Genomic DNA, 54,780 nt, shown 5'->3' on the forward strand with positions numbered 1-54,780 from the left:
TTCATTCTGCTGCATGGCATAGGTGACGGTTTTGCCCTCTTGGTTGTAGGCGGTATCCCGTTGATCCTTGGCCCGATTGTACTGCTTCCGGCACAAGTCCAACGTTCGAATCATGAGCTGTTCCTGTTCGGGAGCCGGATAGAGTCGAAACTGAAACGTGATCTACACGAAGGACCACCACCTTAATAGGAACGTACATTCCCATTGTACCACAAAAACCTCCGTTAGTCGTCTCTTCTCTTAGAAAATGAGACAGCATTTTTTTGACGATGGACGCCTCAGGCAATAGACAAGTGCATTTTGGCTTCGCCTAACCAAGATTCATCCCCTACCTGCAGAGGATGGGGACTTCTCTCGGAAACATGTTAAACGTATCCCAGCCCGAAACCGTGTAAGATTCGATTTTCTAAATTGACTCCAAGATGTGCGCAAGATACAACTTATCTTCTTTCATAGAGGGACTGACTCCTGAAGTATTTGTTCACGGATTACAGGGTGCAGGGCTTTTTCTGTTACAACATCCACTTTCATCTCCAGCAAATCCTCAAGGTCTTGCATTAAGGCAATACGATCAAGCAAGCTGCGTCCTTGCTCAAACTCGACCAGCACATCGATATCACTGGTTTCCTTTGCAGTTCCTTTCACTTGTGAACCAAATAATCGAACATTGCGTGCACCATGCTTTGATGCGATTTGAAGAATTTCTTGTCGAGCAAATTGTAATTTTTCAAGACCAGACATTCAAATCACCTCATTTTCTTCCTGTTTCATGATCATTCCTGTACGTAAATATCTTACTTCTATTGTACATGTTGTTGGGAAAAAGTCACTTCCCGGTATGCCTAATCTTCCGAGATCTGGGGAAATTACAAAAAAATCAGCCGGCCATTTTGACCGGCTGACATCAATCACTCTATCCCAAGTGAAAATCATCAATTCGTATTTTTCTTTTGCCAACGAAGCAATCGTGATTCCAATTTGAGGAGAAGTGCATTTAAACTTACAGATATAGCCATAAGGACAAATACAGCTGCAAACGTTCCTGCTGTATCAAACTGTCCGGCCGAATATTGAATTAAAAATCCAATCCCTTTATTGGAAGCCGTGATTTCGCCGATTACTGCACCAATTAAGGCATAGGGAACAGACAATTTCAACCCGACGAAAACCCAATTCAGCGCAGAAGGAATAATGACCTTCGCTACAATCTGCTTTTCTGTCGCTCCCATTAATCGAATGCTGTCCAACAGATCTTCATCAACGTTCTTGACCCCAGCGTATGTATTGAAGAAGACGAGGAAAAAAACAATCATGGCGGCAAAGATGATTTTCATTTCAATCCCAATGCCAAACCAAAGGATAAATAAAGGGGCTAAGGCAATCTTGGGTAAACTGTATATCGAAATAATAAACGGATCTAAAAGTTTTGCCCCAAAAGACCACCGCCCCAAGATAAAGCCAACGACTGCCCCCAATACAGCCCCAATAAAAAATCCGATAATCATCTCTTGCGATGTGATTCCCAGATGGAAAAACAAATCCCCTGACGCGATCCATTCCCACAATCGCTTTAGGATATCGCTAGGTGCACTCGTCCAAAATTTATCAAAAAATCGGCCTGCTGAGAACTCCCATAATAGTAACACAATAGCAACCAAAAGGAGTCGCGCCAAGGGCAGTTTCAGCTTCTCTGACAAGGGTTTCGTCATCGGCGTTTCAATCCATTCAAATTCCGCCGGCGAATTCGCTCCCTTCGATACTGGCGCCTGTGCACTCATACGACACGCTCCTCTTCTTCCATGAATTCTTCCTTTAAAGCCTCCCATAAGCTGGCATGTACCCTTCTAAATTCATCGGTAAAACGAATATTGAATACATCCCGTTTTCCGGAAAGATTCACTTCTTTGACCGATTTAATCGTACCGGGACGTTTGCTGAATACGGCAACACGCTGTCCGAGGGAGACTGCCTCATCCAGGTCATGTGTGACGAAAATAATGGTCTTTCCCGTATCTCGCCAGATTTGCAGCAGCTTATCTTGCAGAATTAAGCGAAGTTGCGCATCCAACGCGCCAAAAGGTTCGTCTAATAAGAGCGTTTCCGGATTATACACCAGCATTTTTGCCAGACTTGCCCTTTTGCGCATTCCCCCCGAAAGTTCTTGCGGGTAATGGTTCTCGAATCCTTTCAATCCCACCAATTCTATATAGGCAGAACTTTGCTCTTCACGCTCCCGAGCACTCATCCCCCTGATTTCAAGCCCGATTTCCACATTTCCTTTGACGGTCCGCCATGGTAAAAGATTGTCCTTTTGCGTCATATAACCTACCTTTGTATTTACCCCGGTTACAAGCTGTCCTCTATACAAGACTTCTCCGGAACTTGGCTTCATTAAGCCTGCACACATATTCAGGACAGTAGATTTCCCGCACCCGCTCGGGCCAATGACCGTTAAAAACTCACCTTCGGCGATATGGAGGTTGACGTCCTTCGTTGCCAGAAAACGTTTGCCATTCCGCTCGAAACTCTTCGATATATGGTTGAACTGGATCATTTCCACCCTCCTCGTTTTGATGCAAATGCCTGTTATTGTTGCGCCTTCTCGGCAAACTCATTGTTTACCACGTTTTCAAAAGGAATATTCGTACCGTCAAACAAATTATTTTTTTCGTACCCTTCTTTTGTGATGATGGGGGACTTTGCCATTGCTGGATAGTTATTTTCAAACGCCATATCAAATACTTCTGTATCGATTGCCTCGAAATATTTCTTCACAATTTCCTTGGTAGCTTCTTTATCCGTTTCAATAAACTTTTCCGCTTTTGCGATGGCGTTGACCACTTTTTGGTATATTTCTTTGTTTTTTTGCAGATCATCTGCTTTGGCCACGAGGCTCATAAAGGCAAATCCATCGTATTCTTTATACTCCCCTTTGCTCATGTTGATCAGAATCATTCCGCCTTCTTTCGTAGCCATATCCGAAATCGGCGAGGAATTCACGAATGCATCGGTCTGTTTATTTTTAAGTGCGGCGATTTGGGTATCTCCAGCCCCTACAGGAATGAGTTGAACGTCCCGGTCCGGATTGATATCCTCCGACTGCAACAGATTTCGAATCAGATGGTCTGTACTGCTGCCAGGTGAACTTATGCCAATTTTCAGTCCCTTAAGGGCTTTTATCTTATCCGATACCGGTGATGACTCGGTAATCCCTTTTTGGGCGGCAATCTCTTTATTGATGACAATATTCGTGCCGTACTGGTTGTATAAGGAGCTAAAAGCCTGTATATTTTGACCTTTATCAACGGCCCCCTTTACATCTACGATCGCTACCGTTCCGATTTGCGCCCCACCCCCAATCACAGCCGCCAACGCTTTCGCTCCTCCGCTGACAGTCACTTCTTCGACATCCAGGCCTTCTTCCTTAAAGAAACCCTTTTCCTTGGCTACATAGATCGGGGTAATCAGAAAACCCGTATTTCCCTCCGCAATCACTACCTTTTGCAGTTTTTCGCTTGCATTTTCTGTCTTGGTTTCGCTGCTGGCAGTTGAGCTGTCTGTATTCGCATTGCTGCTGGCATTCTGCATTCCTGTTGGGTTTGCGCTGCCACCGCCGCCACAACCAGCGGCCATCAGGCATATTGACACGAGAAGAGTAGTGAGTAACACATGCTTTTTCATAAGAAACAATCCTCCTTAACAGTTTAATCTGCCAACTTTTGTTGATTTTTCGGTCTTGCGTGCAATTGGGAACTCGGTCCTGCTTGCAGCATGCAGCTTCCCCCGTCGTGACCGAGGGTTTCCTTTACATATCCGGCAACCCGAATCAAAGGTTCCAGTTGAATGCCTGTTTCAATCCCCATTTCGGAAAATGCATGAACCAAATCCTCCGTGGCAATATTTCCTGTTGCCCCAGGAGCATAAGGGCAGCCTCCCAAGCCCGCTATCGAACTGTCAAAATGGATAACCCCTTGCTGCAAGGCGGCTACCGCATTGGCAAGAGCCATTCCGCGCGTATTGTGCAAATGCATGGAAAAGGTCATATGCGAGAATGCTTCTTTCAGATGACCTAACAGATCAAACACCTGTTTCGGGTTTGCCATGCCTGTGGTATCCGCAAGGGAGATTTCATCTATGCCCATTTGTTTGTATCGTTCCACAATCGTTACAATTCGTTCCAAAGGAACTTTCCCCTCAAACGGACACCCAAAGGCCACGGAAATCGAACCGCCAACTTTGACCCTGTGCTTTTCCGCAAGCTCAATGATGGGCTTGAAGCCTTCTTGCGCTTCCTCGACAAGACAGTTCGCATTGGATAAACTATGTGAGTCAGTGGCGGACAGCATAAGCTTCAGTTTTTTTATTCCGGCGTCAATCGCACGTTGCGTTCCCCTGATGTTCGGAACCAAAGCACGTAATTTGATTCCTTCCAGATCCTGCACCTGCCGCACGACTTCCTCCGCATCCTTCAATTGGGGAATAGCCTTTGGATGGACAAAGGAAGTAATTTCCATCATTTGAATGCCTGTTTTGGCCAATTCCCTGACAATACGCACTTTTTGTTCGGTAGGAATCCACTCCGGTTCCGCCTGAAACCCGTCCCTTGGAGCTACCTCGCAGATGATGGCTTTAGCAGGTAAAGTCAATACTTGAGCCTGATTCATTAAATGACCCCCTTTTCTTTGAGAATGGATAGCTTTTCAGCGGATAAACCCAGACCGTGGACAAAAATGTCTTCATTATGTTCACCCAATTCAGGCGCACGATGGCGGATGGCCCCCGGTGTACGGGAAAACTTCGGGATCACCCCGGGAACTTTTACTTTTCCGAGACGCGGGTGTTCCACTTCCACGATGTTTTCCCTTGCCTTGTACTGCGGATCGTTAAAGATATCTTCAATACTGTAAATAGGGCTGACCGGCACGCCGAATGAATCCAGTTTCTCAAGCAGTTCTTTCTGAGAATGCTTGCGAATCCATTCGGAGACAATGGCTTGAACTTCCTGATCATGCTTTAAACGCTCCAAATTGGTATAATAGCGCGGGTCTGTCAGCATATCCGTTCTTCCCATCGCTTCTGCAAGACGATTAAAAGTAGAATCCGTACTGCAAACCAGAACGACAAATTTTCCATCCTTCGTTTCATAGGTTCCCGCTGGACTTGAGTGACCCGTCAATCCGGGATTTCTTTCCCTCACTTTTTCAAGTTGGTCATATTCGGCTACTAAAAATTCCATCATACGGAAGATAGATTCATATAATCCCAGTTCCACTTCTTGTCCTTCCTGTTGATCATTTGCTTTTAAGTGGAATAATGCGCTTACAGTAGCAAAGGCAACATAAACACCGGTGATATAATCGAGCAATGAAAAGGAAGGACTGACCGGCGGACGATCCCGATAACCCTGCAGATAGGTATAACCACTGAAAGCGGTTGCAGGAGTTCCAAATCCAGCCTTTTCGCGATACGGCCCTGTTTGCCCATACCCGGACACGCGAGTCATAATCAACCGTGGATTGATTGTCTTTAAGCGGTCGTACCCTAGATCCCATTTTTCCAATGTGCCCGGACGAAAGTTTTCGATGAGCACATCCACCGTTTGGATCAGTTCCAGAAAAATGTCTCGCCCTTCTTCTTGACGAATATCCAGCGTAATTGATTTTTTATTGCGCGATAACCCCGGCCATCTCAATGGTTCGGTTCCCCTCCAGGGCCCAACAGATCGAAGCGTGTCCCCGGTTCCAGGGAGTTCCACTTTGATAACTTCAGCTCCCAAATCTGCCAATAATGTTGCACCATAAGGGGCGGCAATCATCGTCGATACCTCAAGAATGCGAATTCCGGTTAAAGGTCCGAAATTAGGCTGGTTCATAGTAACTCCTCCACTTATGTATTCTCATATGGTTCATAGAATGAACCATCGGTTCACTATCTTGTTAAAAATGTACGGGTATCAGCTTAGATACCCCAACTGGTAAGAGATTTGATGTGCTGTCTCCACAATTTCTTTTTGGTACTCTTTCCTCTTTTCCTCGGTAAATCGAAAGGAGGAACCTGACACGCTTAAAGCGGCAATCACTTCTCCCTTATTGTTGTAAATTGGCGCAGAGATTGAAGACAGGCCCTGTTCCCGTTCTTCAATACTGACGGCAAACCCGTTTTCGAGAATTTGTTTCACTTCTCCAGGATTCATTCTTTCTATCGATGGCTCTATGTTCCGATAAACAATGAGCAGTTTTCCCGCTGATCCACGATCAAGCGGCAAGTAATCGCCTATATGAATGGCAGGCTGCAGGGTATGGTGACTTTCCACGCGCTGAACGCACATCCGTTGTTTGTCGATTACAATATACATCGATACGGTTTCCTGGGTCCTATCACGAAGGTCTTTCATTAATGGCAATGCAACCATACGAAAATCAAGATTTGACAGGAATACGTTGCCCAACCCCAGCACTTTTGGACCCAAGCGATAGGTATGATTTTCGTCGTGCTGAATAAGGTATCCTTTGTTTTCTAAAGTTCGTGCCAATCGTAAGACGGTAGCTTTGGGCAAATCAAGAATGCGTGATAATTCTGAAAGCCCTATCTCTTTGCGTGCCTCAGTAAAACAATCCAGTAATTCCAAAGCCCTTTCAACTGAGCGTACATTTTCCATGAGAAAACCCCTCGGTTCACCAGGTGGTACATTGGTTCATTTTTCTAATTCTTGTATGTATTCTATTGTAAAAGGTATTAGGATGTCAATAGATATTAGAAGAATTGCTGCACATAAAAAGAGCAAGCCGTCAAGGTTTGCTCTTTAAATCAATGTGAGTCCCCTGTTTTTTCTCCAGGAGGGCCGTCGTCCTTACCAATACTAGAGGTTTTTCTTTTGCATAGCTTCCTCTATATGGCCACTCCTTCTATTTTCAAAAGGGCGAGCGTGGATAGTATGTACTTAACCTCATATTCGACTAAATTTTTCCCTGGCCCCGATAACAAGCCAAGTGACCAGCACAAACGGCATCGTCAATGCCGGGAGTCCATAAGGCTGAAGCCAGCTGCTGAGACCGGCTGTAACAGGTACTGTGAAGACGGCGGCAAGGATGCCGATCAGGCCAGTCAAACGATGACCGGAGCCAAACACTGCTGAAACCGCCAGAATGGTCAGCACCGCATTATACCCGTATAACCCCAGGTTCAAAAAGGTGATTTCCGTTTCCAAAAAATACGCTGTCACCCAAGCGACAACCGTTCCGATGACAGCATAAAGCCCCAACCTCCAGCCAGCCCAAAAGATCCCGATGAGGATCAGGATACTGGCCCATATGTTTTGCTGAAAATAGACTTGCCCAATGCCGTCAATCAAGCCATCCAGCAGCTGAATCGTACCTTCCCGGTGAAATTCCACGCGCGAGAGATCCTGCGGGACCAGACTCTCGCTTATTTTGAAAAAGCCCAAATGATACGGGGATAGCAGCAATAACCACGTCAGGAGGATATACGGCAATGTCAGTACCGGAATAGCAGAATTGCGGGCGACGTACATCATCGCCGCAGTAATGAACACACTTGCCGCAGCACCTGCGAGAGCAAGCCACCATCGATGGCCACCGGCCAAATTTAAGGAAAGGGCGAGACCGGTAAGGACAGCGTTATATCCGAAAAGCCCCTGCATCACGGCAGTCCTGTCGGCCCCGCAGGCATGCCCAATCCAGGTTCCCAACAAGGCGCAAGCCAATGTAATGATCCCCATCTGGTAATTGGCAAAGGTGATCCCCGCAAGAACGAATAACCCTGTGACCGCATTTTCAATCAGGATCACTTGGGATATCCCATTCAACGTGGAGCGAACCCACGGAAGCGGCCCGGATTCGTATGTTTGACGTTCATCTCTGGTTAGAATTTGTCATCCCTTCTTCTTCTTGATGAAGCAGTCATCAAGCATTTTCTCTGCAGCGGAATGGAAGGTCTAATACTTGCGCAAAGAGACCGGCCCTCTGTCAAACCACTGTTCACGTATCATGTGTTGACAAAGTGCAAAAACCTGCTCGATATCCTGTGTGGAGCGACCCAACACGCGAATGGTAAAACCTGGGACACCCAGCATGGAGAGACCAATCTTTACCGGCGGCGTGCCGGACTCAAGCAGGCTGCATATCCGATCAAAAAAATCGGGGTTGGTTTGCTCCCCAATGACAATCATCGATCCAAAATGCGTATAACCCTCAAGCAGCCCCATTCCTTCCAGCGCACTCTCGCCCGGACACAGCCTCAGGTGGTCGAAGACGGCGAGTTCATCATCCAAATAGATTTGGGTTTTCAGCTGGAGCCAATCATAGCGAAACCATGTGCCGTCAGGGGACCACCCCGGAGTAATGATCTCCGCGTACACGATACCAGCTCCGCGCTCCATCCGCACGACCGTTTGCTGTCGAAAACGGGCATGCTGATAGGCGATAATCGGATCGGGAAGAAACTCCAGAAAGCTCCCTTTTTTCAAGGTAATGACCGTATCCTGCAGAACGGGCTGCTTCAGCGTTTTGTATATTTTGGTTGACGATTGGGTTGTCAACAACATGTGGGCGCCTTCATCCAGGCAGATCTCCGTCAGATACCGGTCCCCGTCTACATAGCCCCCGCCGGGATTCATGAGGTAAAAACAAGGTTGTCCGGTATTGTCCAGATAAACAGGCTGGGTAATCTTAAAAGCTCCGCGATAGTAGGAGTCGTAAGGGATCGTCTTATCCCGCTTGTGGAAAACCGCCAGCCGCAGATAGCCTGTCAAATTTTCCATCTTAGCGGAGACCGGACAACATCGCATTTTCTTTGATCCACGTGACGACATCCTCCAGCCCAACCTCTTCTTTCAGGTTGGTAAAAATAAATGGCTTCTCGCCGCGAAACTCTCGCGTGTCCGATTCCATCACTTCCAGGCTGGCGCCGACATAAGGGGCCAAATCGATTTTGTTGATAATAAACAGATCGGACTTGATCATGCCTTGACCGCCTTTGCGCGGAATCTTTTCCCCCTGCGCTACGTCGATAATGTAGATGGAAAAATCGACCAGCTCGGGACTGAAAGTGGCAGCCAGATTATCCCCGCCGCTTTCCACAAAGATAAGTTCAACGTCGGCATGCCGCCGCTTTAATTCTTCGATCGCGGCAAAATTCATGGAAGCATCTTCTCTGATGGCCGTATGCGGACAGCCGCCTGTCTCTACACCAATTATCCGGTCAGACGGCAGCACCCCATTCTTGATCAGAAATTTGGCATCTTCTTTCGTATAGATATCATTGGTGATGACAGCCATGCTGTGATCGTTGTGCATAAAGCGCGTCAGTTTTTCCACCAGCATGGTTTTCCCGGCTCCCACAGGACCACCGACTCCGATTTTTACCGGACGCATCTTTAATCTCCCCTTTCCTCGAAGATTCCTGATTACGACATAAACAGGCGAATGTTGAGGCGTTCATGCCTCATTTGTGCCAATTCAAGACCTGGCGAGACTGCTCCGAAATCACCCAGGTCTAAGCGTTGTATCTTATTTTGCGCTTTCAGCAAATGGGCGTGGAGCGCCTGAAACAAATGCTGTCCATCGGTTTGCCCCAGCGGTATCCCCCGCACGCCATTCTGGATCAAGCTGGCTGTCGACGAATACAAATAGGACAAAACGGCAAGGGATCCAGGAATTTGCAGATGATGGGCGATCACCGCAAACACAATCGCGGGATGACCCTTGGATTGGCCTGCCTTCATTCGTTCCAGATACACGGCGAGGGATGAAGAAGGGTACAGCTTCACCCCAAGCTCTGCCATTCTCTCTCCGATCCTGCTGCTGCCTTCCCTTGCTTCGCGGGGCATATTCTGCGTGTGAAGCAGGCGGTCAAGTATCCAGAGCTTTTCCACCTGCTTCTGCTCCAGCGCTTCGTAGGCAAGCCGGCACGCCAATCCGTCGACATGAGTCAGCTGCCCATGGATATAGACCTCCAACCACTGCGCAAATGTTTGCTTGTCCGTCACCTTGTCGTCTTGGATGTACGTCTCCAGACCGAAAGAATGGCTGAATGCCCCGGTTGGGAAGTTGGAATCACAAAGCTGCAGCAGGGGTAACAAATACTCATCCATGGCTGTGCCCGACGTGTCGGAAAGCATTTTTTACCTTTACTTTTTCACGAGCATAGGGGATATTCTCCTCATCCAACATGGCTTCAACCAGGTAATCGTATTGGACAAGCATGCGATCCTCCTGAAACTGCGCCGGCAGGTGACGGTTGCCCAATTTGTGCGCAACCTCCCCCATCTCCTGCATGCTCCGCGGACTGATCACCAGCAGATCTTCGGGAATCACTTCAATGACGATCATCGATTCATCGTCCATGTAGAGGACATCGCCGTCCATAAGGTCCCTCGGTTCACGCAGGGATATGCCCAGCTCTCTACCGTGGTCGGTGACAACCCGCTGAATCCGCTTGACCAAATCGTCGCTGTGCAAATACACCTTCTCCAGATGACGGTTGCGCCTGTCATCGATACGCACATGTTCCAGATCACTCAGGATTTGTTCGATAATCAACAGAATCCACCCCTTAAAATAGGAAATAGCGCTGTGCCATGGGTAAAACATCAGCCGGCTCACACGAAAGCAATTGGCCGTCAACCTTCACTTCATACGTTTGCGGGTCTACCGTAATGTTCGGGGTTTCGGCATTATGCTTCATGTCCTTCTTGGACAGATTGCGGATTCCAAACACCGGAAGCACTCGCTTTTGCAAGCCCAATTGTTTGTGCACCCCGTTATCAAACGCCACTTTCGATACAAACGTAATCGAACAGGAGGACAATGCCTTTCCGTAAGATGCAAACATCGGCCGGTAAAGAACCGGCTGCGGAGTCGGGATTGAGGCGTTCGAATCTCCCATCACGCTGTGGACAACCATGCCGCACTTCAGGATCATCTCAGGCTGTACGCCAAAAAAGGCGGGATGCCACAGCACCAGGTCGGCCATTTTCCCTACTTCAATCGAGCCTACATAGGAGGAAATGCCATGCGCGATCGCCGGGTTGATCGTGTACTTGGCTACATACCGTTTGACCCGGTTATTGTCGCCAATCCCGGTATCCCCTTCCAGCTTGCCACGCTGGAGCTTCATCTTGTCGGCAAGCTGCCAGGTGCGAATGATGACCTCCCCGATGCGCCCCATGGCCTGGGAGTCAGAACTCATAATGCTGAGTACGCCCATGTCGTGCAGAATATCCTCCGCTTCGATCGTTTCCTGACGAATCCGAGAATCGGCGAATGCGATATCCTCCGGTACCTTCGGGCTCAAATGATGACAAACCATCAGCATGTCAATGTGTTCATCGAGCGTATTGATTGTGAATGGCTTTGTCGGGTTTGTTGACGCGGGCAGTACGTTGGGATGTGACGCCATTTTGATAATATCCGGAGCATGCCCGCCCCCTGCCCCTTCCGTATGGTAGGTATGGATGACCCGGCCATTGATCGCCGCTATCGTGTCTTCCACAAAGCCAAATTCGTTTAATGTATCGGTGTGGATCGCCACTTGCACATCAAATTGATCTGCAACACGCAAAGAATGATCGATAACCGAAGCGGTAGCTCCCCAATCCTCGTGTACTTTCAACCCGATCGCTCCCGCCCAGACCTGTTCGGTAAGTGCCGGAATCGAAGAGGAGTTTCCTTTTCCGAGAAAACCCAGGTTGATCGGCAGACCCTCAGCAGCTTCGAGCATCCGATGGATGTTCCACTCACCTGGCGTACATGTTGTCGCTTTTGTACCCTCCGCAGGTCCTGTTCCGCCGCCGATCATGGTAGTGAGACCTGCGGATAACGCTGTTTCCACCTGGCCCGGACTGATAAAATGAATATGTGTATCAATTCCGCCGGCCGTTGCAATTAACCCTTCGCCGCCAATAATCTCCGTACTCGCGCCGATGATAATATCCACGCCATCCATGAGCAAGGGATTTCCCGCTTTGCCGATTCCGGCGATTTTCCCATCCAAAATCCCGATATCCGCTTTATAAATTCCCGTGTAATCGACGATCACCGCATTCGTGATGACCAGATCCATCGCACCTTCGCTGCGCGTCGCCAAAGGGTGCTGCCCCATGCCGTCGCGAATCGATTTCCCGCCGCCAAATTTGCACTCGTCACCGTAATGGGTGTAATCCTTTTCAATCTCAATAAATAAATTGGTATCCGCCAAGCGAATCGCATCGCCCGTCGTGGGGCCGAACAAATCAGCGTAGTGCTTTCTCGATACGCGAAAACTCACCTTCCTCCCTCCTTGTCCAATGGCCCATCCGTTTTGTTATTCAAGCCGTATACACGCCGTTCCCCGCGGAATGGGACAACCTCCACGTCTTTTGCATCGCCAGGCTCAAACCGAACCGCTGCACCTGCCGGAATGTTCAAATGCATGCCAAAAGCCTTGTCCCGATCAAATTGCAGCGCAGCGTTCACCTCAAAAAAATGGTAGTGAGAACCCACCTGGACGGGACGATCCCCTTTATTCAATACAGTAAGCTTGGTCGGTTCTCTGCCTTCGTTGCAAACAATATCGTCGTCGCGCAATACGTACTCGCCAGGAATCACGAGAATTTCTCCTTTCAACTTGGGAGCTGTCATTCCCTATGTAATGGGATAGTGAACGGTAACGAGCTTCGTCCCGTCGGGAAACGTCGCCTCAACCTGGATGTCATGGATCATTTCCGCAACGCCCTCCATGACGTCATCACTCGAAAGAATTTCTTTGCCTTCCTTCATGAGATCAGCGACTGATTTGCCATCGCGCGCCCCTTCCATAATGAAATAGGTAATCAACGCGACCGCTTCCGGATAGTTAAGCTTAAGCCCCCTTTCTTTTCGCCGTTTTGCCAGATCTGCCGCGACGACAATCATTAATTTTTCCTGTTCCCTTTGTGAAAGTCTCATAGAATGCCTCCATTGCAGGCTCGCTTATGCGATCATTCATTTCATTTGAAAAAGACGTTACTAATATTTCCCATACCAATTTCTTCTATGCACTGCCCTTCCAAAATAAAAAACACCTCCCTGTCATCGAAGGATCGATGACAGAGTGGTGTTTCGGGTCATCCGGGCATGTGACGTATGATTACCCCTGTTCTTCCCACCGCTTCTCTATGTTGAAGATTTTCCACGCTCCATAGGATATGAGCCAGGCAGCCGCAAAAAGGATCACTAACGCATACCCGATTTCTCCAAAATCAAGCTCCTGAACCCAGTTCCAAAAGCCCCCCGACCATCCCAGCTTGGAAGCCAGCACCTGCGCTAACTCCACCGTTCCAATAATAAGGGCCGCCAGTACGGAAATTCCGGTAACGGTCAGGTTGTAGTACAATTTTCGCAGCGGGGTATGAAACGCCCACCGATATGCTGTTGTCATAAACACGCCATCTGCGGTGTCCAGCAGGCTCATCCCGGCCGCGAACAAAACGGGCAGCGACAAAATCCCGATAAATGGTATGGCGTTCTGCGCAGCTCCTGCGGAGATCGACAGCAGCGCAACCTCACTGGCGGTATCAAACCCTAATCCAAACAGGAAGCCAAGCGGATAGACGTGCCAGCTCCTGGTCACAAAACGCATGAGGGGACCGGCAAAGCGTGCGATCAATCCTCTTGCATGCAGCAGCCTCTCAACCTCTTGATCATCTGTTTTCTCCTTCCGCATCCGCGTAAACAGTTTCAGGAGATCAAAGAGAATGAGCAGATTGACGAATCCGATGATCATCAAGAAGCTGCCCGAAACCGTCATGCCAACGATTTCCCCGATTTCTCGCAACTGCGGCAATTCGCTCTGTACCCAAGAGACAGAAATCGCCAACAAGACTGCCAGTAGAAAAACAACGGTAGAATGTCCCAAGGAAAAGTAAAATCCTACACCCTCCGGTTTTTGTTTCAGCTGCACCAGCTTCCGTACCGTATTGTCAATCGCGGCAATGTGGTCGGCATCAAACGCATGCCTCATCCCTAACGTATAGGCCAGAAAACCCAATCCCCAGAACAACGGATGATCGCGGGAAACGACCAGCATCCCCAGAAAGCCAATGATGTGAAGCAGCGCAATGACAATCCCGTAGCCAAGCCAGCCAGGCTTCTTGCTTTTTATTGTCTGTTGCATTGGGTCCCCTCCCCTCTTTTTACACCCATGTCTGATTATATTGCATGTGCGGCTCTGTTTATTTCTTGATTGGAGAAAAATATGAGTTGGGGTGGGATGGCTCTTCTTATCCACATTGCATTTCACAAACGACAGAGTCAAATCGCTGTTCAGCGAGGTCGTCCTCACGGATCCAAAAGTAGATTCTGCCGACGTCTCCCCACATAACACCCGTTTTCTCTTCTTCGGAATCGATTTGAAGCAGCAGCCGCCACTTCGTTGCGGATTGCACAATGGGCCGACAGGCGTCTGGATCGCGCAGCGTCTCATAGGAAATCCCTTCCTTGATAACCTCGCATGAAACCTGCATGTCGCCTTGGATCTGATCAGGGTGACCGAGTAAACGGTTCACATAATCTTCGAAACGCCGGCGTTTGTGAAAACGATGCAGAAAGACCTCCCAGTACTTATTGTAAGCTTCGCGGTTTCCGTTCCGATCAAGCCCCATGCTCTCAAGGTAGGCTGATTCTGATGCCGGTACACATAGATCTGCGGTGAATGATACGCGATTCGGTTTCAAGGTGGCTTCTTCAGGCAGATCTGCTGGGCGTGATCTGCGCTTCAGCCCGTTTAACTGCTCTGTACGAGTGTAAATGACACGGCACGTTCCCGGGTCTCCGTACAAATCTTCGCCATCATACAACAAGAAGAATGAAAGCAGTCCACTCGCGGGAAGTAGTGAAGGCGAGGGCAGCTCTGCCAGATTGATCTGGGCGATAAAAGACTGATCGAACCCCTTCCATGCAGGCCATTCGACGTTCCCCGGCAAATCCGGGCTGCCACCGACTTTGCTTGCGCCAATGTGAATACCTTCATCATCATCCGGCTGTAAGTGGATCTGAAAGGACGGGAAGATCAACGGCCCGATCCTGTCTTTATATGCTTCTAATCCGGATTCGACGAGCAAATCTACGATTTCTTTCTCGTTCATGATACCCTCCTACTTTGCCACCCCCTCGAATTTTTATCGTGTAACCCTAAGGTTTTTCCAATGTTTATTCCAGGGGAGCACTTCACCTTTGGACAAATTCCGCCGGACTTATCATCCAGCGTGATTTTAATCATTTATAAACTGTTCAATAATCCTATTGAATTTCTCGTCATGCTCCCAAAACATCATATGACCTCCCAGCACTTTTACCGCCGATTTCGGAGCATGCCGTTCCACAAATCTTTTTGCTTTATCTGCCCAGTGCTCTGCTATGACGGTTAGGGTCGGCACAGATTCACTTGCCAGTTTGGCTTCTTCCCGATAATCAGAGAACATCCCGGACGCAAACAAATTCGCCGCGATGTAATGCGGAGTTTTGAGAGATTGCTCAATGATCCAGTTTAGCTCATGTTCCTCCAGCTCTCTTTGTACCATGACTTCGGCCGCATAAGCAGCAACAAACTCCCGCTGCCTTTCAGAATCCCGCAGATAATGGGTATAGACTGCCGCAATCTCATCAAGCGGCCCTTCCACCCAGTCCTGTTCATGGTTAGTGGAGAGCGGCTTGGCTGACAAATCGATAAAGACGAGTGATTTTAATTTCTTGGTTCCGTGCTGCCTAATATATTCCCACATCGTTAGACACCCAAATGACCAGCCGATCAAGATAACGTCCTTCAAATCCAATACTTCTATTACTTTTGCCAAATCTGAGCCGTGTGTCGCATAATCGTTTCCATGCATCGTAATGGACGATCTTCCATGGCTTCTCGGATCGATTGCTATGACTCTGTTGGTCTTTTGAAAATGTTCAACTTGCTTGTGAAAAACTTCCGTGGTAAACGTCCAACCGGGAATAAAGAGAATGGGATCGCCATTTCCTACATCTTGAACAAATAATTCTACACCGGGTTCTACTTTTATGTACTTTCCTCCTTGAAGTATAGCCGTCGCCTCCCTTTTTCTGAATAGAAAAACTTATCAATTCATAGTTCTAGCCATTTTGTAAAAACCCCTTTTGAGCTGAATAATCGACGATACATTCTCCTTAGGTCTGGTCTGGCTTGAAAAATCCCGCCTTTTACTTATCCTACATGTGAAGCTTCCTCTTTGATGTTAATGGCTACCGAATAAATCAGTCGAATCGAAAAGAACCCAAGCATGTCTATACTTGAGCTCCAACAAAACAGGTGGCTTTATTCAAGAATTACTTATGAGCAACACACAGCACTCCACATGCTTCGCTTAAGCCTTCAGGTTCACTCCCGTTCAAGCCCTTTTCCGTTCACTCGATGGCTATCGATTAACTGTAAAACCCACTTTTCATCAAATCGGAGCTTTTCCAACCGATGCCGGAAAAAGATCAGAATATATTGCTGTTCCCCATCGGGAATCCGCTCATCCTTGCTCGCATACTCCAACCGTTCTTCCTCATGGCGGATTTCATACCGCAGGTAATCCTTGTATTGGTGTAAAATTAAAAACTGCAATTCCTTACTGATCAAATCAAAATTCTTCAGTTTTGTATAAAAATGCAGCTCGTAATCCGGCGAATATGGAATCGGTTCTTCCATCAACCGAAAAAAACGCATTCTGCCTTCATCTGTGAGTTTATAAATCTTTATCTTTTTTCCTCTTCCCCGCCTGGCGCCCTCCGGTTGTTCATCGGGAACTTGTTCGATCAGCCCGTCTGCAAGCATCCCATGGATAAGCGGATAAAGCGCCCCCCAGCTGACTTTTCGCGTAGGTCCAACAATTGCATTCAAAATCTGATGCAGCAAATAGCCGTGCATCTGGTTATTCATCAATTCCCCGAGTATGAACAATTCATTCAAGCGACAGGCCTCCCTTATAGGTTTCACTGCTTTTAATCAACAACAGTATAACATACGGCTGCCTGAAAACGGAAAAGCCGCGGTTGTCGCGACTTTTCCGATTCCGTTCTATCGTTTGCTCCTCTGTCACGCCGACTGCTGCGTCATCACGGGCGCCAACGCCCCGGCACCGAATCCTTGCAAGGCCCGGAACCAAATGAGCTCCGCCATCGACTGTGCGGCCCCGCACAAGATGGAACCGAGCACGAACAACCCGATGCCGACGGTGAACACGGCTTTGCGTCCGAACAAATCGGCCAACTTGCCGAAAATGGGCGTCGCCACGCAAGTGGTCAACGTATAAACCGCGAACACCCAACTGAACAGGGTCTCGCCATGCAAATCCGTGATCATGTGTGGCGTTGCGGTGGCGACGACAGTCGCGTCCAACGCGCCAATAAACATTGCCGCCAGCAATCCGGCAACGACCATGTTGACGCTGGTTTTCGGGGCTGCGCGGAAGACGCCTCCTTGTATTGTCTCTTTTTCTCTTATTGGCTTAACGATTACAAATCAAGTAGAGGGTGTTGCCGTCAGGATCACTGAAGTGTACGACCTGGGCCGCTTTGCCTTCTACAGCATCATGGAATTCAACGCCGCGGGATTTCAGTGTCTCGATGGCTGACTCTAATTCATCTACCTCAAACCCAATAGACATGCTTCCCGATTTTCCCGGTTGAGAATCTTGTTCTCCGGCAAGATGCAGGAGTCCAATCGTCAATCCCGGTGCTTCGATCTGCGCAAAATGCCCATCCCCTTCGTGTTGCAACTTCAATCCTAGGGTTTCGACATAAAATTGTACTGCCTTTTTTAAATCCGCTACTATCACAGTCACATTGCCACTCTTGAACATAGCATATTCCTCCTTTTTGGTTTGATCGGCTTTATTATATCAAAAAATTATAATCAGTAAACATGTTTTTTTGTTATAAAGATATGGATATTCCGTCCACAAGCAGAACCTCCGTTCCTTCTCCAGCCATATAAAAAGAGAATGCCCTAAAAGGCGCTACATCCTGCGGAACAACCAGCCGCAAACCAAGTCCGTTCCCCCCTTTGATAAGCCAGATTACGTGATTAAATAATGCAGAATTTGTTTTGGCTGAACATAGACATTTCCGGCCGATGTTTGGAGGTATCGGTTGCAGGGGGTAATAACGATGGCTGAAAAGGCATCAAGCAGCTTAAAGTGAAAATATGAGCAGCATCCAGGGGCTAGTCGTATTAACAATGTCCTGGCCGTTTTATCTAGTGAAACATGTCTACAACATAAAAAGACCACCCTGATCAGGTGGTATCTTCGCATGTGTATGCTCTTCCATGACCTTCCGTGGAGGTTAGCCCATTATACGACTGAAATAGGTAACTTGCTGAGAACGTGTTTCCCCCAACTCCATATGATGTAGCGAAGGCACACAAGGGAGGGGAGCATATCATGGGATGTTTTGAAGCCTTTGATGATTTTCTCGTGGTTCTGGTGCTGTTTATTCTCCTGGTAATCGTCTCCACTAGTTTCTGCAACTAACCATTTTTCTTCCTTTTGCAAAGAGGCTGTCCCAAGTCATGAAAATGACTAGTGGATAGTCCTCTTTCCATCCCCCCATTTAACGCCCCATACATTCATACAGTTTTTTTGCTTCACAAAACAACCCCATCTTTTTAAGCTCTTTACATATGAGTTCGAGAGAAGAAAGATCCGCTATTCCTTCCGATTGATAATCACGGATCAGAGCAAGCTTTGTTTCCGTTTCTGACGTATCAAAAAACGCTTGGAGCAGTTCCAGATCATCGTAGGGGATGTCATCGTGACTCCACGGATGAGGTTTATCATTTGTTCCAACTCCATTCGGCCAAGCGGCGACCCCTAAACCATCCCTGGTTTTGATTGCGATTTGCTGCTGCCGTTCTGCACGAAGTTCTTTCATATATTGAAATGAATTCGGTATAAATGGCAGTCCGAATTTCTCCCGGGCCGTTTTTGCAACCAGCTCTCTTTGCTCTTTCCATAACCGATGATCAAAGTATTCAGATGTATTGTCTTCCTCTTCTGCTCGTCGCCTATAGTCTAAATACCTTTCTTCGGAATCAAAGTCGTTTAAGAGGGCTCCTGTATCAAACAATTGGATTGAAAAAAAATCATGAAGGTTTCGTGCTACCAATCGAACACAATTGCCAAAATCCATGGGGGAAATACAAATGACGGGAGCCTCTTCTAATTTCGTAACGGTTCCGAAATCAGTAAGCAAGGCATAATGAATGCCATCCATTCCTGTCCCCGCGAACGTGATAGAATCTATCGGCGAACAGGAATACCCTCCATTGCCATCCCCTTGAATGCCGAGAAACAGTCCCGACGGCGTTTCCAGATAGGGTACCTGATCAGCCATTTCTTTTTCCCATTGCATGATTTCTTTTAATAGCGCTGGTATCTCATACGAGACATCCGACATGACGTTCCCCCGCTTTCAACTGAATTCATCATGATATCGTTAGATTGATTCAATCTTACCACTATCTGTAATATTCTTCCTATCTTTTTTCATACCTGTTCTGAAAAATCCACCTTGTAAATCCGTAAGAATAGGCGAGAGCGGATCGTAGATTTCACCTCCACAATCCGCTCCCCTTCCCTGCAGCTGCTATTCAACTTACTGAATCACCGCATTTCCGGTTATCGCATCGATATTGATCGTTTTATCGGCATACGCCTTGTCGCCCATCGGAACGTAAATCAGCTTCGGTATCCCCTGCCCCGCTCCTTCGACTCCTTTGATCGTATAAGCCAATTGAAGCGGCAGATGGGCCAAATACTCTTGCACCGCTTTCTCAACAGGCACCACCCTGCTCTTGTCAGGCAATGCAGCCTGTTCCCGCAGTTCTGTTCGGTTTACGAATCCGATTGCTTTACCTGTCGATGGATCGACCTCTACAATATAGGCTTCAATCGGATATTGCTCAAGTACCGGCACGCCGTCATGACTCTTGATAAATTCAAACTCCCAGCTGCCCGACGATACCGGATTTGCCTCACCCGATCTGATGATTTGGCTCACCTGCACTTCTGTTACACCGGGATCAACGTACTTCTCGAGCAACCGAACCGCTTCCTTGAAGGCATCTTGCTCGGAAACGGTATTTTTTGCATTGGCTCGCGGAACCGAGATTTCCTTGACCTGCCCAGTCCCGGCATCGACGGCGACCCCAATCCGCTTCCCTTCTTTTGACTGCCACAAGAACATTTTCTGTTTGCTGCGCAACCCATTTTCCTCCACATGTTCGCTGAATGGTAAGTCCCTTACATCTACGCCCATTTCCTTCGCCAGCAAACTGGCGGCTTCTTCCTTCGTTTTGACAATTACCACTTGGTTTGATTTCCCGCCATTGAGACTGATCGGTTCATGCGTAGCAAGCTGATCGTAAGCAAAACCGTTACTGCCGGTTCCATACTGTATTTTTCCCGTTGCCGCATCGATATACCAATAGAGGGACCGGGGTTCGCCCATTTGCGAAAAGCCGACTGCCGGTGTGTAGTCGAGCATCGGTCGAACCTCCACGGCCTTTTGGGATTGCGGATCACGCTTGATCACCGCATGCTCGATGTAACGCAGCTTCATGTTTTTGGCCAATTCTGCCTCGGCAACCTGCTTGGATACCGCCGTTGCCTGATTCGGCAAAGCGGAGAGATCGTAGGTATCTGCGCGTTTGCTGTATTGGCGTACGCGGCCCTCTTTGTCCACAGCAACGTGAAGGGTGTCCTCCAAAACAGGAATTCCGTTGTAATAACGCATGTAGTCGGTGATGGTGGACGTTCCCGTTTCCCGATAATTTTTCCAGTCGTCTCCGAGCACGCTTTGCAAAAACCGGTTTGCCCGTTCGATCGCCACCGATTTGGGCGCCCATTCGACCCGTTCATCCTGATCCCTTGAATTCTCGACGTTGTAGCTCCGGAGCACGTTTCCTTTTCCCTCCGTGCCGATAAAGACCGTACTCCCTTGCTCGTCCGCATTGGCCAACGCGAGCGAGAAGCCCGCAGCACCTGCTTCCTTGTTCGCCAATACGGCGTCCGTTCTTAGCTCAGGCAGCACTTCCTGAAGCTTGGTCAGCATCGTTTGCTCGCTCTTGTTCACCTGTCCGTACGAAACAATGCGGCCTTGGCCGTCCACCCATACCGAAATATCTGTAAACGGCACCGCTTTCCCGTTATTCACCTGCTTGTAGGTCACATAGATTCCTTTTGCATCCAGATCCAGAAAGCCATTGTGCGGCCGCACGATTTCACCGGCAGCAACCTCCTGGTATTGCCCGCTGTTCTCACCGAGATATGCTTTCAGGAAAGCAGCCGCCTTTTCCCTTGCCATCTGCTCGGTCGGTTCATTCTCGCTGCCCCTTTCAGCAAACCACTTGAACACCTCCAACTCGCCGGTGTCCTTGTTGACGGCTGCCTTGGCATACACTCCGTCTTTTTTCAGCAAAACTGCGCTGATCATGTTCCCCGTCGTTCCTTTGATTTCGATCTGGTAGCTGCTCAGTTCAGGAATCGCTTTTAAGAGCGGTGCCAAGGCCTTTTGTAACGTGGCATTGGCTTTTTGCTCCGACAGCGCAGCCGCTGATTGTTGCAATTGATCCTGAAGCCCTGATGTCGTCGGATTCCAAAGGCTAAACCCTACGGCCAGGCAGGCAACAGCTGCCGTTGCCATATAAACCTTACGATAACTTCTCCCGCTTCGCTTGGCGGCCTGATCGAGGATTTTCTTTTCCAGTTCGGGAGTAAACCGCACATCCTTCACCGCTGCCTTGCTCGCCCCCCGAACCGCTTGACGAAACTCTTTATCTACATCCATTCTAAGCCCTCCTTTTCTACCAGCAATTTGAACTGCTTGCGAGCCCGATGCAATTTTGTGCGTACCAGTTCTTCTGATATGTCCAGCACCTGCGCGATTTCCCGAATCGTCAAATCCTCGTAATAGTGCAGCACAATCACCTGGCGATACTGCGGCAGCATCGCCATCACCCGTTCCGCCATCTCTTCCTTGGTCAGTTTGCCGATCACCACGTCCTCGACACGCTCATGGTTCTGCTCATCCGGAACGCTTTCTTTTTTAAACGTAGAAAAGATTTGGCGAAAGGACCACGACCGCAAATATTTTTTTGACTCATTGATCGCGATGCGATACAGCCAGGTCTTTATTTCACTTTCTCCGCGAAATGTATGCAGATCGCGAAAAGCCTTCAGAAAAACCTCCTGGGTAATGTCCTCAGCTATATTGCGGTCTTTGACGATGAGGTACGCCAGTTGAATGATCTTATCCCCGTACACTCTCATCAACTGTTCCAAAATGGCCTCTTTCGTCAGCCGAAGCGGCCGATCAGCCTGATTTATATCTTGATACACAATGAACATTCTCCTCCCTGTCATTTTTTCGCATGTCTATTTGATCCATCTGGAGGAAAAACGTGACAGGATTTTTTAATTTCTGGTTGTTTTTATTTTAGCTTTGCAACATCATTGGTCTAATTTAACATGCCGCTTTCCGGTGTGACGATAAAATCATAGAAAACTCCTTTTTTGTTAATCGATGCGGTTACGGTCGGTTTCCCCTGTTTCGTAAATGTATACTTATTGTAAGTACAGGAAACATTGTAGCCTGTCAAATCAATATGGAGGATTTTTTTCGACACGGGATTGGCGGCAGCAATCGCCTTTTCTTTCGTATAGAACGGTTTGGCAAACACTTGCGGCAAGTCTTCTTCCGAAACATAGTTGTCATTACTGAATTCGTTATACGCAGTCGCTGACAAGACTTTCCCTGTTTTTGCCCCGATCATGATGCCGTATGTCCGTTCGCGATCCATGAAGCTCCATACCAGATCCAGGTGTCTTTGCGAATCCTTCACAAGAGTGACTTCCGGCAACAATTCTGATGCTTTTCCGTTCGACAGTGACTGCAGTGCTTTTTGCGCTGTATCTACCGCTTTAGGGTCAATCTGATTGGTATGATAATCCAAAGAAGCAGAGTTGACCTTCCCTGTCGCCGCATCGATGATAACGACTGCGTCTTTCCCCCAGAATTGCCAGATGTTTTCTTTCTCCCAATTGATTCGATCTACCTGATCAATCGTAAATGACTGCTTGCCATCCATGCCTTTCAGCGTGCTCATGACCGTATTTTGCAAATCGGCATCCACTTCGCTGAACTTGAATATCACTCTTGCAGAAACGACTTTTCCCTCGTTCTTGGTAACCAGAACCTCGCCTCTGTTGTCTTTGGCAGAGATCACCCAGCAATCGGGATTCATCCCGGTTATCTCATTCAGTTCGATCGTTACATTACCCGCCAGCTTTTGCATGGCCTGCTTGGCGTCTTCTACGACTTTTTTGTCCAGTTGTGCGAGGGTCTTCATTGGTTCTGGGGCTGTTTGGGGCTGGTTGGCTGCGTAAACGAATACCGACATGCTTGTGAATGGCGCTGTTGCTGACAGGAACAATGTCATCATGCTAACGGCTAGAAGTTGTTTTTTCATTTTGTTTTACTCCCCTTCTGTTTTCAGTTCATTTATTTGATCCAGCTAGAGGAGTTTCGTGTCAGTGATTTTGGTTTTTTTGCAGGTAGAAAGAAAAATGCCTCCCTCGGGAATCCGTTGGAAGGCTTGAAAAGTCGTTATACTTGCATTGGAGGAACTCAATCATATTCAAACTGTAATTTCCACTTTTAACGAAATCAGACTTTTTTATTAAAAACACAGGTGCAATAAATGCCTCATCTTTTTTTCCGTCTTTATTCTTATTCCATTGCCTGTTGTTAAAAAAAGTATCTAACGCTTCTAAAATGGAGCTTTTCCCAACCCCGTTGTTAACAATATACATTGAATATCTATTCTGAAGGTCGCTACAGATAGGAACGAAATATAACCCTTGATATATTTTATAATGTCTAATAAATAGCCCTGTTATCATCAATTACCACCCAATTGACTATTATTTTAGACCTATTATATCAAGAGCCTTCTTTTTTAACAAAAAAAAAGAACTAATATTTTCGAACAAAAAAAGTCATCACAGAATTTAAAAACCTGTAATGAGCTTTTGGTATTGTTCTCTTATGTAATCCTTAAATAATTATCTGTTTTTTATTCGACGGGAAAACGCCAAATCCTTTGATTTGTCAAAACTATTATACCAAACATTAGTTTGCATATAAAGGCATTTATTAGGGGAGATTTCTCTCCCCTAACTTCCTATAGTAACCAATCATTAACCATATTTAACTCCCGTAAACACAAAAAAACCACCCTCACCAGGTGGCATCCTCACTATGTATTGGTGGAGGCGGGGGGATTCGAACCCCCGTCCGAAAACAGCGATACATAAGCATCTCCGAGCGCAGTCACTCATTTAAACTTCGGCGACGGATTCGCGGAGTGACGCGCTGACCCGTAACCTAGCCTGATTGATCTTCTTCCTTTGGCCCCAGGCGGAGACCTCCGGCGTATCCCACTAAAGTTGAGCGCTAGTCACGCCACATGGGCGATGGAGTGGTAGCGCCTCACTGGTTATTAAGCAGCGAGAGAAAGTTGTTTGTTGCCAGTTAATGGCTTCCGCGTTGATGACGAGGTCCGCAGCCCCCCGGCTCGCTTCTTATGCTCTACCATCCCCGTCGAATCCAAAACGCCCCCATGTGTAAAAGGGCCTGCTGGAACCTTGGAACAGCAGGGTCAAGAAAAAAGTGTAGGCGAGGATAAAATGAATCATTACCATCGCCTAGTCAATACGTGTATCTTCATAAACCTGCCTAAGGATATGAAAAAAGTTGTTAGACTATCGATGATGGCTCTACAGCGAAGCCACTGTCGACAGTACAATTACTATAGCATACATATCGCCCTAATTCAATAGCAAGCTATTGCCATCCGGGGAAACGGTCCTAGACTTTTTGGCGTTCCCGCAAAGCCCGCTCCACTTCCCGATTGGCGTCCCGCTTCTTGATGTCCTCGCGTTTATCGTAATTTTTCTTCCCTTTGGCCAGGGCCAATTCCACTTTGGCCCAACCGCCTTTCAGGTAGATGCTAAGCGGTACCAGCGAGTACCCCTTTTCTCGGGTGAGGCCGATCAATTTCAGGATTTCCATGCGACTTAGCAAAAGCTGCCGCGTTCTTTCCGGTTCGTGGTTGAAGCGGTTGCCCTGGGCGTACGGACTGATGTGCACGTTGTAGAGCAGCACATTGCCGTTGTCCACGCGCGCAAAGCTGTCCTTCAGTTGAACGCGTCCCGCCCGTATCGACTTGATTTCTGTACCTGTCAAGGCGATCCCGGCTTCGTAGACGTCTTCAATGTGGTAATCGTGGCGTGCCTTTCTGTTTTGCGCGACGACTTTGACGCCTGCCTTCCCTTTTGACATACGGATCACCTCACAGTAAGAATCGTATCTTATAGTTTAACAAAAATGGCTCCTTTGGGCAAGAATGCACCCGGCTTCGCCTGTCAGACTTTACCGGGCACCGCCCCTATTTCCGCTTCCGCTTGGCCGCGCTGGCAACCTGTTTTTTCTTCCGCTTTTTCGAGCGAACCAGGTCCTCCCAAAACGCCTTTTCCTTGTTCTCACTGCCCTCGCTGCCCGACTCGGCGGCAATCGGCTGGGTAGTCGCTTTGGCTTTCTCCCGGCGTTTGCGCATCGCCGCCGGTTCCCGCTGCTCGTTTTTCTTCCGGCCGTTTCCTTTGCGTCCGCGTTCGGCACTCCGCCCTTCGATCACCTTGGGACGCCGCTCGCCGCGCGGACGGAAGCTGTTGCTCTTTTTCATCCCGACGATCTCGAAGTCGATCGCCCGCTCGTCGAGGTTGACATTGGAGACCCGCACTTTGACCTCGTCGCCGATCCTGTACTGTTTTCCGGTGCGCTCCCCGATCAGGGCGTACATCTTCTCATGGTAATGGTAGTAATCGTCGGTCAGGTAGCTGACATGTACCAATCCTTCGATGGTATTGGGCAGCTCCACGAATATCCCGAATGACGTCACGCCGGAGATGACGCCGTCAAACTCTTCGCCGATCCGCTCCTGCATGTACTCCGCCTTTTTCAGATCGTCTGTTTCCCGCTCCGCGTCAACCGCTACACGCTCGCGCCGGGAAGCGTGCTCGGCGATGATCGGCAGATGTTCGGCCCAATGCGCCTCCCGCTTTTCGCTCATCTTCCCTGTTTCGATCCACTCGCGAATCAGGCGGTGGACGATCAGGTCCGGATAGCGGCGGATTGGCGATGTAAAGTGGGTGTAGAAGTCCGTCGACAAGCCGAAGTGACCCAGGCTTTCCGCGTCGTAACGCGCCTGCTTCATCGAGCGCAGCAGCACCGTGCTGATGATGACTTCCTCCGGCGTTCCTTTCACTTCCTCCAGCAGCTGCTGCAGCGCCCGCGGATGCACCGTATTGCCCTTGCCCCGGACAGAGTAGCCAAAGTTGGTGATAAACTCCATAAAGGCCATCAGCTTTTCCGGATTGGGATCTTCGTGCACCCGGTAGATAAACGGCTTGCGCATCCAGTGGAAATGCTCCGCCACCGTTTCATTGGCAGCCAGCATGAACTCCTCGATAATTTGTTCCGCAACCGACCGCACGCGGAAGCCGATGTCTGTCGGCTCCCCTGCTTCGTTCACGTAGATCTTCGCCTCGCGGAAGTCAAAGTCGATCGCGCCGCGGCTCATCCGTTTAGCCCGCAGTTTCAGACACAGCTCCTGCATCTGCCTGAACATCGGCACGAGCGGCTCGTACTTTTTGATCAGCTCCGGGTCTTCGTCCACGAGGATGCTGCGCACATCGGCGTAGGTCATCCGTTCGTTGGTGCGAATCACACTCAGGTAAATGTCGTGAGAGACGATGTTCGCCTGCCGGTCCAGCTCCATGTCACAGGTGATCGTCAAGCGATCCACCTGCGGATTGAGGCTGCAGATGCCGTTGGACAAGCGATGCGGCAGCATCGGTATCACCCGGTCCACCAGGTAGACGCTGGTGCCGCGCCGGTACGCTTCCTGATCCAGCTCCGAGTTCTCTTTGACGTAATAGCTCACATCCGCGATGTGGACGCCCAACCGGTAGTTGCCGTTTTCCAGGACCTCTAGGGAAACCGCGTCGTCCAGGTCTTTGGCGTCCGCCCCGTCGATCGTCACCATCATGCGGTCGCGCAAATCGCGCCGGCCTTTGATCTCATCGGGAGAGATTTCGTCCGGAGCCGCTTCCGCTTCGGCCAGCACGGCCTCCGGGAACGCCTCCGGCAGGCCGAATTTGCGGATGATCGACAGGATGTCGACGCCCGGATCGTTTTTATGACCCAGGATTTCTACCACTTCGCCCTCTGGATTGGAACGCCCTTCCGGAAAGCGGACGATTTTCACCACGACTTTATGGCCGTCTACCGCTCCGTTATAGGCGGTCTTGGGAATGAAAATGTCCCGTCCCAACCGCTTCTCGTCGGGTACCACAAACGCGTAGAGCCGTTCGTCCTGGAACGTCCCCACCACTTCTGTCGTGCCCCGCTCCACAATCCGGATGATCCGCCCTTCCAGACGGGCGCCGCTGGTCTGTTTTTCGATCCGCGCCAGTACGATATCCCCGTGCATCGCGCTGTTCATGTCGTTGGCGTGGATGTAAATATCCGGTTCATCAGGGGTGTCGGTAATGACAAAGCCAAATCCCTTAGGATGGCTCTGCAAACGCCCCCGGACCAAATTCATCTTCTCCGGCACCCCGTAGCGATTGGTGCGGGTCCGTATCACCTCGCCGCGATCTTCCAGTGCATTTAAGGTCTTTACCAGCTCTTTAAAAGCCTCGCTGTCGGAAATATCAAACGCCTCTTCCAATTCCGTGACCGTCATTGGATGATACGCCTGCATCCGCATAAAAGAAAGAATGTCTTGCTCGTTCATCATTTAGCTCCTTTTCGTGCTCCTCATTTATCGATCATTTCTGCTTCTACCAGTATTATTCGCTCTTTTGGCAGTCGGCAAACGTAAAAAGCGAAAAAGGCAGCAAGTGGTTACTCGCCGCCTTTGTCCGTCCGTATCCAGTTATTTCAAGAAGTACGCCAGCACAATCGCCGAGAGCATGAACAGTACCGCAAAAACAACCGTCAACTTGCTAAGCACTGCGTCAATCCCTCTTGCTTTTTGCTTCCCAACTAACTGTTCGGCTCCCCCGGCTATGGAACCGGCCAGACCCGCACTCTTCCCAGACTGTAACAAAACGACGGCGATCAAGCCGATACTCGCGATCACTAACAAAATCTTTGCAGCTAAAGCCATAGTACTCACCTCAAAATCATTCGAGTTCAGTTCATCTATATCAGAATAAATGTACCATAGTTCCATTCATTCAGCAACCCGGGACATTCAGATGCTCCTATTATAATAGTAGAAACCCGTCAGGAATGGATTTGAAATGCTTGGTTATATTAGGAGCAGGAATAGTTCATGGATGTTCAAAAAACGTAAATGTGTACTTTCTTTGTCTGTTTTCAGCTTGCCTTGCAAGTGTCACCGTTTTGCCGTAAAATTGCATGTGAACCGTTTACTTTTTACTAGGAGGTCTTCATCTTATGGCTGGTAATAACTTCAAAAAAGATATGCGACAAAATGATATTGTCGACTCCGCGAGGGCCTTTTTTACTTCATTCGGTGTTCTGTTTTTGATATTCTTGATCGCACTTGTAGTCTCCTTAGCTTATCCCCAAAAACAAGAAGCTGCTGAAGGTCCTGGCAATGCGGCGACAACTGTCGATCCGGAAAAGGTCTTCCAAGCAAACTGCGCCTCCTGCCATGGCCAGAACCTCGAAGGAATTGTCGGTCCGAAATTGGCTAACATCGGAAGCCAATTGAGCGAAAAGGAAATCTCGGATATCATCCACAAAGGGAAAGGCATCATGCCTCCAGGTATCCTGTCTGATCCGGCAGAAGTTAGTGCAGTAGCGAAATGGTTGTCTGAGAAAAAATAAACCAGCTTACATAGAAATGTCTTTCTGCTTCGGCGGGAAGGCTTTTCTTTCACGAAAAAACGATTGCCCTGTGCACGGAATACCGGGGGCAATCGTTTTTTCATTTTACTCTTGTCCGGCAGAACTCAGCCGATTGACCCGGACCCGGGTTGCCATCAAAGCCGCGACGATACAGATCATGCCTGCAGCGACGAACGCAATCCCGTAACTGCCAAACCACTGGCGCAGCAGACCCGCTTCGTAGGCAGCCACGGAGGCGCCCAACTGATGCGCGACGACGATCCAGCCGTACACCATCCCCACCTGTTCTTTGGCAAAATTCTGGGCGGTGAGTTTGACCGTCGGTGGAACGGTCGCAATCCAATCCAAGCCGTAAAACACGGCAAAAATCATCATATAGGCGTAACCCATATCGAGCGCTTGCGGCAAAAAGATCAGCGACAAACCGCGAAACCCGTAATACCAAAACAACAGCCAGCGACTGTCGAAGCGGTCGGACAGCCATCCCGACAGCGTCGTCCCTACCAGATCGAACAAGCCCATGAAGGCTAAGAGGCCGGCTGCCGTCACCTCCGAGATGCCAAAATCGCCGCACGCCGGGATCAGGTGTGTGCCAATCAGTCCGTTGGTAGAGAAGCCGCAGAAGAAAAAGGTCCCCGCCAAGAGCCAAAACGACCCGCTTTTGAGCGCGATCCGAAGCACCCGCAGCGGCTCGAGGAAGATGTTCCCCGAAAAGGCGGCGGGTCTTGTATGCTCGCTCGCGCCGTAAGGCATCTGTCCGACGTCCTCCGGATCGTTGCGCATCAATACTGCGACGACGGGGATCAGGATAAAGAGGGCAATCACGGCAGTCCAAACCGAATACCTCCAACCCGCTTCCTGAATCACTTTCGCCAACAGAGGCAGAAACAACAGCTGCCCCGTCGCTGCGCTGGCCGTCAAGAGCCCGACCACCGTCCCCTTTCGCTCGACAAACCAGCGATTTGCCACCGTAACGCCCAGTACATTGGCCAGCGCTCCCGTAGCCAAGCCCATCAAGACTCCCCAAAGCAGGTTTAGCTGCCAGAGCGATGTCATCACCGTCGTCAAAGACAGGCCCACAGCCAGCAGCGCCAATGCGAAGACCATCGTCCTTCTGATCCCGAACCGCTCCATCCAGGCAGCGGCAAACGGCCCCATCAGACCGTACAGAAAGATATTGATCGAGACAACCCCGGAAAGTCCTGCCCGGCTCCAGCCGAACTCATCCTCAAGGGGCATCATCAGGATTCCCGGCATCGAACGGATACCGGCTGCAACCAGCAAGGTCAAAAACGTGATCACGACGACAATCCACCCGTAATACATCCCAGGCCGTTTTCCGACGACGCGATTCTGGACTTGCATCAGTTCCTCTCCCTCCTTTGTATACGCGGGACAGAGCAGCATCCCTTATAAAAAAATGTAATAAAAATCATTACAGTTAATCGCAAAAAATTACTCCCCTGCTTTTTCCTCCACCTTTTTGAGGACATCCGCGATCGTAAAGGAACGAAAATACGTTTCCAACTGCTGTTCGGCAGCCAGAAAAATCCCGTCCATCGCTTTCTCAATATTGGCGCCAATCAGACACTGCGGATTGGGATTGGGCCACTTCGGCTTAAGCGAGCCTTCCGACGTCAAGCGATACATCTCCTCCAAGGTGACTTCTGCGGGGTTGCAGTTGAGCTGAAAGCCGCCCTTCGCCCCTTCTTTTGATTTGATGTAGCCGTGCTTGCGCAGCAGGCTGAGCACCTTTCGAACCCGGACCGGATGGACGGAGACACTGGTGGCGATGATGTCGCTGGAAGCCAGACGGCCGGCTGACCTGGCCAGATACGTCAGGCTGTGAACGGCAATGACAAATTCACTGTTCATCCATATCCTCCCGTTCGTAAATGTAATGTAATCATAATCATTACAGTTCTCGCTGTCAAGAAGAACAATTAAAAAACCGGCCTCCCGCACATCGCGGAAAACCGGTCCCTCATGCTTACTTTTTCAGATTGTAGAAAGCAGCCCGGCCGCCGAAACGTGCGGTGTCACCCAACTCGTCCTCAATGCGCAGCAGCTGGTTGTACTTGGCTACGCGGTCCGTACGGGATGGAGCGCCCGTCTTGATCTGTCCGGCATTGGTTGCCACGGCGATATCCGCGATCGTCGCGTCCTCAGTTTCCCCGGATCGGTGGGAGATGACAGCGGTGTACCCGGCGCGCTTAGCCATTTCGATCGCGTCGAAGGTCTCCGTCAATGTGCCAATTTGGTTTACTTTGACCAAAATGGAATTTCCTGTTTGGTTCTCAATCCCGCGAGCCAGACGCTCGGTATTCGTCACAAACAAGTCATCCCCGACGAGCTGCACTTTGCCGCCCAGGCGCTCGGTAAGGGCCTTCCAACCGTCCCAATCGTCTTCGGCCAGACCGTCTTCAATCGAGATGATCGGGTATTTTTGCACCAGTTCTTCGTAGAAGGCAATCATCTCTTCCGTCGTTTTTACGACGCCTTCGCCTTCGAAATGGTATTTTCCGTCTTTGTACATCTCCGTCGACGCTACGTCCAGCGCAAGGAAGACATCCTTGCCAGGCTCGTACCCTGAAGCCTTGATCGCTTCCAGGATCGTCGTAATCGCTTCTTCGTTCGATTTCAGGTTAGGCGCGAATCCGCCCTCATCGCCGACAGCGGTGTTCAAGCCTTTCGATGCCAGTACTTTTTTCAGGGAGTGGAAAATCTCCGCGCCCGTCCGCAGCGCTTCGGCAAAAGAGGAGGCGCCGACAGGCATGACCATGAATTCCTGGATGTCGACTGTGTTGTCCGCGTGCTTGCCGCCGTTTAGGATGTTCATCATCGGAACCGGCAGCGTCTTGGCGTTAAACCCGCCCAAGTAGTTGTAGAGAGAGACTCCCAGGGAGTTGGCTGCTGCATGTGCTACGGCCATCGAGACGCCGAGAATCGCGTTGGCTCCCAATTTCCCTTTGTTAGGCGTTCCGTCCAAAGCGATCATCGCCGTGTCGATGCCTACTTGGTCCAGTGCGTCCATGCCGATCAATTCCGGAGCGATGATGTCGTTCACATTCTTGACCGCCTGCTGTACGCCTTTTCCCAGGTAGCGGGATTTGTCGCCGTCGCGCAGCTCTACCGCTTCATACGCCCCTGTCGAAGCCCCGGATGGAACATCCGCACGTCCCATCGAGCCGTCCTCCAAATACACTTCCACCTCTACGGTAGGATTGCCGCGGGAATCGAGTATTTCACGCGCGTAGATATCCGTAATCATGCTCATGTTTTTTCCTCCTCTTACTGTTCCAGTAATGTCGAACCAGTCATCTCTTCAGGTTGCTTTACTCCCAACAAGTCTAACACAGTCGGGGATAAATCTGCCAAAATTCCGTCCTTTCGCAGCGCAGCGCCTTCCTTGGTGACGATCACCGGTACCGGGAAAGTACTGTGGGAGGTTACCGGGTTCCCCTCAGCGTCGAGGATCAGATCCGCGTTGCCATGATCGGCGGTGATGATGGCAATTCCCCCTTTGGCCACGATCGCGTCGACGACCCGGCCGAGACAGTGGTCCACCGTTTCGACTGCTTTGATCGTCGGCTCCATTTTCCCGGAATGCCCGACCATGTCGCAGTTGGCGAAGTTCAGGATGATCGCGTCGAATTTCTCTGCCTCGATTTCGGCGACGACGGCATCCGTCAACTCCGGAGCGCTCATCTCCGGCTTCAGGTCATAGGTAGCCACCTTCGGCGACGGAATCAAAATTCGCTGCTCGCCGGGAAATTCCTGCTCACGCCCGCCGCTGAAGAAAAAGGTGACGTGCGGGTACTTCTCCGTTTCCGCGATCCTCAGCTGGGTCAGGCCATTCTGCGCGAGCACTTCGCCCAATGTGTTGTCCAGGTTGGCTGGCTTGTACGCCACAAACCCGTCGACGGTTTCGGAAAAATGGGTCAAACAGACAAAGTAAAGCTGCTTGGGACGCCCTTCTCCCCGGTCGAACCCGCGAAAATCATCGTTCGTAAAAGCTTGTGAGGTCTGGATGGCCCGGTCGGGGCGGAAGTTGAAGAAAATGACGGCATCCTGGCTTTCCACCAATGCAACCGGCTTGTCATGCTCGTCGACAATCACTGTGGGCATGACAAATTCGTCCATGATCGATTTTGCGTACGACTCTTTTACGGCCTGAATCGGATCGGTGTAGTGAGGTCCTTCTCCGTAGACCATGGCCCGGTACGCCTTCTCCACCCGCTCCCAGCGCTTGTCGCGGTCCATCGCGTAGTAGCGGCCCTGTACGGTGGCGATTTTGCCGACTCCGAGCTCTTTGCACTTCTCCTGAAGCTGCTGCAGGTATTTCACGGCGCTGTCCGGCGCTACATCGCGTCCGTCGAGGAAGGCATGGACGTATACTTCTTCCAGCCCTTCCCGCTTGGCCAACTCCAACAGGGCGAACAGGTGGTTGATGTGGCTGTGCACGCCGCCGTCGGACAACAGGCCGAACATGTGCAGCTTTTTGCCGTTTTCCTTGGCATGGCGAACGGCGCCGAGCAGCGTTTCATTTTGATAGAAGCTACCCTCTTTGATCGCTTTGGTCACGCGGGTCAAATCCTGGTAGACGACCCGCCCGGCGCCGATGTTAAGATGGCCCACTTCTGAGTTTCCCATCTGTCCTTCGGGCAGGCCGACCGCCAGTCCGCTGGCCTGCAGAGTGGCGTGCGGATATTTGTCCCAGTAGCGGTCAAAATGGGGCTTGTTCGCTTGCGCCACGGCGTTTCCGTACGTTTCGTCGCGCAGGGCAAACCCGTCCAGAATAATCAAGGCAACCGGCTTCGGTCGATTCGCCATCGCTGTTACCCCCTTGCCGCGAGAGCGCCTTGCGCCAGGGCGAGATAGCTGTCTGTTGTCAGGCTGGCTCCGCCGACGAGCGCTCCGTCGATGTCAGATTGCTGCATAAAGCTTGCGATGTTCTCCGGCTTGACACTGCCCCCATATTGAATCCGCACTTGCTCCGCTGCCTGCTGCCCCATCACTTCTGCCACGACCTGGCGAATGAAGGCGATCGTCTGGTTGGCGTCCTCGGCGGTCGACGATCTGCCTGTGCCAATCGCCCAAATCGGTTCGTAAGCGATGACCAATGCAGCCGCCTGCTCCGCAGTTATGCCCGCTAGAGCCGCTGTTGTTTGTCTGCGAACGACTTCTTCCGTCTTGCCGCCTTCCCGTTCTTCCAGCGACTCGCCGACGCAAATGATCGGTTTCAATCCGTGCGACAGGGCAGCTTTTACCTTTTCATTTACCAGCTCGTCTGTTTCCTGAAAGTACTGGCGCCGCTCAGAATGGCCGAGGATCACATAGGCTACGCCCAGCTCTTTCAGCATCAGCGGACTGATCTCGCCGGTAAAGGCTCCCTGCTCGGCGAAGTGCATGTTCTGCGCACCCAGCTGATAAGGGCTTCCCTTCAGCAGCTCACCTAGCGCTGCCAGAGCCGTAAACGGCGCGCAGATTACTTTTTCAACGCTGTTTGCCGGGTCGTCGGCAGGCAATTGCCGGGCGAATTCTGCCGCCTCCGCAACGCTTTTGTACATCTTCCAGTTGCCAGCCAGTATCGGTTTTCTCATGACTGCCTACCTCCTGCTATTTATCCTGTAATACGGTTACACCCGGCAGATCTTTGCCTTCCATAAACTCCAGGGAAGCCCCGCCGCCGGTAGAAATGTGCGTCATCCGATCGGCGACGCCGGCCTTTTCCACCGCAGCCACCGAGTCTCCGCCGCCGATGATCGTCGTTCCGTCGCACTCTGCCATCGCCTTTGCCACTTCCACCGTTCCGTTTGCAAACTTGTCCATCTCGAACACGCCCATCGGGCCGTTCCAAACGACCGTCTTGGAAGCGAGGATGGCCTCGCGAAACGTTTTCACTGTTGCAGGTCCGATGTCAAGCGCCATCCAGCCGTCTGGAATGGCGTCGATCGATACGGTTTTTGTCTCGGCATCCGCGGCAAACCGATCGGCGACGACCACATCGGTCGGCATCAGCATCTGCACGCCGCGCTGCTTTGCCTGCTCCATCAGCGAACGGGCCAGCTCCAGCTTGTCGTCTTCACACAGGGAAGCGCCGACGCTGTAGCCCTGGGCTTTGATAAAGGTGTTGGCCATTCCGCCGCCGATGATCAGCGTGTCAACCTTGGTCAGCAAATTCTCGATGACCGCAATCTTGTCTTTCACCTTGGCCCCGCCGACGATCGCGGTAAAGGGGCGGTCGGGATTTGACAAGGCCCCGCCGAGGAATTGAATCTCTTTTTCCATCAACAATCCGGCGACAGCCGGTATGTACTGCGCGATGCCCGCCGTTGAAGCGTGGGCGCGGTGAGCGGTGCCGAACGCATCATTGACGAACACGTCAGCCAACGACGCGAACGCCTTGGCTAGTTCAGGGTCGTTCTTTTCTTCTCCGGCATGGAAGCGGACGTTCTCCAGCAAAATGACGTCGCCGTCTTTCATCTCCTGTGCGGCAGCCGCTACCTGTGGGCCGGTCGAATCGGCCAGCTTTTTTACAGGTTGGCCAAGCAGCTTGGCGAGGTGCTCCGCCACGGCTGTGAGGCGCATTTCCTCTACGACTTCGCCTTTCGGACGGCCAAAGTGACTAGCCAGGATCACTTTCGCCCCCGCATTCGTCAAATACGTGATCGTTGGAACCGCCGCTCTGATGCGGGTGTCATCAGTAATCACGCCGTCTTGCATGGGTACATTGAAATCGACCCGGCAAAAAACCCGTTTCCCGGCCAAATCGATATCGCGAATGGACTTCTTCGACATGAACAGCTCCTCCTTGTGATAGGATGCTTGCTATACCTTATAAACGTACGGGAAAAGGGAGAGGTTGCTCTCCCTTTTCAACTTGCCGCTTCTATTGTACGTTTACAGGCCGCGCTGTGCAACATATTGGCACAGGTCTACGACGCGGTTGGAATAGCCCCACTCGTTGTCGTACCAGGAGACAACTTTGACCATGTTGCCTTCCAGGACCATGGTAGACAAGCCGTCAATCGTCGAAGAAGCCGGGTTGCCATTGTAGTCGGAAGAGACGAGCGGTTCATCCGAGTAAGCCATGATGCCGGAGAGCGCGCCTTCTGCTGCTTCTTTCAGCGCCTGGTTTACTTCTTCCACCGTCACATCCGTTTTCAGCTCAGCGACCAGGTCAACCACCGAGACGTTCGGGGTAGGCACACGCATCGAAAATCCGTTCAGCTTTCCTTTCAGCTCCGGCAGCACCAAAGATACTGCTTTTGCTGCGCCAGTCGATGTCGGAATGATATTTTGTGCCGCGGCACGGGCCCGGCGAAGATCTTTGTGCGGCAGGTCGAGGATCTGCTGGTCGTTGGTGTAAGAGTGTACAGTGGTCATCAAACCGCGTACAATTCCGAATTTCTCATGCAGCACTTTGGCGAACGGAGCCAGACAGTTGGTCGTGCAGGACGCATTGGAGATGACCGTATGTGCTGCCGGATCGTACTTGTCTTCATTGACGCCCATGACGATCGTGATATCTTCGTTCGTCGCCGGAGCGGAGATGATGACCTTCTTGGCTCCGCCCTCCAGGTGCTTCGCCGCATCTTCCCGCTTGGTGAAGCGTCCGGTAGACTCGACGACGATTTCTACGTCGTAATCCTGCCATTTGAGGTTGGCTGGATCGCGTTCTGCCAATACTTTAATCTCTTTTCCGCCGACGATCAGGCATCCTTCTCCAGCTTCGACCGTCTGATCTAATATGCCGTGCACGCTGTCGTATTTCAGCAGATGAGCCAATGTCTTGGCATCTGTCAAATCGTTGACAGCGACAACCTCCACATTCGGGTTGCTCAACGCAGCGCGAAATACATTGCGGCCGATACGTCCAAATCCATTAATCCCTACTTTTACCATATAAAAGACCTCCTATCGAATTACAGTACTTTCCTACAACATAAACCCTCATGGGCAGTCTTCTGCATGTAACCGCCCTTAGTGTTTCCACAGAAGTCCCAGGCAGATACGGCGCCGGCCGATTCCGGCTAAGACTTCTGGCCAAGCAAAGTCAGGGCTGCCCCTTCATCGGTGACGAGCACGTTCTGACACCCTTGTTTGGCAAAGGACTGGATTGCTTTTGCCTTGCTTGCTCCGCCGGCAACAGAGATAACAGCTTCCGCCTGCTTTACATCCTCCAGTTGAAGGCCGATGGTCGGCATCCGGTAGACGATCTCTCCTGCTTCATTAAAGTAGTAGCCGAACGCTTCGGATACAGCCCCTGCGCGTTCCAGCTCCTCGAGCTCACTCTCGTCGTATTTGCGGCGACGGGCCATCGTCAATGCGTCCCCGATCCCATGCACGACGATGCGAGCGGAGTGAAGCAGTTCCATCACTTCTGCCACCTGCGGTTCTGCAAGCAAAGTTTGGAAGGCGTCCGGACTCAATCTGTCCGGAACGTGAAGCAGCCGGTAGCTGCCTCCGGTTTTCGCCGCCATCTCGGAAGCCAGGGTATTGGCCTGCAGCTCCACCTGTTCTCCCAGTCCGCCCCGCGCAGGAACAAATTGAACGCTGCGAAATACAGCAGACGGAGTCAAGTGGTCGGCCACGCTGGCAACCGTGGAGCCCCCAGTCAAAGCGATCACATCCGCTTCACGCACATGCTGCTTCAACAAGCGCGCCCCGACCCGGCCCAGTTCGTGTTTGACCCACTCAGACTGGTCGGAGTCGCCCTGTACGACGATGACCTCCGGGATGCCGAGAAGCTGTTGCAGCTGTCCGGCAAGCTGGTTCAACCCGAACAAGTCGTTCACCATCGCCTCCAGCTGCTCCAAAACGCGATACCCCTCTTCGGTGCAGATCATCCCGACAGACGAGACGTTAATCAATCCCATTTCTTTTAATAGTTCGACTTCGGCTCGCAGGATGCGCTCCGTGGTCATCATCGCCTGGGCCAACCCCCTTCGGCCGATCGGCTGAAGATGGGAAATCGACTGCAGAAGCGTATAGCGTTTACGCAGGACATCTACTAAATCAGGCAGCAGCTTCTGCTGTACTTCGATCAGACTACGCATACATCTCCTCCTTATGTAAGGAGTATGGACCGAAAATGTCCCACTATATACAATTTCAGTCCCACGCAAACCAAAAAAATAAGTTCTTACACCTGTAGTGTATCACAGCCGGATTCGGGTGGCAAGAAATGAAAAGGCCCGGCAAGGTGCAGCCCTGCCCGGCCCGGTTCTCTACCATAAATACTTCAAGGCTTGTTTAGGGTGAACGTAGTATACCCCGATTAGCCTCCACTCTTTTTTGGACCTCCTCAGCAGGCCTGAGAGGATCAAACCGGCTTGCAGCACGCTGTCCAACTCGGCGGGAACCCCGACCGTAAACTTTTTGTGCTTGTCGCAATCCAGCACCCGCCATTGGTTCTGGCCAGTCCGTTCCAGAAGTTGAAACGACCCATCCCAATCCTCCCATTTTTCCTCCAGCAGCAGGGCATTGCCAAAACACTTTTCAGCCCTTTCCCTCACCAGGAAGCAGTGGGGCAGCGTCGTCTTCCACTCGTCCAGCAGCGGCTTGCAGGCCCGCCACAGCTTGACCCATTCGGCTTTATCCAGCCAGCGGAGCAGACGTCCCATCGCCGACACCAGCCTCGCAGCTCCCGTACGGGTGCTGCTCACATCCATGCAGATGTACCACCAACAGATAAATTCCGCTATATGCTCTTCCGTGATATCGCCCCAATGATGGATCTCGTGTCCGCGCATGGACAGGTACGCTTTAAACGCCGAGATAGCGTCATCGTACTTCTCGATCGTGGCGTCAGCCTTGTCCTGCAGCACCTCATTGCGAAACAGCCCGAATGTGGCATCAAACCACGGAAGCTCGATCTCCACCCCGTCTGCGGAGTCAAACAGCACAGCATCATCCGGCAGCTCTTCTGCCATCTTTTCCATATTGGCCAGCTCGCGCTCAAGCAAGCGAGCCTCGAATTGGGATAAGTCGCTTCCGTCCTTCAGCTTGAGAAAAATCTCTTTCAACTGAGGCGAGGCAATGCCTGACGTTACCAGCTGATCCAACAAGACAGCCATCTCGTCAAAAGCTTCCCGCCCTTCCAGCCCAGTTTCTGCAGAGCCGCCAAGGCTTTCCTCATGGAAGATGGCGTTTCGGAAAACTTCGGCGATTTTCTCGGTCCAGGCAAACTCGGCCCTTTGCCCGCCGATGCTGAATTCGCACTCCAGTACAGGCGGCCCCTCTCCGCTCTCTACCGCCGAAAACCATAAAAGATGCTGAAGACTCTGGTAAAACAGCCACTTTTGTTCCGGGTCAAGCTTGTCCAGTTCTTCTTGGAGCCCGGCCCGATCCTCCTGGTACAGAGTCATCAAGGAAGAGATCTGCTCAGCATCCTGCTCAAACAGTTCTCCATCAGCGGCATGTACAGCCTTGTAGGCAAGCGACAGCCCGCTGGCTTTCAGGTAAGCTGCATAGCTTTCTTCGTCCGCAAGCGGCGGGTAAGCGGCAGTAAACCTGTCAGCCTGAAGCCGGCGCCACCACTCCCGCAGACTTCTTGCATAGGCAGGAGCGAGAATGCAGGGGTTCTGCACAATCAACCAATGGCCGTTTGGCAGCGGATACAGTCTCGTCATCAAAATAGACCACGGCAGAGCCAACTCCTCAGGCTCAACTCTTACGGGGTATAGCTTCCCGGTAAACAGATCAGCCAAGATCATTTCCTCTTCGTTCGCAATGGAGACAACCTGGTAAAATCCGTTGTGTGTACCCGCCAATCTCTCTAGCACTGAGCGAAGCGGAAGCCGCTTGTTTTTCGTCAACAACAAGTGCTGCGCAAAGGTCTGTCCCTCGCCACCTGTCCGATCCAGCCACTCCCAGTGGAGGCGGGTCGTCAGCCATGGCTCTTCCTCGGCTTCTTCCATCGTGATTTCCAGCGTCTGCAGACTTGCTGACAACCCTTGCTCAACCCAGTGTCTATGGCTGATGAAGAAGTACTGTTCCATCACATAATCAAGGACTTTCTCTATCTGCACCCTTTCCGCCTTCGCCGTACCTAAGATTAGCATTCGTTTTCTCCTTTTCTCTGCTTCAACTTGGAATCCAGACGGTCTGACAGTTCCATCCGGAATTCCGTCTCTGTCATGACACGAGATACTGATTCAAAGACGACCTCGCCGTCTACCGCCACTACCGGAATCGTGAAGAGGTATTTCTCTTCCAACCCGGGATGATTGGCGATATTCACCACTTCGAGAGTCAGGGGAATATCCTTGCCGACCGCCCGGATGCTTTGCTCCACGTCGTCGCAGAGATGGCAGCCGGGGCGGCCGTATAGCGTGATTGAAAAAACATGGGATGTCACTGTTTAGTACCTCTTTCTTTTTGCAGACGATGGGATCATCATTTCTTCGCGGTATTTTGCAACGGTGCGGCGTGAGATCTCGATGCCTTCCTTGCTCAGCATCTCTGCCAGCTTTTGGTCGGAATGCGGCTTTTTACGATCCTCTTCCTCGATCATCGCCTTTAGCCTCCGCTTCACGCTCTCCGAAGAAGCGCTTTCGCCGTTCGCCATCGATAAGGCAGAAGTGAAAAAGTATTTTAACTCAAACACGCCTCGCGGAGTCTGGACGTACTTGTTGCTGGTAGCCCGACTGACTGTGGATTCGTGAAGGTTGACCCGCTCCGCGATCTCTTTTTGCGTCATCGGCTTTAGACAGTGAACTCCGTAATCAAAAAAGTCGCGCTGGAGTTCCACGATCGCCTGGGTCACCCGCATCAAGGTCAAACGCCGCTGCTCCAGGCTCTTCGCCAGCCAGAAGGCGGCATTTAATTTTTCCTGGATGAACTGCCGCGCTTCATCCTGGCTGCCTGTCTCCCGCAGCATTTTTTCGTAAAAGCTGTTGATCTGCAGCCGCGGGGTGGAAGCGTCGTTGACCAAGACGACGTACTCCCCCTGGACTCTTTCTACAGTGACATCCGGCGTGACAAAACGCGTCTCACCCCGATTGTAAGCCGCTCCCGGACGGGGATTGAGCGACCGGACGACATCGGCGATCTCCTGCACCTGTTCCACACTGATTTTCAGCCTGTCGGCAATGCGTGAAAAACGGTTATTGGCCAAGTCCTCCAGATACTCCCTGACGACCTCTACCGTGTACTCGTCATCCAGTCCCTCGTATTCCAGCTGAAGCAGCAGGCATTCGGCCAGATTGCGGGCACCCACCCCGATCGGCTCTAGCCGCTGAACGATCGTCAGCGCCTCCTCCGCTTCCGGAAGTGAAACACCAAGCCTCTCCCCCGCCTCCTCCAGGCTGATTTCCAGGTATCCCTTGTCATCCAGGTTGCCGATCAAAAACAAGGCAATTTTTCGCTGCGGCGCCGTGATGCCTTTGACGTAGTTCAGCTGTGCCTCCAGGTAATCGTACAGGCTAAAACTAGGGGCGCGAACGAGATCTAACGGATTGAAAGTGCTTTCATTTTTATTGACAACATAATCTCCGGTCGAACGATTCCAGGCAAACTCCTTCCAGTCAAATTCGACTGTCGGACGCTCCTCCAGCCGCTTGGGCGGTTCGATCGCAGCGCTGACCTCCTGGAGCTCGATAACCGGATTTTCGGTGGCCTGTTCCTGTAAATACGAAACCAAATCGTGAGCAGAAAATTGCAAGATCGTAATCGCTTGGCGTAATTCAGGCGTCATCACAAGCTTTAGCGTCTGCTCTTGATACAATCCAAAACCCATGTTCACTTGGAATAGCCCCCTCTTAAGCAGATCTTGGTCACGCTATATAGTATTCGTTTCTCTCTTGCAATTTTCCTGCCAAATTGAAAAAATCATTCTTAGCCCAATATTGGAAAGAGAGAATTTCTTGATATTCACTGTACGATCTTGTATAATAGACAAGTATCCACTTTTGCGCCCGTAGCTCAGTTGGATAGAGCGGTGGCCTCCGGAGCCACGTCTTGCAGGGGTTCAAGTCCCTTCGGGCGCGCCATAAAGTCAACGTATAAAGGATCGGTCGTGACCGATCCTTTTTTATTTATCCTCCCCATCCGCCCTTTTTCTCGTTTCTCCGCAAACTCCTACCCCTTTTCCCCTCTGGAGAACGGACAGCGTCCCGGCGCGTTCATATGATAATTCCAGACGGTGTAAGGGGGGAAGGAGCTTGTCTAAAAAATACAAGAAAAAAGCGGATGCATCGGCGCCAAACCGCAGTTCGTCGAGAATGAAGATCGTCACATCCGAGACTTGCAAAGTATGCCCGACGCCTTGCCAGCGCGGCCTGCGCTACCTGGAGAAGATGTCAGAGCCGGGTGCGATTGGATTTGGAGTACCATGCATATTGACCAAAGGAAAATGAACAGACGCAGCGTCACTGCGTCTGTACGTTTTTACATGTGAAGATTCTTGTCGTTGGGCCGGTTATATAAGTCCCACAAATGATTTTCGTCGTAGTTCTTGGAATCGTGCCTCAAACCTTTGGACGTGAGATAGATGACGAACCCTACAATGATAAATAGGATGACCGTGAAGGCAAGAAAGGCTAACATGACAGCTGCACCCCTTCCCTATTTCATTCAGGCTTTCGTACAGAATATTCACAATTTTGTAATATAATCATACCCCGAATTTCTTGACACGTCAATTCAGAAAGGCAACCCAGTCCAAAGAGTATAGCGCAGGAAAAAACAAGGAAAACTAGCTTATACTCTCTATTTATCCCACGAACAGACGTTTTTGTGCACAACCTGTTGATAAATCTGTGGATAACTTGTAAAAATAGGAGGCGGCTGGCATGCCCGACGACCGCTACTACCTGATATACCAGGAAGCAAGCGATGACGAGTGTTTGCTCACCATCCAGCCTTATCGGGATGAACAAAAATTGGCGGAAGCCCTCAACCGTTTGGAAAGTCAGAAGGTCGATGACTATACGATCATCAAAGGGCATAAGCTGAAAGCCAAACTCCGCGTGGCAGTCGACCTGACACAGGCAGATGACGAAGAACCGTCCTCATAGATCCCATCTTCTCGCTCATGCTGTTTAGTCTGAGCGTTTTTTGTTGCATTTGCATGACGAACGTGAAATTCTTATCATAGGAATTCCGTACTGTAGAGTGGAGGGGGGGAAGCTGATGGAAGAGAAGTATCATGAAGAGGTTTACGCGATCAACCGGGAAGCGTTAACCCATATACGACTTTTCCTGCAAGGCGACGCCGAGGCTTTCCGCTCGCTGGTGGAGCTTTTTGGCCAGAGAGTGACGCGGATTGTCCACAAGATGGTTTACTCCTTCCACGATGCGCAGGATGTTAACAACGAAATTTGGCTGAAAGTAGCGCAAAACCTGCATAAGTACGACCCCTCCCTGCCTTTTCATTCTTGGCTCTTTCGGCTCGCTTCCAACACGTGCATCGACTATCTGCGGAAGAAGCGGGAAATCGTGCTGGAAGATGATCTGCTTCACTTCGAACTAAACAAAGGCCCTGTGCTTGCTGATACGCCTGAATCCCTCTACCTGGAGAAGGAGTTTCACAGCCGCATAGCCGGCTTGCTCGAACACTTGGAAGAGGTAGACCGTCTCATCCTTACGCTTCGATTCACGGAACAACTAAGCTACGAGGAAATTGGCAATATCGTCGGTTTAACCAAAAATACAGTTGGTACCCGGCTGTTTCGGGCCCGCAAGCAATTAAAGCATCTCTATCAACAACACGTAACGGAAAGGAGTGTCTCAGATGTCTCATCTCGATGAACTAACCTTGATGATGTTCCTGGAGAACGAACTGACACCGGAAGAACAGGAGATCGTGTCAAATCACTTGTCTCAGTGCCCGCAGTGCTACAGTGCATGTGTACACTGGAGAACTGACTTGCTCATGATTGAACAATCCTTCCACGGGATGGATCAGTCACTTGCGCCGCTTCCTCTTTCCGAGCATGTAACAGCTCAAATCAATTCAATTGCCTCGATTCACAAAACCAAACACCAACTCCGCTACCGCAGAATGTTGTACGGGTACAGCGCCTTGCTAAGTACCCTGCTGATCTGCTTCCTCATTTTGCCAAGTATCATCACTACCTGGCTGTCTCCGATCTGGAACTTTTGGAAAGACAGAGTAATTTGGACGACGACGTTTTGGATGAAGGAGAACCTCACCTACGTATTACAGCTACCGTCAAATAACATGTATGCCATTTTTCTTCTTATTTTAGGATTATTTATTGCGCTGATCGTCTTAAACACACGCCATCCATCCATCCATACTAGCGTGAGGGAGGAATGAAATCGTGAAGAAATTCATCTGGGCCATTTCGCTCTTGCTCATGTTGTTCACCTTTTCCACGTCAGTATTTGCCTTCAGTGCAATCAATCAGGACACGTACGTATTGATGCGCTCAGAAACCCACCAGGGCGACCTGATGATTACCGGCAAGAGGGCAGTGATCGAAGGAACGGTGGAAGGCGATGTCTACGTCTTTGCAGAAAGCGTACAGATTCTTGGAACGGTCCAAGGTGACGTCATCGCCTTTACGGGTGATACGCTGATTAACGGCACGGTGGAAGGCAATGTTCGGGCTTTTACACAGCGGTTGACCGTAAACGGCACCATCGGCCGCAATATAACGGTTGGCAGTGCAAACCTGTTTATCCCCGACCAGGCGAACATCAAAGGAAGCGTTTATGCCTTTACTGATACCGTTGATCTCTTTGGCACCATTGAAAAGGAGTTCAATGGCTGGGTCCACAATTTGCGGATAACCGGCACGATCGGAAAAGGCATCTCCGCACTGCGGGCCGACAATATCAAAATGGAGTCCTCTGCCGCAATCAATGGAGATCTGGTTTACACCAGTCCGCAAAAAGCGCTGATCGAACCGGGGGCCAAGCTGGCCGGACAGGAAAAATTCACCCAGTACCAGCCGAAGAAAGAAAGCGGATTCAATATCCCGATCGTGTCGCTGCTCGTCTCCCTGCTCAGCACACTTTTGCTCTGGCTGATTATCCGTTACCTGTTCCCTACCGCCCTGTTGCGGATCCAGCAAGGGATGGATACGAACATCGGCTCACAACTGGGCGTCGGCGCCCTGCTGCTGATCGGGGCTCCGCTGTTTGCGATCGTCCTGATGGTGACACTGGTGGGAATACCGGTTGCGATCGCCCTGGCCCTGTCGCTTGGACTGCTTCTCTACGTGTCCAAAATCTTCGTCGGCTGTTGGGCAGGGATGCGGCTGGCCCGTCAGTTTCGCTGGCGATTGCACCCGCTTGCCGCAGAACTTATCGGCATTTTGGGCATCTTTATCTTGCTTCAGGTGCCTTTCCTTGGCTGGGTGTTTGCCATCGTGATCTGGATGATCTTTTTGGGAAGTCTGGCTGCGGTGGTGCGCCGGGCCAACGAGGCAGCCAGATAAATCCGTTCGGCTCCGTTCAAGCAGGTTTAGCTGATGTGTGTTTGTGGTTACAATTAGTAGGGAATCGACAGCAAGTTATCGTTTGACCTTCCTTGACCAATTGTGTATGATAAAGATGAAGCCGAAAGGAGGAACCAGTTTGCATATGAATTTGATTCCAACCGTCATTGAACAGACAAACCGCGGGGAGCGCGCTTACGATATATATTCACGCCTCCTGAAAGACCGTATTATCTTTTTGGGAACAGCTATTAATGATGTAGTCGCAAACAGTGTCGTTGCCCAACTCCTCTTCTTGCAATCGGAGGATCCCGACAAAGACATCAGCCTGTATATCAACAGCCCGGGCGGTTCCATTACCGCCGGAATGGCGATCTATGACACCATGCAGCATATCAAACCGGATGTCTCGACGATCTGTGTCGGAATGGCAGCATCTATGGGCTCCTTCCTCTTGTGCGCCGGAGCCAAGGGAAAACGGTTTGCCCTCCCGAACAGTGAAGTGATGATTCATCAGCCGCTGGGCGGAGCGCAGGGCCAGGCAAGCGATATCGAAATCGCCGCCAAGCGAATCATCAAAATGCGCGAACATCTGAACCAAATTTACGCCGAGCGGACCGGACAACCGATTGAACGCATTGCGAAAGATACCGACCGCGACAATTTCCTGACTGCACAGGAAGCAAAAGAATACGGTTTGATCGACGAAGTGATCACCACGACTCCGACGCCCAAAGGTAAATAAAAAGACCACAAAAAAAGCTTTCCTGGCTGATTCCAGGAAAGCTTTTTTGCACTTCTTAACGCTCTATTAATTGATTCACAGGTACCGTTTTTTGCTCTTGGGGATTATTCTGGACGTGAACGCGGGCAGTGTTCGTCTGGCGATCCACTCCATCGATCCAGACGGGAACTCCTTCGCACTCCACCTTGATCGTTTCTGTCGATGCCATGATTTCCTCGGCTCGTACCGTGTCCATTACGTCAACTCCTCCTCTGCTGCATCTTGACCACGCCTGCTCTCGTCAGTCGTGTAGACACCATCCATGGAATCAGTCGCAGTCTCTTCGATCAAGCCATTTTGATCGCTGACGGTACCTCCGCCCAGCCCCTCATTCACCATGCGGTCAATATCCATAAAGTACTGATCGCGTCCTTCGTGCTGCGAATCGGGCATCGCTTCATTTTTTTCCGTCATACCAACCCTCCCCATGTCTTGGTACCTTTAGCAATGCCCAATCCAAGCCGAAATATTCCCAACCCGTTTATTTATTGGCAACAGGACTTGCCACATGCCAGCTTTTGGCGCCGTCTGTTGATTGCAGGAGCTGCGTCTTTTTCCCATCCAGGGACTTCAGCAGCATCCACCCTGTATTTATCGATACGAACTGCATCTGGACCACATTCGGGTAAGCGTTGAACGCATCGATCAACCCTTTATCCGGCAATGTGGAATTCCAGGTGACTCCCCGGTTAGTCGTTTGATACACCTGCTGCGCCTGCACATACCAGCCGCGTTGATCATCGGCAAAAACCAACGGAACTGCACTGACGAACTGTCCGGCCAGCTTCGTATAGATCGGAGTCACCTTCCAGTGCTCGCCGCCGTCTTCCGTGAAGGAAACGTAGTACTGCTTTCTGTCCCCTTTGTTGCAACGCGCCGGGAACCAACCCTTTTTCTTGTCGCTGCCAAAGAAGACCGGGGCGGATAAAATCTCCGAATTGCATACTTGGGTAAGCTCCGGCAAACTAAGCAGCTCCCATTTTTGGCCGCCGTCACGGGTCCGGAACAGGTGCGGAATTTTATCATCTCCCGGGCTTAGTATCCATCCATTCTGTACATCGCGGAACAGCATCCCTTTGACGTTTTCGCTGCCCGCAAATGACCCACTGCCTTTCTTCCACGTGGTTCCGCCATCTTGGGTCAAATACAGGTTCCCATCAGAAGCGAGCAGCACGCCTGTCTGCGGAGTGATAAAATCCATTGAAGCGATTTGGCCAACTCCTGGCGCGGGCAGGACTGTCCACTTCTCCCCGCCGTTGACCGTGTGCAAGATCACTCCTCGCTCCCCATTGCTGCCGACGATCCACCCATTCTGCTTGTCGTAAAAGAACAGATCACGGCCATATACCGGATTGGCGGAAGCTTTTACAGTCGGCAGCGCAATATTTTTCCATGTTTTCCCATTATCTGCCGTTCGATAAAGGACGAGAGTACTGCCATGTGTTCCCCACGTGTAGCCGTCCATTTCATCCATCATCTGAAATCCCGCCAGCTGCAACTCGTCCGCAGGGGCTGCTTGCACATTCGGCACGGCTGCGAAAGGGACACAAACCAAAGCGATCAGCATGCCAAGGATCATCATCACCGAAAAATGTGAACTGCGCATCTTCATGTTTTTTTCCTCCTAACTCCCATGAGTATGGTATGTAGGCCAGGCAAAAAACCGGCCAGCGCCGTAACCTGGCAGGGGGGGATGGCCAGCACTGCACTAAAAAAGGCGTTTACGACAAGCGCAACTGCCTTTTTTCCTATTCACCTATTCTTCTTTGCTGACCAGTTTGGCCAAATTTGTCACAGCCTGGGAAGCATCCGGCCCTTCTGCGATAATAGTAATTTCCGTACCGGAGCCGATCGCCAGACTCATAATTCCCATAATGCTCTTGGCGTTGACTTTTTTTGTTCCCTTTTCCACAAAGATTTCTGCAGCATAGCGATTCGCTTCCTGAACAAAGAAAGCGGCGGGCCGTGCCTGCAGTCCGGTCCTAAGCTTTACAAGCACTTGTTGCTGTACCATATCCAAACCCTCCCTAAAAATGTTACTAGTGTTTTCCATTATAGCATGTTACGAAAGAGAAATATTTTGTTTTTCTCGTAATTTCTCTGCGATTTCGTTAATTTTTCGAAGGCGGTGGTTGATCCCCGACTTGCTCACGGGACCGCTTGGCAGCATCTCGCCAAGTTCCTTGAGATTGATATCCGGATTCTGCAGCCGCAGCTCTGCTACTTCCCGCAGGCGGGGAGGCAGGCTGTCCAACCCCATTTCTTTCTCGATCAGCTGGATGTTTTCCATTTGCCGGGTGGCTGCGTTTACGGTTTTGTTTATGTTGGCGATTTCACAGTTATGCAGCCTGTTCACCGAATTGCGCATGTCTTTTACGATGCGAACGTCCTCAAAGTAGAGCAGGGCTTGATGGGCACCGATCAAGCTGAGGAACTCCGTTATCCTCTCGCCTTCCTTGATGTACATCACATACCCTTTTTTCCGCTCGATACACTTCGCATTTAGATGGTAACGGTTGGCCAAATCCGTCAACGCTTCACAAAAATCCTGGTAGGATGAAAAAATTTCCAGGTGATAGCTGGACGCTTCCGGGTGATTGACCGACCCCCCTGCCAAAAAGGCGCCGCGCAAAAAGGCGCCGCGGCAGCATGCCGTTTTGACCAGATCGGGCGAAATCCCCGGATAAAAGGACAGGTTTTTATCCATGATCCGCAGATCCTCCAAAATTTCACCGGCTTGGTGCGGAATGCGGACAATGTAGACGTTATTTTTTTTTAAACGCATTTTTTTGCGTACCAACAGCTCAGCGTGAACCTTAAACAGCCGTTTGATGAGGATGTAGATGCGTCTGGCGATTGCCGCGTTTTCCGTTGCTACATCTAGGACAAATCGGCCCGCCCCAAATTGGATGCTTCCGTTCATGCGGATCAGTGCAGCCAATTCCGCCCTGCTGCAGCAATCCGGGACTTCCAGCATCGTCAGTTCCTTTTTCGTGTGGGCGGCGAACGACATGGCGCTTCACTCCTTCCCCCGCTTCAAAATTGAGACGACTTTTTTACTTACGACTTTTGCATTGTGACGGAGGAAACCATCCTCATAAGCGATAAATCGATCCGCAACGACTTGCAAACCGAGGGTCTGTAACTGCTCGATGTCGCAGACCACCGGCGCCGAACCCTTTTCTGCGTATTTTTCCAATACCTCTTCCGGCACATCCGCCGTGTTTACGATGATCGTATCGAGGAAAGGCGTGCCTAGGTGTTCGTACATGGCTGTCACATGATCGGATGCGGTAAATCCGTCTGTTTCTCCCGGCTGTGTCATCACATTGCATATATATATCTTGGGGACGGCAGACATTTTAATCTGCTGAAACAACCCTCGCACTAGCAGATTTGGCAAAATGCTCGTATACAGACTGCCTGGCCCAATAATGATCGCATCGGCCTCGGCGATCGCCCGCGAAGCCTCCTCCAGCGGGACAACCTCAGGAGGGTCGAGAAAGACGCGCTTAATCCGCTTTCCCGCCAAAGGGATTTGCGATTCTCCCGAGATGATGGAACCATCCGCCATCTCCGCTTTCAGGTGAATAGACTGATTGGATGCAGGCAACACGTCCCCGCGTACAGCGAGAACCCTGCTTAATCCCTTCACAGCGGTCACGAAGTCTCCTGATATTTCATTCATGGCTGCAAGTAATAGATTTCCCAAATTATGGCCAGCTAAACCTGTGCCATTTGAAAATCGGTACTGCATCACTTTTTCCATCAGCGGTTCCGTATCGGCTAAAGCAGTCAGGACGTTGCGTATATCCCCTGGAGGAAGCATATCCATCTCTTCCCGCAAGCGTCCTGAACTGCCACCGTCATCCGCGACCGTAACAATCGCCGTGATGTGTACAGGTTCCTCCTTTAGCCCGCGAAGCAGCACGGAAAGACCGGTGCCCCCGCCAATGGCGACGACCCGTGGCACCCCGCTTGATTGAATTCCCCTTCTTCCTATTGACATAAGTCACCTCTTTCTCTCCCAATGGCAATACTCAAGCTGACTTTTTATGACCTGCTTCTATCCCTGTCATCCTATGACTATTTACTCTTTTCCATGTCACGGTGAGTGACTCTGACGGGAAAATCTTTGCCGATCACTTTGCCGAGGTATTCCGTTATAGTCACAGAACGGTGTTTTCCGCCCGTACAGCCGATGCCGATAACGAGTTGGCTCTTCCCTTCGCGCTGGTACTGGGGCAGTGTAAATATGAGAAAATCAAGCAGTTTGGAGACAAACTCCTGCGTCTCGCTCCACTTCATTACATATTCCGCGACTTCCTGATCGCAGCCCGTCTTGGGACGAAGCTCGTCAACATAATGCGGATTGGGCAGAAAGCGAACGTCAAACACGAGGTCAGCATCGATAGGAATGCCGTATTTAAAGCCGAATGATAAAAGGTTTATCGTTAATTGTGAGCTCTGCTGGGAGTATTGGCTAATGATTTTTTCACGCAGCTGAAGCGGCTTCATCTGGCTGGTATCAATAATTTGATTCGCCCGGCCCTTCATCTCCTGCAGCATCCGCCGTTCAACCTGGATTCCTTCCAATGGCATACCGCCCCGGGCAAGCGGATGGCGCCTGCGGGTTTCTTTATAGCGGGTGACCAATACCTGATCGTTGGCGTCCAGATAAAGGATTTGGAAGGAGATCCCGTCCATCTCATTCAGTCTGTCGATTGCTTCGAATAAGCTCTCGAAAAACTCCCGGCCCCGAAGATCGATCACCAGGGCAACGCGCTCGATACTTCCGCCGGATTGGATCATAAGCTCAGCAAATTTCGGGATCAGGATGGGTGGCAAATTGTCAACACAAAAGAAACCGAGATCCTCCAAACTCTGGACTGCGGTCGTTTTTCCTGCCCCTGACATGCCCGTGATGATGAGTAAGTTGATGTCTTTCTCTTTACTTGTTTCCATCACTGCTTCTCGCCTCCTCTGATCCTTCTATAAGCATACCATATTGACCGTTGTCATCGCATCTTTTGCATACCCGAGACGAGACATCTTCTCCTGACCAAAAAAAGACGTGGCCAGTGTTCCGGCCACGCGAATGGAAGTATAGAAAAAGGGGGTCAATTCATATTTTTATCATAACCCATGAATATTTCATAAATGTTACAAGAGAATTAAGAAATTGTGACGTTTTCTTCTTTCAGTCGTTCATTTAACGATTCGACAAAGTTTTGCGCCGCCTGTGCCGCAATCGAGCCGTCACCTGTCGCTGTGACAACCTGGCGAAGCGTCTTCTCCCGGACGTCACCCGCTGCGAAAATCCCCTCCACCTTTGTTTTCATCAGGTCGTCAGTCAAAATGTAACCTGCTTCATTGGTGATGCCAAGCTGCTTTACGGCTTCGGTCAAAGGATCCATTCCGACGTAGATAAATACGCCGTTCGTGGCAAACTCGCGCTGTTCACCCGTCTTGACATTTTCCAGCAAGACACCGGAGACGACATTGTCGCCGCGAATCTCTTTCACGACCGTATCCCAAATGACTTCGATTTTTTCATTCTCGAAAGCCCGTTTTTGAATGATCTTTTGGGCGCGAAACTCATTGCGTCGGTGTACGATTGTCACTTTCGTGGCAAAGCGGGTCAAAAAGATCGCTTCCTCTACCGCCGAATCCCCGCCGCCTACGACCACCAGTTCTTTGCCGCGGAAGAACGCACCGTCACATACTGCACAATAGGAAACCCCGCGGCCGGAGAGTTCCTTCTCGCCCGGCACCCCGAGCAGCCGATGTTCAGCTCCCGTTGCGACGATGACTGATTTGGCCAGGATTTCCTTCTCGGACGTCACCACGGTTTTATAAGGGTGTCCATCGCGAATTTCCTTGATGTCTCCATAGATGTATTCTGTCCCAAACTTTTGGGCGTGTTCAAACATTTTTGTTGACAAATCCGGCCCTAAAATGGAGGCAAAGCCCGGATAGTTTTCAATTTCTTCTGTATTGGCCATTTGACCGCCGGGAATCCCCCGTTCGATCATCGCTGTAGACATATTTGCCCGAGCTGTATAGACTGCTGCTGTCATCCCCGCAGGACCTGCCCCGGCGATTACGACATCGTATACTTTTGCTTGTTCACTCATTTTTCTGCAACCTCCTGTCGCGCGGATGGTTCTCTAATCCATGTATCTTTATATTAATTATAAAGTTAGAATTTGTATAAATCAAGCTTGGAGATTTCCTTCACGCACTTTGAAATGGTTTGTGACGAAACACCGTACTTCTCCGCCAGAGCGGTTTGCGTCGTTTTCTGCCCCTGTTCTTTCCGATACAGGTATTCCAGAGCCGCTACCCACGCCTCAGCTTTCCGCACACGTACAGGCATTTCCATCCGTATCTGGTAAGTCGACCAGGTCTGAATGGCCCACTCCCGCTCCACTTTTGAGGTCAGACATATGTTGATGCAGTTCACCACTTGATCTTCGTTTGACGCCAGTACGACAGGGGTATCGCTGATAGACGGCTCTGCCCCCATCTCGCTCAAGGCCTGAAGCGCATATTCCCGCCACACCGGATCATCGGTTGTGTCACAGAAGAGGCGCAGCGCTTTTTCCGCTTCCTCGTCGGCAATCAGCGTCATCGTCTGGATCACCAATTGCTTCGCATCGTCTCTGCCGTGCTGCAGCGCCCACAACAGCGAAGCCCTGACCATTGGATCAGATTTGAGACTTTCTTGATAGGAACACTCGTCAGTAAACCTGACCTTGCCGGTTGGGACATGGTAGTGGTACGTCATGTTGCTTATAGTTTCTCCATCTGGCTGCTCTTTTACCATCTGCAAATAGTAATCGGCAACGCCCGAATCCGGATCCAGCTGTTTCACCTTTTGCCACCACCTGACAGCCTGCTCGCACCTGCCGGACAAATAAGCGGATATGGCGGCGTAGTGGTATGTGCTGGCATCCTGATGGTAGAGAGTCCCCAGCAGCCGGCGATACAGGAAGTACGCCTCTTCGTGCTGTCCCAATACTCCCATGGTGGTCGCCAGCTTAAACAGATGCTCGCTCGTAAAAGGGACCACCTTTTTTAGCTGCTGTAAAAGCGGAAGCAGATCGCCCATACGATTATGGTGGGAGAACAGCACGGCCATGTTGCATAAGGCGTGCAAATTTCCAGGTTCCAATTGCAGCGTGTGCTCGATGGTCTCCAAGGCCTCGGTAAAATGGCCGGTGTAGTAGTAGGCCAGCGCCAAATTATTCCAGGCAGGCAAAAAATCGTGATGCGTCTCCACGATCTCTTTCAGGCATTCAGTCGCCTGCAAAAAACGGCCTTCCTCCAGGCATCTTCTCGCCTCTTCATGTTTGGCGTAGAGGATGTCGCTGGATTGATCCAGGAAACGGCGCGGCGGCAGATCGAGCTCAAAATAAAGGTAATCCAGCAATTCCTCCGCTTCTTCCGCATACGTGCCGTTTTTACTCTCCTCCAGATATCGCAAAGCCAGCTCTTCCGCCATCTGAAAATCTTCCATATTGGCATAGTTGTTAGCGAGATAGAAATAAACATCTACCAGTTCTGGATCGATGCTTTCAACGATTTGGTACAATATATTGTTTGATTCTTCAAATTGTCCCAGTTCCGCAAGAACACTGGCCAAATGACAGTTGTAGGTCGCGTTCCCCGGCTCCAATTCGACAGCACGGCGCAAATACCGAAGTGCCTTCGGATAGTCGAACCGACGCGCTAGTCGCATGCCCAGCTCTGCAAAAAAACTGGCATCGCGTATAAAATCGACGACCGTGGTCCTTTCCTCACTGTTTTTCATAAAACCTCCGATCTTCTAGCTGCTTTGCTCCCATGTATCGTACCAAATCCCACAGATAGGCTCAAGTCATAGTGCACAGACAAGTGCTGAAAAATGTGGAAATAGAAAAACCACCTGCCAATGCAAGTGGTAATCGGTCTATGTGCAGTACCCGAGCGTTACTTCTAGAGATACATCGAGGGTGAACCCGGTACGGGTGAGAGACCCTCTGTAATACTTCTATGGAGCGGACGACGGGTCTCGAACCCGCGACCTTCGCCTTGGCAAGGCGACGCTCTACCAATTGAGCTACGTCCGCAAAGAATATCCCCGCAAAAAGCACTCCGAATCTTCGCAGGGCCCCTGGGATATGAGTGGTGGTGAGCCATGAAGGACTCGAACCTTCGACCCTCTGATTAAAAGTCAGATGCTCTACCAACTGAGCTAATGGCTCGCAACATGGTGGTTCGGGACGGAATCGAACCGCCGACACGAGGATTTTCAGTCCTCTGCTCTACCGACTGAGCTACCGAACCAAATACATTGGTTCTGGCGTTACATAAAATCAAGGCTCGCATTCTTACCTTGAAATGGCGGAGCTGACGGGACTCGAACCCGCGACCTCCGGTGTGACAGACCGGCGTGAACTCCAACTTCACCACAGCTCCATGTAAAAGACAAGACAGGTAAGGAATTATTCCTTCAAAACCGGATACGCAATCAAGCAAAGGGAAATGTGGATAAGTCCTCGACCGATTAGTATTCGTCAGCTCCACGCGTTGCCGCGCTTCCACA

Annotated in this window: 58 protein-coding genes, 5 tRNA genes and 1 other RNA gene; 9 read left to right on the forward strand and 55 right to left on the reverse strand. The window is 50.6% G+C overall.

Going from position 1 to position 54,780, the window contains the following annotated elements; all coding sequences use genetic code 11:
- The 22 genes from ACI7RC_RS22805 to ACI7RC_RS22910 form a co-directional block, all read right to left on the reverse strand.
- Window positions 1–162: helix-turn-helix domain-containing protein (locus ACI7RC_RS22805; protein ID WP_408110543.1), on the reverse strand; the 162-nt coding region annotated here is incomplete at its 3' end.
- 288 nt (window positions 163–450) lie between these two features.
- Window positions 451–741, reverse strand: a complete 291-nt coding sequence (locus ACI7RC_RS22810) for a nucleotidyltransferase family protein (RefSeq protein WP_408110488.1) — start codon at window positions 739–741, stop codon at window positions 451–453.
- Window positions 742–932: 191 nt separating this feature from the next.
- Complete coding sequence (locus ACI7RC_RS22815; protein WP_408110489.1) at window positions 933–1,778, reverse strand: ABC transporter permease; 846 nt, start codon at window positions 1,776–1,778, stop codon at window positions 933–935.
- Window positions 1,775–2,554, reverse strand: a complete 780-nt coding sequence (locus ACI7RC_RS22820) for an ABC transporter ATP-binding protein (RefSeq protein ID WP_408110490.1) — start codon at window positions 2,552–2,554, stop codon at window positions 1,775–1,777. The genes ACI7RC_RS22815 and ACI7RC_RS22820 overlap by 4 nt, the downstream gene beginning before the upstream one ends.
- A gap of 32 nt (window positions 2,555–2,586) precedes the next feature.
- The gene (locus tag ACI7RC_RS22825) at window positions 2,587–3,681 is read right to left on the reverse strand and encodes an ABC transporter substrate-binding protein (RefSeq protein ID WP_408110491.1); all 1,095 of its coding nucleotides are present in this window, start codon (window positions 3,679–3,681) and stop codon (window positions 2,587–2,589) included.
- Between the two features lie 23 nt (window positions 3,682–3,704).
- Complete coding sequence (locus ACI7RC_RS22830; RefSeq protein WP_408110492.1) at window positions 3,705–4,664, reverse strand: hydroxymethylglutaryl-CoA lyase; 960 nt, start codon at window positions 4,662–4,664, stop codon at window positions 3,705–3,707.
- Window positions 4,664–5,872 (reverse strand): CaiB/BaiF CoA transferase family protein, encoded by a 1,209-nt coding sequence (locus ACI7RC_RS22835; protein ID WP_408110493.1) that lies wholly within the window; start codon window positions 5,870–5,872, stop codon window positions 4,664–4,666. The genes ACI7RC_RS22830 and ACI7RC_RS22835 overlap by 1 nt, the downstream gene beginning before the upstream one ends.
- 81 nt (window positions 5,873–5,953) lie before the next feature.
- Window positions 5,954–6,658: an IclR family transcriptional regulator gene (locus tag ACI7RC_RS22840; RefSeq protein WP_408110494.1), complete on the reverse strand. Its 705-nt coding sequence runs from the start codon at window positions 6,656–6,658 to the stop codon at window positions 5,954–5,956.
- Between the two features lie 288 nt (window positions 6,659–6,946).
- Window positions 6,947–7,825 (reverse strand): urea transporter, encoded by an 879-nt coding sequence (locus tag ACI7RC_RS22845; RefSeq protein WP_408110495.1) that lies wholly within the window; start codon window positions 7,823–7,825, stop codon window positions 6,947–6,949.
- Between the two features lie 129 nt (window positions 7,826–7,954).
- Window positions 7,955–8,779 carry an urease accessory protein UreD gene (locus ACI7RC_RS22850; RefSeq protein ID WP_408110496.1) on the reverse strand — a complete coding sequence of 275 codons (825 nt, stop codon included), beginning with the start codon at window positions 8,777–8,779 and terminating at the stop codon, window positions 7,955–7,957.
- Window position 8,780: 1 nt separating this feature from the next.
- Window positions 8,781–9,392 (reverse strand): urease accessory protein UreG, encoded by a 612-nt coding sequence (ureG, locus tag ACI7RC_RS22855; RefSeq protein WP_408110497.1) that lies wholly within the window; start codon window positions 9,390–9,392, stop codon window positions 8,781–8,783.
- A gap of 32 nt (window positions 9,393–9,424) precedes the next feature.
- Window positions 9,425–10,111, reverse strand: coding sequence for an urease accessory protein UreF (locus ACI7RC_RS22860; RefSeq protein WP_408110498.1), 687 nt, complete (start codon window positions 10,109–10,111; stop codon window positions 9,425–9,427).
- The gene (gene ureE, locus ACI7RC_RS22865; RefSeq protein ID WP_408110499.1) at window positions 10,104–10,559 is read right to left on the reverse strand and encodes an urease accessory protein UreE; all 456 of its coding nucleotides are present in this window, start codon (window positions 10,557–10,559) and stop codon (window positions 10,104–10,106) included. Before ureE ends, ACI7RC_RS22860 begins: the two co-directional genes overlap by 8 nt.
- A 13-nt stretch (window positions 10,560–10,572) precedes the next feature.
- Window positions 10,573–12,285 (reverse strand): urease subunit alpha, encoded by a 1,713-nt coding sequence (gene ureC, locus ACI7RC_RS22870; RefSeq protein WP_408110500.1) that lies wholly within the window; start codon window positions 12,283–12,285, stop codon window positions 10,573–10,575.
- A complete protein-coding gene (locus ACI7RC_RS22875) occupies window positions 12,282–12,605 on the reverse strand; it encodes an urease subunit beta (RefSeq protein WP_408110501.1) in 324 nt (107 codons plus the stop codon). The genes ureC and ACI7RC_RS22875 overlap by 4 nt, the downstream gene beginning before the upstream one ends.
- Window positions 12,606–12,641: 36 nt before the next feature.
- Entirely contained in the window at window positions 12,642–12,944 is a 303-nt protein-coding gene (locus ACI7RC_RS22880; RefSeq protein ID WP_408110502.1) for an urease subunit gamma, read from the reverse strand.
- 181 nt (window positions 12,945–13,125) lie between these two features.
- Window positions 13,126–14,151, reverse strand: a complete 1,026-nt coding sequence (locus tag ACI7RC_RS22885; RefSeq protein WP_408110503.1) for a HoxN/HupN/NixA family nickel/cobalt transporter — start codon at window positions 14,149–14,151, stop codon at window positions 13,126–13,128.
- A 106-nt stretch (window positions 14,152–14,257) separates the two neighbouring features.
- Window positions 14,258–15,121: a YwqG family protein gene (locus ACI7RC_RS22890; protein ID WP_408110504.1), complete on the reverse strand. Its 864-nt coding sequence runs from the start codon at window positions 15,119–15,121 to the stop codon at window positions 14,258–14,260.
- Window positions 15,122–15,247: 126 nt separating this feature from the next.
- Window positions 15,248–16,066 (reverse strand): alpha/beta fold hydrolase, encoded by an 819-nt coding sequence (locus ACI7RC_RS22895; RefSeq protein ID WP_408110544.1) that lies wholly within the window; start codon window positions 16,064–16,066, stop codon window positions 15,248–15,250.
- 314 nt (window positions 16,067–16,380) lie between these two features.
- On the reverse strand, window positions 16,381–16,956 hold the full coding sequence (locus tag ACI7RC_RS22900; RefSeq protein WP_408110505.1) for a PadR family transcriptional regulator: 576 nt from the start codon (window positions 16,954–16,956) through the stop codon (window positions 16,381–16,383).
- 126 nt (window positions 16,957–17,082) lie between these two features.
- Window positions 17,083–17,427, reverse strand: a complete 345-nt coding sequence (locus ACI7RC_RS22905) for an MFS transporter (protein WP_408110506.1) — start codon at window positions 17,425–17,427, stop codon at window positions 17,083–17,085.
- A 67-nt stretch (window positions 17,428–17,494) separates the two neighbouring features.
- Window positions 17,495–17,848 (reverse strand): VOC family protein, encoded by a 354-nt coding sequence (locus tag ACI7RC_RS22910; RefSeq protein WP_408110507.1) that lies wholly within the window; start codon window positions 17,846–17,848, stop codon window positions 17,495–17,497.
- Window positions 17,849–18,430: 582 nt separating this feature from the next.
- Here ACI7RC_RS22910 and ACI7RC_RS22915 point away from each other — a divergent pair.
- The gene (locus ACI7RC_RS22915) at window positions 18,431–18,520 is read left to right on the forward strand and encodes a YjcZ family sporulation protein (RefSeq protein WP_408110508.1); all 90 of its coding nucleotides are present in this window, start codon (window positions 18,431–18,433) and stop codon (window positions 18,518–18,520) included.
- 79 nt (window positions 18,521–18,599) lie between these two features.
- Here ACI7RC_RS22915 and ACI7RC_RS22920 read toward each other — a convergent pair whose 3' ends face one another.
- The 9 genes from ACI7RC_RS22920 to secG form a co-directional block, all read right to left on the reverse strand.
- Window positions 18,600–19,445, reverse strand: coding sequence for a hypothetical protein (locus tag ACI7RC_RS22920; RefSeq protein WP_408110509.1), 846 nt, complete (start codon window positions 19,443–19,445; stop codon window positions 18,600–18,602).
- A 198-nt stretch (window positions 19,446–19,643) separates the two neighbouring features.
- Window positions 19,644–21,836 carry a YcdB/YcdC domain-containing protein gene (locus ACI7RC_RS22925; RefSeq protein WP_408110510.1) on the reverse strand — a complete coding sequence of 731 codons (2,193 nt, stop codon included), beginning with the start codon at window positions 21,834–21,836 and terminating at the stop codon, window positions 19,644–19,646.
- Window positions 21,827–22,387, reverse strand: a complete 561-nt coding sequence (locus tag ACI7RC_RS22930) for a sigma-70 family RNA polymerase sigma factor (protein ID WP_408110511.1) — start codon at window positions 22,385–22,387, stop codon at window positions 21,827–21,829. Before ACI7RC_RS22930 ends, ACI7RC_RS22925 begins: the two co-directional genes overlap by 10 nt.
- 119 nt (window positions 22,388–22,506) lie before the next feature.
- Complete coding sequence (locus tag ACI7RC_RS22935) at window positions 22,507–23,517, reverse strand: hypothetical protein (RefSeq protein WP_408110512.1); 1,011 nt, start codon at window positions 23,515–23,517, stop codon at window positions 22,507–22,509.
- A gap of 61 nt (window positions 23,518–23,578) precedes the next feature.
- Window positions 23,579–23,950 (reverse strand): AAA family ATPase, encoded by a 372-nt coding sequence (locus ACI7RC_RS22940; RefSeq protein WP_408110513.1) that lies wholly within the window; start codon window positions 23,948–23,950, stop codon window positions 23,579–23,581.
- A gap of 364 nt (window positions 23,951–24,314) precedes the next feature.
- Window positions 24,315–24,669: a transfer-messenger RNA gene (gene ssrA / locus ACI7RC_RS22945) on the reverse strand.
- A gap of 248 nt (window positions 24,670–24,917) precedes the next feature.
- Window positions 24,918–25,391 carry an SsrA-binding protein SmpB gene (gene smpB, locus ACI7RC_RS22950; RefSeq protein WP_408110514.1) on the reverse strand — a complete coding sequence of 158 codons (474 nt, stop codon included), beginning with the start codon at window positions 25,389–25,391 and terminating at the stop codon, window positions 24,918–24,920.
- A gap of 106 nt (window positions 25,392–25,497) precedes the next feature.
- Window positions 25,498–27,906: a ribonuclease R gene (gene rnr, locus ACI7RC_RS22955; protein ID WP_408110515.1), complete on the reverse strand. Its 2,409-nt coding sequence runs from the start codon at window positions 27,904–27,906 to the stop codon at window positions 25,498–25,500.
- A gap of 141 nt (window positions 27,907–28,047) precedes the next feature.
- Entirely contained in the window at window positions 28,048–28,281 is a 234-nt protein-coding gene (gene secG / locus ACI7RC_RS22960; protein ID WP_408110516.1) for a preprotein translocase subunit SecG, read from the reverse strand.
- A gap of 293 nt (window positions 28,282–28,574) precedes the next feature.
- Between secG and ACI7RC_RS22965 the strand changes: the two genes are divergently transcribed.
- On the forward strand, window positions 28,575–28,970 hold the full coding sequence (locus ACI7RC_RS22965; protein WP_408110517.1) for a c-type cytochrome: 396 nt from the start codon (window positions 28,575–28,577) through the stop codon (window positions 28,968–28,970).
- 105 nt (window positions 28,971–29,075) lie between these two features.
- Here the strand turns inward: ACI7RC_RS22965 and ACI7RC_RS22970 are convergent, their stop codons facing one another.
- From ACI7RC_RS22970 to rpoN, 11 genes are all read right to left on the reverse strand, one after another.
- Window positions 29,076–30,356 (reverse strand): MFS transporter, encoded by a 1,281-nt coding sequence (locus ACI7RC_RS22970; RefSeq protein ID WP_408110518.1) that lies wholly within the window; start codon window positions 30,354–30,356, stop codon window positions 29,076–29,078.
- A 90-nt stretch (window positions 30,357–30,446) separates the two neighbouring features.
- Complete coding sequence (locus ACI7RC_RS22975; protein ID WP_408110519.1) at window positions 30,447–30,866, reverse strand: Rrf2 family transcriptional regulator; 420 nt, start codon at window positions 30,864–30,866, stop codon at window positions 30,447–30,449.
- A 115-nt stretch (window positions 30,867–30,981) separates the two neighbouring features.
- Window positions 30,982–32,268 (reverse strand): phosphopyruvate hydratase, encoded by a 1,287-nt coding sequence (gene eno / locus ACI7RC_RS22980; RefSeq protein WP_408110520.1) that lies wholly within the window; start codon window positions 32,266–32,268, stop codon window positions 30,982–30,984.
- A 14-nt stretch (window positions 32,269–32,282) separates the two neighbouring features.
- Window positions 32,283–33,824 (reverse strand): 2,3-bisphosphoglycerate-independent phosphoglycerate mutase, encoded by a 1,542-nt coding sequence (gene gpmI / locus ACI7RC_RS22985; RefSeq protein ID WP_408110521.1) that lies wholly within the window; start codon window positions 33,822–33,824, stop codon window positions 32,283–32,285.
- Window positions 33,825–33,829: 5 nt separating this feature from the next.
- Window positions 33,830–34,594, reverse strand: a complete 765-nt coding sequence (gene tpiA / locus ACI7RC_RS22990; RefSeq protein ID WP_408110522.1) for a triose-phosphate isomerase — start codon at window positions 34,592–34,594, stop codon at window positions 33,830–33,832.
- Window positions 34,595–34,610: 16 nt separating this feature from the next.
- A complete protein-coding gene (locus tag ACI7RC_RS22995) occupies window positions 34,611–35,792 on the reverse strand; it encodes a phosphoglycerate kinase (RefSeq protein WP_408110523.1) in 1,182 nt (393 codons plus the stop codon).
- A gap of 102 nt (window positions 35,793–35,894) precedes the next feature.
- The gene (gene gap / locus ACI7RC_RS23000; RefSeq protein ID WP_408110524.1) at window positions 35,895–36,899 is read right to left on the reverse strand and encodes a type I glyceraldehyde-3-phosphate dehydrogenase; all 1,005 of its coding nucleotides are present in this window, start codon (window positions 36,897–36,899) and stop codon (window positions 35,895–35,897) included.
- Window positions 36,900–37,027: 128 nt separating this feature from the next.
- The gene (locus tag ACI7RC_RS23005) at window positions 37,028–38,053 is read right to left on the reverse strand and encodes a sugar-binding transcriptional regulator (protein ID WP_408110525.1); all 1,026 of its coding nucleotides are present in this window, start codon (window positions 38,051–38,053) and stop codon (window positions 37,028–37,030) included.
- Between the two features lie 171 nt (window positions 38,054–38,224).
- Window positions 38,225–40,060 (reverse strand): hypothetical protein, encoded by a 1,836-nt coding sequence (locus ACI7RC_RS23010; RefSeq protein ID WP_408110526.1) that lies wholly within the window; start codon window positions 40,058–40,060, stop codon window positions 38,225–38,227.
- Window positions 40,054–40,356: a glutaredoxin family protein gene (locus tag ACI7RC_RS23015; protein WP_408110527.1), complete on the reverse strand. Its 303-nt coding sequence runs from the start codon at window positions 40,354–40,356 to the stop codon at window positions 40,054–40,056. Before ACI7RC_RS23015 ends, ACI7RC_RS23010 begins: the two co-directional genes overlap by 7 nt.
- Before the next feature lie 3 nt (window positions 40,357–40,359).
- The gene (rpoN, locus tag ACI7RC_RS23020) at window positions 40,360–41,742 is read right to left on the reverse strand and encodes an RNA polymerase factor sigma-54 (protein ID WP_408110528.1); all 1,383 of its coding nucleotides are present in this window, start codon (window positions 41,740–41,742) and stop codon (window positions 40,360–40,362) included.
- A gap of 168 nt (window positions 41,743–41,910) precedes the next feature.
- Between rpoN and ACI7RC_RS23025 the strand changes: the two genes are divergently transcribed.
- The 7 genes from ACI7RC_RS23025 (at window position 41,911) to clpP (ending at window position 46,151) form a co-directional block, all read left to right on the forward strand.
- A tRNA-Arg gene (locus tag ACI7RC_RS23025) sits at window positions 41,911–41,989 on the forward strand.
- 171 nt (window positions 41,990–42,160) lie between these two features.
- The gene (locus ACI7RC_RS23030) at window positions 42,161–42,355 is read left to right on the forward strand and encodes a hypothetical protein (protein ID WP_408110529.1); all 195 of its coding nucleotides are present in this window, start codon (window positions 42,161–42,163) and stop codon (window positions 42,353–42,355) included.
- Window positions 42,356–42,790: 435 nt separating this feature from the next.
- The gene (locus tag ACI7RC_RS23035; RefSeq protein ID WP_408110530.1) at window positions 42,791–43,015 is read left to right on the forward strand and encodes a hypothetical protein; all 225 of its coding nucleotides are present in this window, start codon (window positions 42,791–42,793) and stop codon (window positions 43,013–43,015) included.
- A 115-nt stretch (window positions 43,016–43,130) separates the two neighbouring features.
- Window positions 43,131–43,748: an RNA polymerase sigma factor gene (locus ACI7RC_RS23040; protein ID WP_408110531.1), complete on the forward strand. Its 618-nt coding sequence runs from the start codon at window positions 43,131–43,133 to the stop codon at window positions 43,746–43,748.
- Window positions 43,732–44,280: an anti-sigma factor family protein gene (locus ACI7RC_RS23045; RefSeq protein ID WP_408110532.1), complete on the forward strand. Its 549-nt coding sequence runs from the start codon at window positions 43,732–43,734 to the stop codon at window positions 44,278–44,280. Before ACI7RC_RS23040 ends, ACI7RC_RS23045 begins: the two co-directional genes overlap by 17 nt.
- A gap of 4 nt (window positions 44,281–44,284) precedes the next feature.
- Window positions 44,285–45,406: a bactofilin family protein gene (locus tag ACI7RC_RS23050; RefSeq protein WP_408110533.1), complete on the forward strand. Its 1,122-nt coding sequence runs from the start codon at window positions 44,285–44,287 to the stop codon at window positions 45,404–45,406.
- Between the two features lie 145 nt (window positions 45,407–45,551).
- Entirely contained in the window at window positions 45,552–46,151 is a 600-nt protein-coding gene (clpP, locus tag ACI7RC_RS23055; RefSeq protein ID WP_408110534.1) for an ATP-dependent Clp endopeptidase proteolytic subunit ClpP, read from the forward strand.
- Between the two features lie 55 nt (window positions 46,152–46,206).
- On the opposite strand, the gene ACI7RC_RS23060 is transcribed toward clpP, so the two are convergent.
- The 13 genes from ACI7RC_RS23060 to ACI7RC_RS23120 all read right to left on the reverse strand — a co-directional run bounded on the left by ACI7RC_RS23060 (window position 46,207) and on the right by ACI7RC_RS23120 (window position 54,653).
- Window positions 46,207–46,386 (reverse strand): H-type small acid-soluble spore protein, encoded by a 180-nt coding sequence (locus tag ACI7RC_RS23060; RefSeq protein WP_408110535.1) that lies wholly within the window; start codon window positions 46,384–46,386, stop codon window positions 46,207–46,209.
- Window positions 46,386–46,604, reverse strand: a complete 219-nt coding sequence (locus ACI7RC_RS23065) for a hypothetical protein (protein WP_408110536.1) — start codon at window positions 46,602–46,604, stop codon at window positions 46,386–46,388. Before ACI7RC_RS23065 ends, ACI7RC_RS23060 begins: the two co-directional genes overlap by 1 nt.
- 67 nt (window positions 46,605–46,671) lie before the next feature.
- A complete protein-coding gene (locus ACI7RC_RS23070) occupies window positions 46,672–47,802 on the reverse strand; it encodes a WD40/YVTN/BNR-like repeat-containing protein (RefSeq protein ID WP_408110537.1) in 1,131 nt (376 codons plus the stop codon).
- A 144-nt stretch (window positions 47,803–47,946) separates the two neighbouring features.
- The gene (locus tag ACI7RC_RS23075; protein ID WP_408110538.1) at window positions 47,947–48,204 is read right to left on the reverse strand and encodes an HPr family phosphocarrier protein; all 258 of its coding nucleotides are present in this window, start codon (window positions 48,202–48,204) and stop codon (window positions 47,947–47,949) included.
- A 48-nt stretch (window positions 48,205–48,252) separates the two neighbouring features.
- Window positions 48,253–49,203: a DNA-binding protein WhiA gene (whiA, locus tag ACI7RC_RS23080; protein WP_408110539.1), complete on the reverse strand. Its 951-nt coding sequence runs from the start codon at window positions 49,201–49,203 to the stop codon at window positions 48,253–48,255.
- Window positions 49,204–49,209: 6 nt separating this feature from the next.
- Window positions 49,210–50,199, reverse strand: a complete 990-nt coding sequence (locus ACI7RC_RS23085; protein ID WP_408110540.1) for a gluconeogenesis factor YvcK family protein — start codon at window positions 50,197–50,199, stop codon at window positions 49,210–49,212.
- A 77-nt stretch (window positions 50,200–50,276) separates the two neighbouring features.
- A complete protein-coding gene (rapZ, locus tag ACI7RC_RS23090) occupies window positions 50,277–51,155 on the reverse strand; it encodes an RNase adapter RapZ (RefSeq protein ID WP_408110545.1) in 879 nt (292 codons plus the stop codon).
- A 209-nt stretch (window positions 51,156–51,364) separates the two neighbouring features.
- The gene (trxB, locus tag ACI7RC_RS23095) at window positions 51,365–52,327 is read right to left on the reverse strand and encodes a thioredoxin-disulfide reductase (RefSeq protein WP_408110541.1); all 963 of its coding nucleotides are present in this window, start codon (window positions 52,325–52,327) and stop codon (window positions 51,365–51,367) included.
- 65 nt (window positions 52,328–52,392) lie between these two features.
- On the reverse strand, window positions 52,393–54,006 hold the full coding sequence (locus tag ACI7RC_RS23100; protein ID WP_408110542.1) for a tetratricopeptide repeat protein: 1,614 nt from the start codon (window positions 54,004–54,006) through the stop codon (window positions 52,393–52,395).
- Between the two features lie 222 nt (window positions 54,007–54,228).
- Window positions 54,229–54,304: transfer RNA gene (locus ACI7RC_RS23105), tRNA-Gly, on the reverse strand.
- Between the two features lie 59 nt (window positions 54,305–54,363).
- Window positions 54,364–54,439 (reverse strand) — tRNA-Lys (locus ACI7RC_RS23110).
- Window positions 54,440–54,445: 6 nt separating this feature from the next.
- Window positions 54,446–54,521: transfer RNA gene (locus tag ACI7RC_RS23115), tRNA-Phe, on the reverse strand.
- Between the two features lie 55 nt (window positions 54,522–54,576).
- A tRNA-Asp gene (locus tag ACI7RC_RS23120) sits at window positions 54,577–54,653 on the reverse strand.
- Window positions 54,654–54,780: the final 127 nt, after the last annotated feature.

Origin of the sequence: Brevibacillus sp. B_LB10_24 (genome assembly GCF_046036945.1) — a bacterium.
In the GTDB taxonomy this organism is placed as follows: domain Bacteria; phylum Bacillota; class Bacilli; order Brevibacillales; family Brevibacillaceae; genus Brevibacillus_C.

What these genes read in the sequence shown, in the direction of transcription:
- ACI7RC_RS22970 (WP_408110518.1), bottom strand. Translation starts at nt 30,356, where the DNA reads ATGCAAGTCCAGAATCGCGTCGTCGGAAAACGGCCTGGGATGTATTAC.
- ACI7RC_RS22830 (WP_408110492.1), bottom strand. Translation starts at nt 4,664, where the DNA reads ATGAATCAGGCTCAAGTATTGACTTTACCTGCTAAAGCCATCATCTGC.
- ACI7RC_RS23085 (WP_408110540.1), bottom strand. Translation starts at nt 50,199, where the DNA reads ATGTCAATAGGAAGAAGGGGAATTCAATCAAGCGGGGTGCCACGGGTC.
- ACI7RC_RS23045 (WP_408110532.1), top strand. Translation starts at nt 43,732, where the DNA reads ATGTCTCATCTCGATGAACTAACCTTGATGATGTTCCTGGAGAACGAA.
- ACI7RC_RS23010 (WP_408110526.1), bottom strand. Translation starts at nt 40,060, where the DNA reads ATGCTAATCTTAGGTACGGCGAAGGCGGAAAGGGTGCAGATAGAGAAA.
- ACI7RC_RS22975 (WP_408110519.1), bottom strand. Translation starts at nt 30,866, where the DNA reads ATGAACAGTGAATTTGTCATTGCCGTTCACAGCCTGACGTATCTGGCC.
- smpB (WP_408110514.1), bottom strand. Translation starts at nt 25,391, where the DNA reads ATGTCAAAAGGGAAGGCAGGCGTCAAAGTCGTCGCGCAAAACAGAAAG.
- ACI7RC_RS23060 (WP_408110535.1), bottom strand. Translation starts at nt 46,386, where the DNA reads ATGGACACGGTACGAGCCGAGGAAATCATGGCATCGACAGAAACGATC.
- ACI7RC_RS22915 (WP_408110508.1), top strand. Translation starts at nt 18,431, where the DNA reads ATGGGATGTTTTGAAGCCTTTGATGATTTTCTCGTGGTTCTGGTGCTG.
- gap (WP_408110524.1), bottom strand. Translation starts at nt 36,899, where the DNA reads ATGGTAAAAGTAGGGATTAATGGATTTGGACGTATCGGCCGCAATGTA.
- ACI7RC_RS22925 (WP_408110510.1), bottom strand. Translation starts at nt 21,836, where the DNA reads ATGGATGTAGATAAAGAGTTTCGTCAAGCGGTTCGGGGGGCGAGCAAG.
- rnr (WP_408110515.1), bottom strand. Translation starts at nt 27,906, where the DNA reads ATGAACGAGCAAGACATTCTTTCTTTTATGCGGATGCAGGCGTATCAT.
- ACI7RC_RS22965 (WP_408110517.1), top strand. Translation starts at nt 28,575, where the DNA reads ATGGCTGGTAATAACTTCAAAAAAGATATGCGACAAAATGATATTGTC.
- ACI7RC_RS22910 (WP_408110507.1), bottom strand. Translation starts at nt 17,848, where the DNA reads ATGTTCAAGAGTGGCAATGTGACTGTGATAGTAGCGGATTTAAAAAAG.
- ACI7RC_RS23075 (WP_408110538.1), bottom strand. Translation starts at nt 48,204, where the DNA reads ATGGTACAGCAACAAGTGCTTGTAAAGCTTAGGACCGGACTGCAGGCA.
- ACI7RC_RS23070 (WP_408110537.1), bottom strand. Translation starts at nt 47,802, where the DNA reads ATGAAGATGCGCAGTTCACATTTTTCGGTGATGATGATCCTTGGCATG.
- rapZ (WP_408110545.1), bottom strand. Translation starts at nt 51,155, where the DNA reads ATGGAAACAAGTAAAGAGAAAGACATCAACTTACTCATCATCACGGGC.
- eno (WP_408110520.1), bottom strand. Translation starts at nt 32,268, where the DNA reads ATGAGCATGATTACGGATATCTACGCGCGTGAAATACTCGATTCCCGC.
- ACI7RC_RS22890 (WP_408110504.1), bottom strand. Translation starts at nt 15,121, where the DNA reads ATGAACGAGAAAGAAATCGTAGATTTGCTCGTCGAATCCGGATTAGAA.
- whiA (WP_408110539.1), bottom strand. Translation starts at nt 49,203, where the DNA reads ATGTCGTTCGCCGCCCACACGAAAAAGGAACTGACGATGCTGGAAGTC.
- ACI7RC_RS23040 (WP_408110531.1), top strand. Translation starts at nt 43,131, where the DNA reads ATGGAAGAGAAGTATCATGAAGAGGTTTACGCGATCAACCGGGAAGCG.
- gpmI (WP_408110521.1), bottom strand. Translation starts at nt 33,824, where the DNA reads ATGGCGAATCGACCGAAGCCGGTTGCCTTGATTATTCTGGACGGGTTT.
- ACI7RC_RS23005 (WP_408110525.1), bottom strand. Translation starts at nt 38,053, where the DNA reads ATGCGTAGTCTGATCGAAGTACAGCAGAAGCTGCTGCCTGATTTAGTA.
- ureG (WP_408110497.1), bottom strand. Translation starts at nt 9,392, where the DNA reads ATGCGTCCGGTAAAAATCGGAGTCGGTGGTCCTGTGGGAGCCGGGAAA.
- ACI7RC_RS22850 (WP_408110496.1), bottom strand. Translation starts at nt 8,779, where the DNA reads ATGGAAAATTTGACAGGCTATCTGCGGCTGGCGGTTTTCCACAAGCGG.
- ACI7RC_RS22935 (WP_408110512.1), bottom strand. Translation starts at nt 23,517, where the DNA reads ATGAAAAAACAACTTCTAGCCGTTAGCATGATGACATTGTTCCTGTCA.
- ACI7RC_RS22825 (WP_408110491.1), bottom strand. Translation starts at nt 3,681, where the DNA reads ATGAAAAAGCATGTGTTACTCACTACTCTTCTCGTGTCAATATGCCTG.
- ACI7RC_RS22920 (WP_408110509.1), bottom strand. Translation starts at nt 19,445, where the DNA reads ATGTCGGATGTCTCGTATGAGATACCAGCGCTATTAAAAGAAATCATG.
- ACI7RC_RS23100 (WP_408110542.1), bottom strand. Translation starts at nt 54,006, where the DNA reads ATGAAAAACAGTGAGGAAAGGACCACGGTCGTCGATTTTATACGCGAT.
- ACI7RC_RS22815 (WP_408110489.1), bottom strand. Translation starts at nt 1,778, where the DNA reads ATGAGTGCACAGGCGCCAGTATCGAAGGGAGCGAATTCGCCGGCGGAA.
- ACI7RC_RS22885 (WP_408110503.1), bottom strand. Translation starts at nt 14,151, where the DNA reads ATGCAACAGACAATAAAAAGCAAGAAGCCTGGCTGGCTTGGCTACGGG.
- clpP (WP_408110534.1), top strand. Translation starts at nt 45,552, where the DNA reads ATGAATTTGATTCCAACCGTCATTGAACAGACAAACCGCGGGGAGCGC.
- tpiA (WP_408110522.1), bottom strand. Translation starts at nt 34,594, where the DNA reads ATGAGAAAACCGATACTGGCTGGCAACTGGAAGATGTACAAAAGCGTT.
- ACI7RC_RS22810 (WP_408110488.1), bottom strand. Translation starts at nt 741, where the DNA reads ATGTCTGGTCTTGAAAAATTACAATTTGCTCGACAAGAAATTCTTCAA.
- ACI7RC_RS23035 (WP_408110530.1), top strand. Translation starts at nt 42,791, where the DNA reads ATGCCCGACGACCGCTACTACCTGATATACCAGGAAGCAAGCGATGAC.
- ACI7RC_RS22840 (WP_408110494.1), bottom strand. Translation starts at nt 6,658, where the DNA reads ATGGAAAATGTACGCTCAGTTGAAAGGGCTTTGGAATTACTGGATTGT.
- ACI7RC_RS22860 (WP_408110498.1), bottom strand. Translation starts at nt 10,111, where the DNA reads ATGGATGAGTATTTGTTACCCCTGCTGCAGCTTTGTGATTCCAACTTC.
- trxB (WP_408110541.1), bottom strand. Translation starts at nt 52,327, where the DNA reads ATGAGTGAACAAGCAAAAGTATACGATGTCGTAATCGCCGGGGCAGGT.
- ACI7RC_RS22835 (WP_408110493.1), bottom strand. Translation starts at nt 5,872, where the DNA reads ATGAACCAGCCTAATTTCGGACCTTTAACCGGAATTCGCATTCTTGAG.
- ACI7RC_RS22905 (WP_408110506.1), bottom strand. Translation starts at nt 17,427, where the DNA reads ATGGTCGTTGCCGGATTGCTGGCGGCAATGTTTATTGGCGCGTTGGAC.
- ACI7RC_RS22940 (WP_408110513.1), bottom strand. Translation starts at nt 23,950, where the DNA reads ATGATAACAGGGCTATTTATTAGACATTATAAAATATATCAAGGGTTA.
- ACI7RC_RS23065 (WP_408110536.1), bottom strand. Translation starts at nt 46,604, where the DNA reads ATGACGGAAAAAAATGAAGCGATGCCCGATTCGCAGCACGAAGGACGC.
- ACI7RC_RS22880 (WP_408110502.1), bottom strand. Translation starts at nt 12,944, where the DNA reads ATGAGACTTTCACAAAGGGAACAGGAAAAATTAATGATTGTCGTCGCG.
- secG (WP_408110516.1), bottom strand. Translation starts at nt 28,281, where the DNA reads ATGGCTTTAGCTGCAAAGATTTTGTTAGTGATCGCGAGTATCGGCTTG.
- ACI7RC_RS22995 (WP_408110523.1), bottom strand. Translation starts at nt 35,792, where the DNA reads ATGTCGAAGAAGTCCATTCGCGATATCGATTTGGCCGGGAAACGGGTT.
- ACI7RC_RS22820 (WP_408110490.1), bottom strand. Translation starts at nt 2,554, where the DNA reads ATGATCCAGTTCAACCATATATCGAAGAGTTTCGAGCGGAATGGCAAA.